Here is a 56,188-nt window from a genome sequence, read left to right as displayed (position 1 = left end):
ACCGGCACGCCCGCCTCGAAGATCGCGGGGTCCAGGCGCGGGGCGCCCTCCGCGTACACGGACGAGGGGCCGCCGGAGAGGATGATCGCCCGGGGGTTCTTGGCCAGCATCTCGGCCACCGGCATCGTGGACGGGACGATCTCGCTGTAGACCCGGGCCTCGCGCACACGGCGCGCGATGAGCTGGGCGTACTGCGCGCCGAAGTCGACGACCAGGACGGCGTCGGGAGTGGCGATCTCGGGGGCGGCGGGGGGCGCTGCTGGCACGGGGCGGCCTTCCGGCGGGAACAAAAAGGAGGTCTGTTCCTACGATTCTAACGGCGGCCGGCGGACCACTTTCCGTCTCGTCCGTCTCACCATCCGGAACCGGGTTGGTCCGCTTCCGGATCCGTGGTTCATACTTCCGGCATGCACAAGCAGCTCACGTACGTCTTTACCTATGGCACCGGCCCGTCCGGCTGCCATGGTCGTGCTGCTTGAGCTGACAAGCGACTTCCGACAGGCGCCCCGGGCCGGCCAGGCCCGGGGCGCCTGTCGCGTTCGGGGCCTGGGCAGGGTCCGGGGAGCGATCCCTCCCGACAAGGAGCACCCCCATGACCGCCATGGACACCACGGGCACGGCGAACACCACGGACAGCACAGGCACCACGAACAGCACAGGCACCACGGACAGCACCGACACCCTCATCGCCGACGCACGCGCCCGCATCGACGCGCTCGACGAACGGATCATCGCCCTCGTGCGGGAACGGACGGCGGTCTCGGCCGTCGCCCAACAGGCCCGGCTGGCGGCGGGCGGCCGGCGGGTCAGCCTCTCCAGGGAGAACGAGGTCCTCGGCCACTACCGGGCGGAGCTGGGCAAGCCCGGCACCGCGCTCGCGATGACGCTGCTGGAGCTGTCCAGGGGCCGGCTCTGAGCCGCCGCGCGGACACTTCTCCCGTACCTGGGTTCGAGCACCGCTCTCACCCGTACGGCGCGTGACCGGGTCCCGAAGGCCGTCGTTGGACCGTGCGTCCGTTGGGGCGTGTGGCGCACCGGAAGGTGCGCCGTGGGACCTCGCCCCGGCGCCCCGTGACCGGACGGCAGGGGACAGCAGCCCGGTCACCCAGGGACGGCCGGCTCCGGGGACGCCCGGGGCCGGCCGTTTCGAGCCGGCGGCCAGTTCGGACATCGGTTCAATGATGTGACGCAGATCACTCAAGAAGAACGCGATCTCGGCAGCAACCATCTACGCGGGTCACCGGTCTTCTATGCGTTGAGACCAACGCGGGAGACGCTGCACTCGGAGGGGGGTGCAGCGCCTCTTTCGTTCATCGACACGCGTCGGCGCGGATCAGCGCGGATCAGCGCGGCGGCACCTTCGGCATCCCCAGGAACGGCAGCCGCAGCGCGCCGAACGCCCCCTCGGGGACAGCGGGCGCGACGGGCTCGACCGCGGCCGTACGGACATACGCGGCGCCCTGCTCCGGACGCCCGTCCGCCTCACCCTTGTTGGGCCAGAGCGCCATCGCGCGCTCCGCCTGCGCCGTGATCGTCAGCGACGGATTGACACCGAGGTTCGCCGAGACCGCCGAACCGTCCACCACCGAGATGCCCGGGTGCCCGTACACCCGGTGGTACGGGTCGATGACGCCCTCGTCCGCCGAGGCGCCGATGGGGCAGCCGCCCAGGAAGTGCGCCGTCAGCGGGGTGCCCATCAGCTCACCGACGTTGCTGCCGGCGAAGCCGTTGATCTCCTCGGCGATCAGCGTCGCCGCCCGGGTCGCCTCCGGTATCTGCTTCGGGTTGGGCGCGCCGTGGCCCTGCCGCGCCGTGAGCAGCCCTTTGCCGACACCGCCCGGCTTGCGGTACGTGGTCAGGGAGTTGTCCAGCGACTGCATGACCAGGCCGATGATGGTCCGCTCCGACCAGTGGTGGTTGGAGAGCGAACGCGCCAGCAGCAGCGGATGCCTGGCCGCGTGGGCGAGCCAGCCCCGCACCCGCCGGTCGCTGTGCGGCACCTGGAGGATGGACAGCGCGCCCATCGCGTTGGAGCCCTTGCCGTAACGCACCGGCTCCACATGCGTGTGGGCGTCCGGGTGCATCGAGGACGTGATGGCGACGCCCTTGGTGAAGTCGGCCTTCGCCGCGCCGTGCCGCGCCCGGTAGCGCCGGTCGTCGGTCTGCGCGCCCACCAGCGCCTCGGAGTTGGTACGGGTCAGCTCACCGAGCCGCGCCGAGAGCCGGGGCAGCAGCCCCTTGTCCTTCATCGTGTGCAGCAGGGTCTGCGTGCCGTACGTGCCTGCGGCGATCACCACCTGGCGGGCGCGCAGCGTCCGGTACGTGTCCTTGCCCTTCTTGCGGGCGTCGGTCGGCACGGTCGTGACGCGGTGGCCGCCCGCCGTGTCCTCGGTCACCGCGACGACCGAGGTCATCGGGTGGATCACGGCCCCGGCGCGCTCGGCGAGATACAGGTAGTTCTCGGTGAGGGTGTTCTTCGCGCCGTGCCGGCAGCCGGTCATGCACTCGCCGCACTCGGTGCAGGCGTTGCGCGCGGGGCCGGCGCCGCCGAAGTACGGGTCGGCGACGCGCTCGCCGGGCCGCGCCTGAGCGCCGCCCTCCGCGTCGTCGCCGTCGCCGAAGAACACGCCGACCGGGGCGAGATGGAAGCTCTCGCCTACCCCCATCGCCTCGGCCGCCGCCTTCAGATGGACGTCGGAGGGGGTCATGGTCGGGTTGAGCCGTACGCCCAGCATCCGCTTGGCCTGGTCGTAGTACGGCGCCAACTCCCCCTGCCAGTCGGTGATCGACGCCCACTGCGGGTCCTCGAAGAACGCGGCGGGCGGTACGTAGAGGGTGTTGGCGTAGTTGAGGGAGCCGCCGCCCACCCCGGCGCCCGCCAGCACCATCACGTTGCCGAGCAGATGGACGCGCTGGATGCCGTAGAGCCCGAGGGCCGGGGCCCAGAGGTAGTTCTTCACGTCCCAGGAGTTCTTGGGCAGGGTCTCGCGGGTGAAGCGGCGGCCCGCCTCCAGCACCCCGACGCGGTACCCCTTCTCGGTCAGCCGCAGGGCGGCGACCGAACCGCCGAACCCCGAACCGACCACGATCACGTCGTAGTCGTACGTCTCGTCGCCCGGCGCCCCGACCGCCTCGTCGTCGCCCGAGGCGCCGTACGTCTCGTCGTCGTCCGACACTCGTCCTCCTCGCTGTCGTGGAGAGCCGGCTCAGCGCAGCCGGAACGCCTTCATCGCCCGCAGGCCGCGGCTCATCAGGGCGGCGTACTGCCTGTCGTCCATCCCGAACGACGGGGACAGCGGCAGCAGTCGCTGGTGGGCGACCGTCTGGGCCTCGGTGTACTTGAGTACGCCCTCGGAGCCGTGCCGCCTGCCGAGCCCGGAGTCCTTCATGCCGCCCATCGGCGACCCGACGCTGCCGTAGGCCGCCGCGTACCCCTCGTTGATGTTGACGGTCCCGGTGCGCAGCCGGGCGGCGACCGCGTGGGCGTGCCGACCGCTCCTGCTCCAGACGCTCGCGTTGAGGCCGTACGCCGTGGAGTTGGCCAGCCGGACCGCCTCGTCCTCGTCGCTGAAGCGGTAGAGCGAGACGACGGGGCCGAAGGTCTCCTGCGCGCACACGGCCATCGGTTCCTCGACGCCTTCGAGGACGGTGGGCTCGTAGAAGTACGGGCCGATGTCCGGCCGGGCGACACCGCCCGCCGCTACCGTGGCGCCCTTGGCGACGGCCTCCTCGACATGGCTGGTGACGGCCTTCAGTTGGCGCTCGCCGACGAGGGAGCCCATGTCGGCCCCGTACGAAAGGGAGTTGCCGAGCCGCATGGCCTTCGTCCGGGCCACGAAGCGCTGCGTGAACGCGTCGGCGACCGCCTCGTGCACGTACAACCGCTCGATGGAGATGCACAGTTGGCCGGCGGAGGAGAAGCAGGCGCGCACCGCGCCCTCAGCCGCCTTCTCGACGTCGGCGTCGTCCAGGACCAGCATCGCGTTCTTGCCGCCCAGTTCGAGCGACACCCCGATCAGCCGGTCGGCGGCGCCGCGCGCGACCTCGCGTCCGGTGCGGGTGGAGCCGGTGAACGAGACGTAGTCCGCGTGCTTGACCAACTCGGGCCCGACCACCGGGCCTTCGCCGATGACGACCTGGAACACCTCGGCGGGCAGTCCGGCCTCGATCAGCAGATCACGCGCCCACAGCGCGGTGAGCGCCGTCTCCGTGTCGGGCTTCATCACGACGGCGTTGCCCGCGACGAAGGCGGGCAGCGCGTCGCCCGCCGACAGCTCCAGCGGATAGTTCCAGGGGACGATCTGGCCGACGACCCCGCGCGGCTGGCGCAGCTCGGTGACCTTGGTCAGCGTCGGCACGACACCCAGATGGCGCTTCGGTTTCAGGTACGAGGCGGCGGCGCGGCCGTAGTGCCGCGCCTCCACCGCCAGGCCCTGGACCTCCTCGTGGGCGTGCTGCCTGGCCTTGCCGGTCTCCAGTTGGATCAGGTCGAGCACCTCGCCCTGCCGGGCGAGCAGCAGGTCGTGGAAGCGCAGCAGCACCGCCGCCCGCTGCCGTACCGGCACGGCCGCCCAGCCGGGCTGGGCGGCCCTGGCCCGGTCGAAGGCCGCCGCGACGTCGTCGGGCGTCGACTCGGGCAGGTCGGCCAGCTTCTCCCCGGTGTACGGGGTGTGGCTGACCGTACGGCCCGACCCTGCGATGTCGCGGGTGAGCCGGGCGACCACCTCGGGGGTGACCACGTCGGCCGCCGTGCGCGCGCCGGCCGGGGCCGCGGCCACGGGGTTGGTGCCGGGAGCGGTGCCGGGAGCGGGTGCCTGCGAGTCCGTCATGGCGCCGAGCGTATGCCGCCTGTCACGGCTTTGGGTACCCGGCGGTAACACCTTTCACCAGCCGCTCACAAAAGCGCCAGTGATCACTGGCGTCATGCCCGCTCCACCCGCCCGACCTCAGGACTTCTCCAGGACGAGCTGGTCCACGACGGTGGCGTAGAACTCCTCGCCCGGCTTCGCCGCCCACCCCTTGGCGGGCATCGACACCCGCAGCCGCAGATAGAAACCACCCGAATCGGGGATGACGAGTTCACGCCAGCGGGAGCGGAACGTGTCGTCGTCCGACGCGCTGTAGTCCGCGTAGTCGATGACCGTCTCGAACCCCTTCCGGCCCTGGACGACGGCGTCCTTCGTGGTGACGGTGGCGTCCTTGATCTCGGTGCCGTTCCTGCCGCCCCGCTGGTAGAAGCTCTTCCAGACGGCGGGCGTCGGCGCGAGGATCTTCGCCTTGGCGTCGGGGCGCACCCGCTCCGCGTAGACGTCGAAGACAGCGCTCGGGTCGTAGTAGATGACGTTGCCTTCGTCGGCGTCCTCGACGCGCAGGTAGTCGTCGGGGACGGCGATCTTGGCGTGCAGGATCTCGTTCTCCGTCCGCACGCCCCAGCCGGACGGCAGCCCGCCGCTGCTCGCGAACGGGTTGGCGATGATCAGGACGAGGACGACCGCGAGGGCCAGCAGAGCGCCGCCGAGTCCGTAGCGGGCCGGCCGGCTGCGGGCCAGCACCGGCGGCACCCAGCCGGCCGCGCCGGTGACGGGCGCGGGCGCGGAGGCCGGGGCGCCCGCCGTGACCACGCGCGTCTCGCCGGGGCCGCCCTGCGGGGGCCGCGCCACCGACTCCAGCGTCCGCCGGATCTCCGCGACGTCCGGGCGGGCCGCCGGGTCCTTGCGCAGCAGCCGCATCACGAGCGTGCCGAAGGCGCCGGAGCCCCGCGCGGGCATCTGCGGCTCGGCGGACAGCACGGCCTGGAGCGTCGCCGGCGCGTTGGAGCGGCGGTACGGGGACATCCCCTCGACCGCCGCGTACAGCACGACGCCCAGCGACCAGAGGTCCGACTCGGGGCCCGGCCGCTGCCCCAGCACCCGCTCGGGCGCGATGAATTCGGGCGAGCCGACGAAAGAGCCGGTCTCGGTGAGCCCCTGCTCGCCCTCGACCTGCGCGATCCCGAAGTCGCTGAGGACCACCCGGTCGTCGCGGCCCAGCAGGACGTTGTCGGGCTTCACGTCGCGGTGCAGTACGCCGACGGCATGGGCGGCGGCGAGCGCGCCCAGCACGGCGAGCCCGATCCTGGCCGCCTCGCGGGGGTCGAGCGTGCCCTCCTGGAGCCGGTCGCCCAGCGACTGGCCGCGCACCAGCTCCATGACGATCCACGGCTTGGCGTCCTCGATCACCACGTCGTGCATGGTGACGACGGAGGGATGGTCGATCCGCGCGGCTGCCCGCGCCTCGCGCTGCATCCGCAGATAGACATGGCCGCGCTCGCGCTCGCCCAAGTGGTCGGGAACGCGCGGCTCCTTGATCGCCACATCGCGGTCCACGACCTCGTCGTGCGCGAGCCAGACCGTCCCCATCCCGCCGTGCCCGAGCCGCGAGACGAGCCGGTACCGGCCGCCGAGCACCCGCCCGACGGCGGGGTCGGCCGCCGACGTCACGGTCCGGGCCGGGCTCTGCGGTGGCACAGTTGGCGCGATAGGCGGCTGAAGTCCGTAGCTGGTGGGCTCGTTCGCCCGTCCCCCGTCATTGGTCATGGGGACATCTTGACCAACGGCCCTTCCCGTGACCACCGCGAAGACCGAGCGGATGCACAGCCGTGACAGAGCCGGCGGCTCAGCCGCCCGAGCCCGGCGGCTGCCAGCCGCGCAGCGCGGTCGCGAACTGCTTCTGGGTGGCGTCCCAGTCGTCGGCGGGCCCCGACATGAAGATGGCGTACTCGGCGCCGGTCTCGTCGTCGAAGTACATCTGGTCGACGGCGTGCCGGGGTCCCGGCACCCCGTTCTTCGCCGACTGGGTCCAACTGAACTCCCAGCGCGCCACCTGCCTCTGGTCCCGGTAGTCGGCGGGACCCAACTGGAGCTGCTGGTAGTCGGGCAGGACGGCGAGCCCCTTCTCCAGATCGCGCATGTGCGCCTCGGGAGTCGCGAAGTCGGGTTCGGCGTCGATGCTCACCCGCAGGACGTGATTGCCGCCGTCGGGGCTGTAGTCGATGGTGCTGACGTCGGTCTGACGGGTCCAGCCGTCCGGCACCCAGAGGCCGAACCCCTCGTCGGCCTTGACCTCTTGGTAGCCGTCGGGGGCGGCCCCGGCGTCGCCCGAGGGATCCCCGGTCGGGCTCGGCGTCGTCGTGTCGTCCCCCGCCGTGTCGTCGCCCGTACCGCCGTCACCCGTCTGGTCCGAGGCGGTCGGTCCGGGACCCGGGTCGCGGTCGTCGCCCGGGAAGTGCATGGCGGCGAACCCGATACCGGCGCCGAGCACGGCAGCGACGGCGATGGCCGTCACGGTCGTACGCCAGCGTCTGCGGCCGCTCTCCCGCCGCGCCGGGGAGGGCGCCGGGTACGGGCCCGAGGGGGCGGTGTGCGGTCCGGCGGGCTGCGGCCCCGTCTGCCCGGCGCCCGGCACCGGCGTCGCCTGGTAACCGGGCGGATAGCCGGCCGCGGCCGGGTACGCGACCGTCGGGCCGCCGTCCTGCGGCATGTTCCGCGTCGGTACGTACGCCTCGGCCCCCGTGGGCCGGCCTTCCAGTACGGCGCGCAGCATCCGCTCGGTCTCGGCGACGTCCGGTCTGGCCGCCGGGTCCTTGCAGAGCAGCGCGGCGATGACCGGGGTGAGCGGTCCCGCCCGGTCAGGGGTGGGCGGCTCGTCCGTCACGACGGCCTGCATGGTGGAGAGCGGCGAGTTGCGGCGGAACGGCGACTTGCCCTGTACGGCGGTGTAGAGCGTCGCGCCGAGCGACCACAGGTCGGAAGCGGGTCCCGGGTCGGAGCCCCGGACCCGCTCGGGGGCCAAGTAGTCGATCGAGCCGACGATTTCACCGGTCCTGGTGATCGTCGAGTCACCCTCGATCGCGGCGATGCCGAAGTCGGTGAGCAGCACCTGCCCGTCGCGGGCCAGCAGCACATTGCCGGGCTTCACGTCGCGGTGCAGCACCCCGGCCGCGTGCGCGGCGCGCAGCGCGCCCAGTATCTGGAGGCCTATCCCGGCCGCCTCGCGCGGGTCGATCCTGCCGCCGTCGCGCCCTGACTCGCGGGCGGCGTCGGCGAGCGAGGGGCCGTCCACGTACTGCATGACGATCCAGGGGCGGCCGTCGTACTCGATGACGTCGTGGACGGTGACGACGCCGGGGTGGCTGATCCGGGCGGCGGCCCGCGCCTCCTTCTGCGTCCGCTCGTGCAGAACGGCGCGGTCGTCGGCCGAGACGTAGAGCCCCGCGGTCAACTCCTTGACGGCGACGGTCCGGTGGAGCAGCTCGTCCTGGGCGCGCCACACCCGGCCCATGCCGCCGCTGCCGATGGTCTCGCCGAGCCGGTAGCGCCCGGCGAGCAGCAGACCGGCACCCGTGCTCTGTGAATGTTCCACGTCTCCCGCCCTGATCTTTGAGTTGACAGGTTACGGATGACACCGGCGCGCGGGGAACCTCGGGTGGCGTACGGAGACAGCACTGTGACCGTCGGCTCTGCCGGACCGGTGGTGCTGAGGCGCGGTCAACTCCGGTGCGTGGTCAGCCGGTCGCACGATAGGAGCTGGTGGCCTGCTGGTAGATGTCGCTGACGGCGTCGCGCTGGCTGTCCGGGCCGATGACCTGGATCACGTGGTAGCGGCCGCCGATGATCAGGGCGAGGTTGCGCACGTAGACCTGCCGCCCGGTGCTGTCCTGCCAGGTGAACTGCCCCTCGGCCATGGCCTGCTGACCCACGTTGATCCGGCGGAGGCCGGAGGCGGTGGCCCAGGAGGAGTCCCGGAAGGGCTGCAACTCCCGCTCCTTGTCCCGCTGGTAGGCCAGCGGGTCGCCGCCGTTGGCCTGCACGGTGTCCCGGCCCGGCACGATGATCAGGGTGAAGTCGGAGTTGCCGTAGCGGACTTGCCCGCTGTCGTTGATCGGGCTGCGCTGCCAGTCCTTGTCGACGGCGACCTGGAAGCCCTCGGTGTCCTTGCGCAGGACGTAGCCCTTTTCGAGATTGCCGGCCGGCGCGGTCGGCGCCGCCGGTGACGCCGGCGGCTTGGCCGGCCCCGACGTGGAGGGCGCGGGCTCGTCCGACGCGGGCGGCGGCGCCTGCGACGCGGTGACGCCGGGGCTCGCCTCGGTGACGCTCTGCCCCTCGTTGTCCGAGGACTTGGGCATGAACATCACCGCGTAGACGATCGCGGCCACCAGCACCAGCAGGATCAGAATCAGCAAAGTGCGGCCCAGGGAACGGGGTTTGCGGTCCGGGTCCCGGTCGCGGTCGGGCCTGCCCTGGCGTTCGTAGCGGTCGTAGCTCTCGACGGGCTCGTACCGCTCGGGGCTCTCGCGGCGCTGCGGTGCCTCGCGCCGCTGCGCGCTCTCGTAGCGTGCGGGGCGCTCGTACCGCTCGTCGGTCTGCTCCCCCAACAGCTCGCCGAGGGAGGTCCTTTCGTCCTGCTCGTCGCGGTCCCTGCCCCGGTGCTGGCGGTGCCTGCCGCGGTCGATGTCGCGCTTCTTGCTCCTGCCCCAGCGGCGCCTGCGGACCAGCTCGCCCCTGCGGCGGACTATGGGCAGCCGGCCGTCGATGGTCGGTACGGTCACGACGTCCTGGCCCGCGTCGGGCTCGGGCGCCGACCTGACGAGCGAGCGCAGCCAGCCGCGCAGCTCCTCGAAGTCCGGCCGCTCCGTGGGGTCCTGGCGCAGCAGCGACTCGACGACGGGGCGCAGCGGACCGCACTCCTCGGCGAAGGCGGGCGGCTCGGCGCAGACGAGCTGCACCAGCTCGGCGGCGTTCTCCTCGGGGTACGGGGCGTGGCCCTGGACCGCGCGGTAGAGCAGCGCGCCGAGCGCCCACAGGTCGGTCGCAGGGCCGATGGGCGGGGCCAGTTGCCAGTTCTCGTGGACGGGCCCTGCCTGTTCGGGGGCCCAGCGCTCGGTGACGGGTCCGACGATCGCGATCCGGGCCTGCCGGGCGCGCTCGGCAGCGAGCGGGGTGGCCGGGCCCCGGTAGGCGGGGACCGATCCGCCGCTCGCGACGACGTCGTCCCACCGGCCCGCGCCGGGCGCGGCTCCCACGACGGCGGGGAGCTGGGTGGAATGCCGCTGGTCGTCGGCGCGCATCGCGTCGTAGGCGCCGGAGGTCGTGTACCGGCTGCTGCCGCTGCCGGGGCCTGAGTACGGGGCGTCCTCGCCGCCGCCACCGGTACGGGCCATCGCGACTCCGTGCTCGTCGCCCCGGCCGCCGTGGCTGCCCTGCGCGCCTTGACTGCCCTGTGCGCCCTGGCCGCTGCCGCCGGGCGGGAGCGCGGGCATGGCGCCGGGGTTGCCGGGCGCCGGGGTGAATCCGGCGGGCAGCGCAGGAGGCGTACGGCCCGGCGTACGGCCGGGGGCCGGGCGGTCGCCGTACGGGCTGCCCGCGTCCGGGCCGTAGTACGGCCCCTCGGGCTCGGGGCCGGGTCCCTGCGCGGGGTGGCGGCCACCGGGTACGGGGATGCCTGACGTACCGCCGGCCGGTACGGACCCGCCGCCGTCCTGCCACGAGGCCGGTCCGTCGCGCCAGGTGCCGGCCAGTTCGGCGCGGTAGGGCGGCGGCGGGTCCTCGTCGTCGTCGGCTTCCGCGTCGTTGTCGGGGTCGGCGAAGCCGCGCGGCGGCTGGGCCCACCAGTCCTGGTTGCCGCCCTGCGGTGCCGCGGGCGCGTCGGACGCCGCGGGTACGCCGGGTCCGCCGAGCGCGCCGGACTCCGTGCCGGGCCCCGGCGGCTGGGGCTGCGGGCCCGGTCCGTCCTGACCGTCCTGGCCGTCCTGCGGGCGCGGCGCGGGGAGCGCCGCAGCCGAGCGCTGCTCGTCCTCGGTGACGCGGGCCGCCGCACGGGCTCCCGCGCGGTACGCGGCGATGGCCCCCGCGCGCGCGGCGCGGATGTCGCCCGAGGCGTTGCCGCCGCTCGGCAGCGCGGGTCGGGCCGACGGATTGCCGTAGGGGGCGGGCACCCCGGGCGTGCCCTGCTGCGGCCGGGGCATCGCACCGGACGTACCGGACGACCCCGCGCTGTACGGCGGTTCGGGGGCGGGTACGGGGTCGAGCGCAGGGCGGCCGACCGGCCCCGGCACCCCGGCCGTCGAGCCGGTCTCGCCGGGCCCGGGACCGTACGGGCCAGGGCCAGGACCGTAAGGACCCGCCGGACCGGGCACCCCCGGCTGGTACGGCAGACCGGGCTGCGGCTGCGGCGGCCCCTGCTGCCGGCCGCCCTGCGGGAAGTCCTGCGGGTAGTCCTGTGCGTAGTCCTGTGCCGGGCCCTGCGCCTGGCCCGGTGCCTGCTCGACCGGCTCGGACAGCGCCGGCGGCGGGGTGCGCCCCAGCGCGCCGGGCGCGCCGGAAGGGCCGACGGGCGGCACGGGCGCGCCGAAGGTGCCGGGTGCGCCGATGGGTCCCGGCGCGCCAAGTGGCCCGACGGGGCCGAGCTGTTGCTGCTGTCCCGGCACACCGGGCGGCTCCGGCACCGGCGCGTATCCGCACAGCGCCTCCTCCGCCGCTCCGGCGGCGAGGCCGGTCAGCACCACGCGCCCGTCGTCGCAGACGAGCACCGTACGGACCGTGATGTTCCGGTGGGTCCAGCCGTGGCCGTGCAGCACCCGTACGGCGGTCAGCACGTCCGAGGCGATCTCGGCGGCGCGGTAGGGGTTCAGCGGGCGTTCGGCGAGCAGCGCCGCGAGCGGCCTGGCGGCGACCAGTTCACTCACTATCCACAGCGAGCCGCCCTCGGCGAACACGTCGAAGACCTGGTCGAGCCGGGGGTGGTCGGGGATCTGCGCCGCGCTCTGCGCCGCCTCGATGGCCCGGCGCACCGCAGGGTCGGTGGGCCGCCGGGTGGAGCGTCCGGAGACCCGGCGCGGCGCGGGACCGCTCTCCGCCTCCACCACCTCGGCGTCCACGACTTCAGGTAACGGGACCTGCCTGACGAGGACTTCCTGGCCGCTGTAGGTGTCGAAGGCCCGGGTCTCGACGAGGTCGTACTCGTCGGAGGGCGGCAGGGGCAGGCGATAGCGGTCGGCGAGCACCCGACCCGCGTATTCGTCCACAGCGCCTCCCCTCACCTCTCGGGTCTCCCGATCCTGAAGACCTACGAAACCGCCAATTCCGGTCGATTACCGGCCCATTGTGGCTGCGTACGGTTCGCGTACTCTCACGATACGTGGCCGCAGGCAAACCCGCCGCAGGGTCGCGGCAACCGAATCTGGAACGTGTCGTTCCGGAGCCGCGCCCCTGCGCCCCGACGGCTGAAAGGCGTCAGTCCTTCGGCTTGAACGTGGCGAAGGCCGTGTCGCGCAGCGTCTTGCATTCCGCTCCGTCCCATTCGCTCGCCTTGCAGCTCACCATTATCGAATATCCGTGCTTGGAGTCGATCCGGAAACCCCGGTCGAGCACCTTCATCTGCTCGCCGTTCTGCCGCCGTTCGAAAGTCCAGTCGGCCACGGTCGGGTACCCGTTGTAGTCGGCCTTGCGCATCCCGACGAGCTTGTAGTTCGAACTGCTGCCCCGGACCGCCGACTCCAACTGCTGCCAGGCGAGCAGGGCGTTGCCCGTGGGGCTGCTGGTGAAGTCGACCTGGACGCGCGGGAATCCGCCGTTCTCGCTGTATATGCCGCCGGAGTTCTGCCCCGCCACGTCGGTGAGGTGGAAGCCCTTGGGCAGCGCCATCGAGAAGTGGAACCTGCTGTCGGTCACCGTCGCGTAACCGGCGGGCACTTCGGCACCGCCGCCGCCCGTACCGCCCGCGCTGTCCGACGCGCCGTCACCCGGCTCGCCGGTGTCCGCCGGGGAGGCGGGGGCCGACGGGGTGTCACCGCTGCCGCCCGCCTTGCCCGGTGCCTCGCTCTGCCCCTGGCCCTTGTCGTCGTCCTTGTCGTCGCCCGCCGGCTGACCGCCCGCGCTGGTCCCCGCCGACGCCGAAGGGTCGTCCTTGCCGGACGCAGACCCGTCGGAGTCACCGCCGCTGAGGGTGATGGCGAGGATCGTGGCGATCAGCGCCAGCGCGACGACGGCCGCGATGATCACCAGGGTGCGCCGGGGCACCACATCGGTGAGGGAGGCGCGGGGCAGGGGTCTGGTGGGTGCTCCGGGCGTGGCCGGCTGCGCCGTCGGCCGGGTGGCCGTGCGGCCCGTACCGGCTCCCACCGACGCCGATGCCGTGGTCTTCACCGGCTTCGGGGTCTTCTGGGGCTTGGGGGCGCGCTCGGCCTTCGCCGGCTTGCCCGCCGCCGGGGGGACCGGCGGCAGCGGCACGACACGCGTCTTCTCCGACGCCGGTACGGGGGCGGGCGGTGCGGCCGGCTTCTCCGGCGCGTTGATCACGTCGAGCAGCAGCCGTCGGGTGCCCGGCTCGTCGAGCCGCAGCGCGGGGTCCTTGGCCAGCAGCCCGTATATGACCTCGGCCAGCTCGCCCGCGTTCTTCGGCGGGTCGAGCGGCTCGGTCATCACGGCCGTGAGCGTGGCGATGGCGGAGCCCTTGTCGTACGGGGGCGAGCCCTCGACCGACGCGTACAGCAGACCGCCGAGCGACCACAGGTCGGCGGCGGGGCCCGGCTTGTGGCCGCGTGCGCGCTCGGGCGAGATGTACGAGGGGGCGCCGACGAGCATGCCGGTGGAGGTGACGGAGGGATCGCCCTCGACCTGGGCGATGCCGAAGTCCGTGAGGACGACCCGGCCGTCCTCCCCCGCGATCAGCACGTTGGACGGCTTCACGTCGCGGTGCAGGATGCCCTCGCTGTGCGCCGCGCGCAGCACGTCGAGGATGGCAAGACCGACCTCGGCCGCGCGCCTCGGCGTGAGCGTGCCGTCCTCGCGGATGGCCTCGGCGAGGGACTTGCCCTCGATGAGCTCCATGACGATCCAGGGCCGGTCGTCCTCGTCGACGACGTCGAAGACCGTCACGGCGCCGTTGTTGCGGATCCGGGCGATCGCCTTGGCCTCGCGCAGGGTGCGGGTGATGAGCCGGCGCTTCTCGTCGTCGTCGATGCTGGAGGGGAAGCGCAGCTCCTTCACCGCGACGGTACGGCCGAGGGTTTCGTCCAGCGCCCGCCAGACGGTGCCCATGCCGCCCCGGCCGAGCACACCGCCCAGCCGGTACCTGCCGGCGAGCAGCCGCCCCTCGGAGGTCGTGCTCTTGCCGGCGCCGCGCGGCACGTCAGCCGGCGCGTCCGCAGCCGACGCGTCCGCACGCGCGTCCGCCGGTGTGTCCGCCACCGCGTCGTCGGGCGCGTCTCGCGGCACGTCCCGGGGCGCGTCTTCCGGTGCGTCCTGGGACGCGTCTCGTCGTACGTCCTGCGGCGCGTCCTGCTTCGGTTCCGGTTCCGATTCGTGCTGGGGATCCTGCGCCGTGTCCCGCGACTGCTCCGCCTCCGACATGCGTCCCCTCTGCGTTCCCTGATCCTGGCCCGCGACCGCCGCCAGGCGCTTGTCTGGCCCGGCCCGCGCGATGCCGTAACGCGCCCTGGCAGAGGCTCCATTGTCCCTCACTCCGGCACCACTGCCGCTCCCGGGTCCCGCGTCGGTAAGGATGGGTCCGGAGGAGAGGACCCCCACCATGCCACTACCCCGGCTCCGACTGGTCACCCCGCTGGTCATAGCCCTGTTCGGGCTTGGCGCAAGCGTGCTGGGGACGGGCGTGCGAACCGGCGGGCCCGCCCTGTCGCTGCTGGTCTCGGCGGGCGGGGCCCCCGCCGCCGCCCAGTTGTCCCGTACACCGGGCGCCTCCCGCTTCCAGAGCGCGGGGGCCGGGATCGGCAGGGCCGACCACTTCCGCGCGGGGTCCGTCACCAAGTCCCTGCTGGCGACGGTCGTTCTGCAGCTCTCCGCCGAGGGCGCGTTGCGGCTCGGCGACACCGTGGAGCGCTGGCTGCCGGGGCTGGTGCGCGGCCACGGCAACGACGGGCGGCGGCTGACCGTACGCGCGCTACTCACCCACACCAGCGGTCTGTACGACTACACCGCCGACCGGTCAGCGCCGGCCCCGACGACCCCGCAGGCCGCCGTGCGCATCGCCCTGGCCCGTCCGCCGGGCCCGGTCGGCGACTACGCGTACTCCAACACCGATTACGTACTGCTCGGCCTGATCATCCGCCAGGTCACCGGCCGGTCCTACGCCGCCGAGGCCGAGCGGCGCGTCATCGTCCCGCTCGGTCTCACCGGCACCTCGTTCCCCGGGAGCCGCACCACGCTCCCCGACCCGCACGGCCGTGCCTACAGCCGTACTTCGGGCCCGGCGGGGCCGCTGAGCGACGTCACCGAACTCGACCCCCGTACGGCCGGGGCGGCCGGTGAGCTGATCTCCACGCTGGACGACCTCGACCGCTTCTACTCCGCGCTGCTGGACGGGGAACTCCTCGCCCCCGCCCAGCGGCGCGAACTGCTCGACACCCGCTCCACGCGCGGCGTCTACGGGATGGGGGTCTATCCGCAGCGGCTCTCCTGCGGCGTCACGGTGTGGGGCCACAACGGCCGGATCGCGGGCAGTTACGTCCGCACGGCGGCCACGGCCGACGGCCGCCACACCCTGACGTACCGGATCGACACGGACGCCCTCACCGACGACTCGCTCGAACCGGCCCTCCTCGACGCGGAGTTCTGCGCATCCTGAGCCGGATCCCGTACCCGATCCGCCCGCGCCGCCCGATCCGCCCGCACGTGGAGAGCACCCCCCGTCCGGATCGGTTAGATCGGCACGATGTCCGGCGCCCCGAGCCGCGCCGCGTCCGCCGTCAGATCGTCCGGCTGGCGCTGCGACTCGCGCTCGGCCTCCACCCGCTTCTCGTAATGCTCGACCTCCCTGGCGATCTGGTCCTTGTCCCAGCCGAGCACCGGCGCCATCAGCTCGGCGCACTCCTGCGCGCTGCGGGTGCCCCGGTCGAACGTCTCGATCGAGATGCGGGTGCGCCGGGTCAGCACGTCGTCGAGATGGCGCGCGCCCTCGTGCGAGGCGGCGTAGACGATCTCGGCGCGCAGATAGTCCTCGGCCGCCGGCAGCGGCTCACCGAGCCGGGGGTCGGCCTCGATCAGCTCCAGCACCTCCTCGACCAGCGTCCCGTAGCGGTTGAGCAGATGCTCCACCCTGACCACATGGATGCCGGTGCGCTCCGCCATCCTGGCCCGGCCGTTCCACAGGGCGTGGTAGCCCTCGGCGCCGAGCAGCGGCACGTCTTCCGTGACGCACTCGGCCACCCGCTGGTCGAGGCCGTGCACCGCCTCGTCCACCGCGTCCTTCGCCATCACCCGGTACGTCGTGTACTTGCCGCCCGCCACGACGACCATGCCGGGCACCGGATGCGCCACGGTGTGCTCGCGGGACAGCTTGCTCGTCGCGTCCGACTCGCCGGCCAGCAGCGGCCGCAGGCCCGCGTACACGCCCTGCACGTCGTCACGGGTCAGCGGCACCGACAGCACCGCGTTGACATGCTCCAGCACATAGTCGATGTCCGCGCTGGACGCCGCCGGGTGGGCCTTGTCTAGGTCCCAGTCGGTGTCGGTGGTGCCCACGATCCAGTGCCGCCCCCAGGGGATGACGAACAGCACCGACTTCTCCGTGCGCAGGATCAGCCCCGTCGTGGAGTGGATCCGGTCCTTGGGGACGACCAGATGGACGCCCTTGGAGGCCCGGACATGGAACTGGCCGCGCTCGGCGATCAGCGACTGCGTGTCGTCCGTCCACACCCCGGTGGCGTTGACGATCTGCTTGGCCCTGATCTCGTACTCGCCGCCGCCTTCGACGTCCTGCACCCGGGCGCCGACGACCCGCTCGCCCTCGCGCAGGAAGCCGACCACCCGCGACCGGCTCGCCACATGCGCGCCGTAACTGGCGGCCGTACGCACGAGCGTCGCCACATAGCGCGCGTCGTCCATCTGCGCGTCGTAGTACTGCAAGGCGCCCACCAGGGCGTCCTTCTTCAGGCATGGCGCAACGCGCAGCGCGTGGCGGCGCGTCAGATGACGGTGTGTCGGCAGGCCGCGGCCATGGCCTGACGAGACCGACATCGCGTCGTACAGCGCGACGCCCGAGCCCGCGTAGAGCCGCTCCCAGCCCTTGTGCCGCAACGGGTAGAGGAACGGAACGGGCTTCACCAGATGCGGCGCCAGCTTCTCCAGCAGCAGACCGCGCTCCTTCAGGGCCTCGCGCACCAGCGCGAAGTCGAGCATCTCCAGATAGCGCAGGCCGCCGTGGATCAGCTTGCTCGACCGGCTCGACGTGCCGGAGGCCCAGTCGCGCGCCTCCACGATGCCGGTGGCCAGGCCGCGCGTCACCGCGTCAAGGGCGGTCCCCGCACCGACCACGCCCGCGCCCACCACCAGCACGTCCAGCTCGCGCTCGGCCATCGCCGCGAGCGCGGATTCGCGCTCAGCGGGTCCCAGTGTCGCTGTCCTCACTGTCTGCCTCCCGTCGCCCCCGTGCGGTCGGGCCCACCACTGGTCAGGCCCACCACTCGATTCTGTCCGCCCTCGCCGACTTCAGCCACCGCCTGTGGATAACTCCGGTCGAAGATCCGGATCCGACGCCGACTCCCCGGGCCACGCAATGCCGCATAACGGTCATATTTAAGCCTAGTCTGACATTGCGCTTGCTCGTTCTGTCCAACCTGGCTTGCGCTCACTGTCCACTCCGGCTAAGGGAAGGACGGCCACCGCCATGCCCGCAGATCTCGCCGTCATCGGACTCGGCCATCTCGGCCTGCCCCTCGCCCAGGCCGCGGTAGCCGCAGGTATCGAGACCATCGGCTACGACACCGACCCGCGCCCGGTCGCCGAACTCGCGGCGGGCCACACCCCGGCCGAGGGTTCACTCACCGCGTCCGACGTGCGCAGGATGCTGTCACGCGGCTTCCGCCCCACCACCAACCCGACCGAGCTGGGCCGGGTCCGCACCGCCGTCATCTGCGCTCCGGCCCCCCTCGGGCCCGACCGCACCCCCGATCTGAGCGCCATCGGCACAGCGGCGCGCGCCCTCGCGGCGCGGCTGCGCCCGCACACCACCGTGCTGCTGGAGTCCCCGGTCGCGCCCGGCACCACCGAAGGGTTCCTGCGCGGCGTCCTGGAAGAGGGCTCCGGGCTGCGCGCCGGCCGCGACTTCCACCTCGCGTACTCCCCCGGCCGGCTCGACCCCGGCAACCGCACCCACGGCATCGCCAACACCCCCAAGGTCATCGGCGGCCTCACCCCCGCCTGCACCGAGTCGGCAGCCGCGTTCTACGGCCGGCTCAGCGACAAGGTCGTACGGGCCCGCGGCCCGCGCGAGGCCGAGACGGTCAAGCTCCTCGAAACCAACTTCCGCCACGTCAACATCGCCCTCGTCAACGAGATGGCGGTGCTCTGCCACGACCTCGGCGTCGACCTGTGGGACGTCATCCGCTGCGCCGAGACGAAACCGTTCGGCTTCCAGGCGTTCCGGCCAGGACCCGGCGTCGGCGGCCACGGCGTACCGCTCGACCCCAGCTATCTGCCGCACGCCGGGCGCACCCCCGGCCATCCGCTGCGGATGGTCGGGCTCGCCCAGGAGATCAACACGCGGATGCCGCAGTACGTCATCCAGCGCTGCGCGACCCTGCTCAACGAGCACGGCAAGTCGGCGCGCGGCGCGCGGGTGCTGCTGCTCGGCGTCACGTACAAGCCCGACCTCGCCGACCAGGAAAGCTCACCGGCCACCGAGATCGCCTGCCGGCTCACGGATCTCGGCGCCGCCGTCAGCTACCACGACCCGTACGTCCCCGACTGGCGCGTACGCGACCAGCCCGTACCGCGCGCCGACTCGCTGTACGAGGCGGCGGCCAACGCGGATCTGACGGTGCTGCTCCAGCACCACCGCACGTACGACCTCCAGGGGCTCGCCGTCAAAGCCCAACTGCTCCTGGACACCAGAGGCGCGAGCCCGGCGGGCGCCGCGCACCGGCTCTGAACCGGCCGCACCGGCGCTGAGCTGGAATCGCGTACCGCGCTGTCAGTGGCGGCTGTTACTCTCCAGGGCCATCGTGTGCAAGTCATGCGCACGCCATAATCCCTGGGGGGGATTTCCACCATGAGCCAGCCCGTTCAGCCGCCCGGCAACCAGCCCGTCCCGCCGTCCGGCGACCCGTCGGTCCCGCCGCCCGGCAACTCGTCGGTCCCGCCGTCCGGCAACCCGTTCGCCGCCGGCGCCGGCGCCGTGCCGCCCGCGCCGTTCCTGCCGGCCCCGCCGCCGGCCAGGCTCCGCAACAACATCGCGGGCGGTGTGGTCGCCGCGGTGATCGCCGCGATCGTGGCCGCCCTGGTGTACGGCTGGATCATCGGACTCACCGAGCGCGAGATCGGCTGGGCCGCCCTCGGTGTCGGCGCCCTGATCGGCTTCGCCGCCGGCAAGGTCGGCGGCGGCAACCAGGTGCTGGCGGGCATCAGCGCGCTGCTCGCGCTGGGCGCCGTCTACGCGGGGCAGCTCTTCGGCCTCGCCGCCCTCATCGGCAAGCAGGTGAACGTGTCGACGACGAGCATCGTGATGGACCACTTCGGCGACCTCACCAGCGCGTGGAGCGACGAGATGGACTTCATGAGCATCGTCTTCCTGGCGCTGGGCGCGTTCGCCGCGTTCTCCGCCGCGCGGAAGACCGCCGAGTAGAGCCCGTACGCAGAAGGGTGCCCCGGCCGGAATCCGGCCGGGGCACCCTCACGTACAAGCGCCACGTACGAGCGGTGGGCGGCGTCAGCGCCGGTGCTGCGAGTCCGCGACCGTGACCTCGACGCGCTGGAACTCCTTGAGTTCGCTGTAGCCCGTCGTCGCCATCGCCCGGCGCAGCGCGCCGAAGAAGTTCATCGAGCCGTCCGGGATGGTCGAGGGCCCCGCCAGGACCTCCTCCGTCGTCCCGACGACACCGAGATCCACCAGCTTGCCGCGCGGCACGTCCTCGTGGACGGCCTCCATGCCCCAGTGCCTGCCCTTGCCCGGCGCGTCCGACGAGCGCGCGAGCGGCGAGCCGATCATCACGGAGTCGGCGCCGCAGGCGATCGCCTTCGGCAGGTCGCCGGACCAGCCGACCCCGCCGTCCGCGATGACATGCACGTACCGGCCGCCGGACTCGTCCATGTAGTCCCTGCGCGCCGCCGCCACATCCGCGACGGCCGTCGCCATCGGGACCTGGATCCCGAGCACGTTGCGGGTGGTGTGCGCGGCGCCGCCGCCGAAACCGACGAGCACACCGGCGGCGCCGGTACGCATCAGATGCAGCGCCGCCGTGTACGTGGCGCAGCCGCCGACGATGACCGGCACGTCCAGCTCGTAGATGAACTGCTTCAGGTTCAGCGGCTCGGCGGCACCCGAGACATGCTCGGCGGAGACCGTCGTACCGCGGATGACGAAGATGTCGACGCCCGCGTCCACCACGGCCTTGGAGAACTGCGCGGTGCGCTGCGGCGAGAGCGCGGCGGCCGTGACGACGCCCGAGTCCCGCACCTCCTTGATGCGCAGCCCGATCAGCTCTTCCTTGATCGGCTCGGCGTAGATCTCCTGGAGCCTGCGGTTGGCCGTGGCCTCCTCCAGCTCGGCGATCTCGTCGAGCAGCGGCTGCGGGTCCTCGTAACGGGTCCAGAGACCTTCGAGGTTGAGCACCCCGAGCCCGCCCAGCTCACCGATGCGGATCGCGGTCTGCGGCGAGACGACCGAGTCCATGGGAGCGGCCAGGAAGGGCAGCTCGAACCGGTAGGCGTCGATCTGCCAGGCGATCGAGACCTCCTTCGGGTCCCGGGTGCGCCGGCTGGGGACGACGGCGATGTCGTCGAAGGCGTACGCCCTGCGGCCGCGCTTGCCGCGCCCGATCTCGATCTCAGTCACGATGTGCCTTTCCCTCTACGTCAGCGTCCCAGTATCCCCGACACACCGATGCCGCCGGTGACGGGCCACCGGCGGCATCGGGAGGTGTCAGTGCTGGTTGTAGTTCGGCGCCTCGACCGTCATCTGGATGTCGTGGGGGTGGCTCTCCTTGAGCCCCGCCGCCGTGATCCGGACGAACTGCCCCTTGCGCTCCATCTCGTCGATGGAGGCCGCGCCCACATAGCCCATGGTCTGCCGCAGCCCGCCGATGAGCTGGTGCAGCACGGCGCCGAGCGGGCCCCGGTAGGGCACCTGGCCCTCGATGCCCTCGGGCACGAGCTTGTCGTCGGACGACACGTCCGCCTGGAAGTAGCGGTCCTTCGAGTACGAGCGGGCCTGGCCGCGCGACTGCATGGCGCCGAGCGAGCCCATGCCGCGGTACGACTTGAACTGCTTGCCGTTGATGAACTGCAGCTCGCCCGGGGACTCCTCGCAGCCCGCGAGCAGGCTGCCGAGCATGACCGTGCTGGCCCCTGCGGCGAGCGCCTTGCCGATGTCGCCCGAGTACTGCAGGCCGCCGTCGCCGATAACGGGGATACCGGCGGCCATGCAGACCGACGCCGCCTCGTAGATCGCCGTGACCTGCGGGACGCCGATGCCGGCGACCACGCGCGTGGTGCAGATGGAGCCGGGTCCCACGCCCACCTTGACGCCGTCCACGCCCGCGTCGATGAGCGCCTTAGCGCCGTCGCGGGTGGCGATGTTGCCGCCGATGACGTCCACGGAGACGCTCGACTTGATCTTGGACATCCAGCTCAGCGCGTTGCTGTTGTGGCCGTGCGAGGTGTCCACGACGATGAAGTCGACCCCGACCTCGGCCAGCGCCTGGGCCCGCTCCAGCGCCTCCTGGCTGGCGCCCACGGCGGCGCCGACGAGCAGCCTGCCCTCGGCGTCCTTGGCCGCGTTCGGGTACTGCTCGGCCTTGACGAAGTCCTTGACGGTGATGAGGCCCTTGAGGATGCCCCCGTCGTCGACGAGCGGCAGCTTCTCGATCTTGTGCCGGCGCAGCAGCTCCATGGCGTCCACGCCGGAGATGCCGACCTTGCCGGTGACCAGCGGCATGGGCGTCATGACGGCGCGCACCTGCTGGCCGCGGTCCGTCTCGAAGGCCATGTCGCGGTTGGTGACGATGCCGAGGAGCTTGCCCGCCGCGTCGGTGACGGGGACGCCGCTGATCCGGAACTTGGCGCAGAGCTGGTCGGCCTCGGCCAGCGTGGCGTCCGGGTGGACCGTGATCGGGTCGGTCACCATGCCGGACTCGGAGCGCTTCACGAGGTCGACCTGGTTGGCCTGGTCGGCGATGGACAGGTTGCGGTGCAGCACACCGACCCCGCCCTGGCGGGCCATCGCGATGGCCATCCGCGCCTCGGTGACCTTGTCCATCGCCGCGGAGAGCAGCGGGATGTTGACCCGTACGTTCCTGGATACCTGGGACGCCGTGTCCACCTGGTTGGGCAGCACCTCCGAGGCGCCAGGCAACAGCAGCACGTCGTCGTATGTCAGCCCCAGCGTCGCGAACTTCTCGGGCACTCCGTCGACGTTTGCAGTCATGACACCTTCCCCAGATGGCCTTGATCGGTGCGGATGTCCATGCTAACGGGCTCCACGGCGGTCTCATTCCACGATCGTCACGATCAGGGCCTGCGGGCGGTCGGCGGGCGGCGGAAGGGCCGCGCGCCGGGCCGCTGCCGCCGCCTACTGCTCGGCGAGGGCGCGCAGTCTGCTGAGCGCGCGGTGCTGCGCGACCCGTACGGCACCGGGCGACATACCGAGCAACTGCCCTGTCTCCTCGGCGGTCAGGCCCACGGCGACCCGCAGCACGAGCAGTTCGCGCTGGTTGTCGGGGAGGTTGGCGAGCAGCTTCTTGGCCCACTCGGCGTCGCTGCTGAGCAGCGCGCGCTCCTCGGGTCCCAGCGAGTCGTCGGGCCGCTCCGGCATCTCGTCGGACGGTACGGCCGTGGATCCCGGGTGCCGCATGGCGGACCGCTGGAGATCGGCGACCTTGTGTCCTGCGATGGCGAAGACGAACGCCTCGAAGGGCCTGCCGGTGTCGCGGTAGCGCGGCAGGGCCATGAGGACCGCCACACACACTTCCTGGGCGAGGTCCTCGACGAAGTGCCGGGCGTCGCCGGGGAGCCTGCTCAGTCGCGTACGGCAGTAGCGCAGCGCCAGTGGATGGACCCGGGCGAGGAGGTCGTGCGTCGCCTGCTGGTCGCCGTCGACGGCACGGTGGACGAGCGCACCGATCACTGTGGGCTCGTCGTCGCGCATCGGTCCATGGTGCCTTGGCGGCTCCTGATTGGTGGCACCGCGTCCGTAGTTGTGCACTGAAGCGTTATGAGCAGGTGCGGCGGAACTCATGCCCTGTGCCCTCCCCTCGCGCTCGTCCGACTCGTTCCCGAGGAACTCCACATCTCCAAGGATGCGGCATCGCGCGGGAAACGGTCGCGTACGGGCATACGTTGCCCCGCCCACCCTGGGTTATGGCAGCGAGCGGGGTTGAGGGACCGCCGGTCCCGGGGTCCGGTCCGGGGTCCGGTCCCGGGGTCCGGTCCCGGGGTCCGGGGAGACCGGCGCCCGGAAGGGTGCGGCAGATCGTGCGGCCCGCGGGCCGTTGAGCCCGGCGGGCTCAGCGCACCAGGCCCCAGCGGAAGCCGAGCGCGACGGCATGCGCGCGGTCCGATGCGCCGAGCTTCTTGAACAGCCGCCTGGCGTGCGTCTTCACCGTGTCCTCCGAGAGGAAGAGCTCCCGGCCGATCTCCGCGTTGGAGCGGCCGTGGCTCATCCCTTCGAGCACCTGGATCTCCCGCGCGGTGAGCGTGGGCGCCGCGCCCATCTCCGCCGAGCGGAGCCGGCGCGGGGCGAGCCGCCACGTCGGGTCGGCGAGCGCCTGGGTGACGGTCGCGCGCAGTTCGGCGCGCGAGGCGTCCTTGTGCAGATAGCCGCGGGCACCGGCGGCGACCGCGAGCGCGACCCCGTCCAGGTCCTCGGCGACCGTGAGCATGATGATCCGGGCGCCGGGGTCGGCGGAGAGCAGCCTGCGCACCGTCTCGACACCGCCGAGACCCGGCATGCGTACGTCCATCAGAATCAGGTCCGAGCGATCGGCACCCCAGCGGCGGAGGACTTCCTCGCCGTTGGCCGCGGTCGTCACGCGCTCGACGCCGGGCACGGTCGCGACCGCGCGGCGGAGCGCCTCTCGGGCAAGCGGGGAGTCGTCGCAGACGAGGACGGATGTCATGACCGTCCTCCGCAGCTAATGCGCGTCACCTTGGGCCTCCAGGCTGGTTACATTTCGTCACCTGTGCGATTGACGGCTCTCGGACATGTGCCCGATCGCTCGTTCTCTCAACCGCCTCGCACATTCAACGACGGTCACTCGAAAGAGTTACGGGTCCGGCGATCGACTTCAACACTCTTTGTAAGCGGGCGCACACAGAGATGCACAGCGCGGGCCGCCCGTTTCCCCCGTTAGGGGTATGCACCATTTAGTGGCTTTTCTTCCCTTTTGCTGGTGTCTGTGGCTAGATTCGCAATGAGTCATATTTACATCTACTTACACTGCAGATGTACGGTCATGAGTGATCCAACGCCGTCCAGGTTTCAAGGGGACTTAAGCAATGGCAGATTTCTCCCGCCTTCCCGGACCGAACGCCGATCTGTGGGACTGGCAACTCCTCGCGGCCTGTCGCGGCGTCGACAGTTCACTCTTCTTCCATCCGGAGGGGGAGCGCGGCGCGGCGAGAAGCGCGCGTGAGAACTCGGCGAAAGAGGTGTGCATGCGGTGCCCGGTCCGCGCGGAGTGCGCGGCGCACGCGCTGGCGGTGCGGGAGCCGTACGGCGTGTGGGGCGGCCTGACGGAGGACGAGCGCGAGGAGCTGATGGGCCGCGCCCGCACCCGGCTGATCACGGCGTCCACCGCCGCCTCGCACGCGGGCGGCGCGCAGCAGGGCCCGCCGCCACCGCACGACCCGGGCCCGGGGCACGGCGGCCACAGCGATCACAGCGGGCACAACGGTCACGGCTTCGGCGACCACCTCGGCCACCTCGACCACTTCGACGACTGAGGCAGCCTTCAACAGCCGAGAAGAAACGTTTCTGCACGCTCTCTTCGGCCGGTACGGCGGGGGCCGCCTCAGCGGGCGGCGGCTACGGCCAGCTCGTCCAGCGTGGCGGCGACGGCGGGCACCCTGGCCAGGTCCGGCAGGGTGAGCGCGACGACCTCGCGGTGCACGGCCGGCTCGACCGCGAGCGTACGGACCCCTTCGGTGCGTACCGAGGCCAGCGCCAGCTCGGGCAGGACGGCGACCCCGAGCCCGGCAGCGACCAGGCCGACCACGGCCGGATAGTCGTCCGTGGCGAAGTCGATCCGGGGGGTGAACCCCGACTCCTCGCAGGCGGCGACGAGTTGGGTACGGCAGCGCGGGCAGCCGGCGATCCACGGCTCGCCCGCGAGATCCCCCATGGCGACCGCTTCGGCGCCGGCGCGCGCCAGCCGGTGCCCTTCCGGTACGAGTCCGACGAGCCGGTCGACCAGCAGCGGCCGTACGACCAGGTCGTCCCACTCCGCGTCGGCGTCGCCGCCGTCCCCGTACCGGAACGCCAGCGCCACGTCGCAGTCGCCGTCCCGCAGCATCCCCGCCGAGCTGGGCGGTTCGGCCTCGACGAGCGAGACCCGGGTGCCGGGGTGGGCGGCGCGCAGCGCGGCGAGCGCGGCGGGGACGAGCGTGGAGCTGCCGCTGGGGAACGAGACGAGCCTGACCCGGCCCGCGCGCAGCCCCACCAGGGCGGCGATCTCCTCCTCGGCCGCCGTGAGCCCGCCGAGGATGCCCGTCGCGTGCCGGACCAGCACCTCGCCGGCCTGGGTGAGCCGGGTCTCCCGGCCGGTGCGGACGAGCAGGGTGGTGCCCGCCGACGCTTCGAGGGCCTTCATCTGCTGGCTGACGGCGGGCTGCGTACAGCCCAGCTCGCGCGCGGCGGCCGAGAAGGAACCGGTGGCTGCGACGGCGCGCAGGACGCGGAGATGGCGGGCCTCGATCATTCCTCGACTATAAGCAAAGCTTGGGCCAGGCGGAAAATAATCGGTGGATGCTTTGAGGTGGCTGGGGATACCGTGCTGCCATGAAGGTTCTGACCGTGAATGTGGGGCGGCCCGAGGTCGTCCCGTACACCGACACGCCGGGCAAGGTCACGGGCATCGGCAAGCAGCCGGCCGAGGGCCCCGTGCGGGTGCGGGATCCCGGCGCCAAGGGCGAGGGCGGCAGCGGTCTCGTCGGGGACGCGGTGTGCGACCTGCGGCATCACGGCGGGAGCGACCAGGCGGTGTACGCGTTCGCGCGGGAGGATCTGGACCACTGGGAGCGGGAGCTGGGCCGCCCCCTGGCCAACGGCGCGTTCGGCGAGAATCTCACCACGTCGGGTCTCGACATGGCGGCGGCGAAGGTCGGTGAGCGCTGGCGGATCGGGGACGAGCTGGTGCTGGAGGCGACGAGCGGCCGCATCCCGTGCCGTACGTTCCAGGCGAGCCTCGGCGAGAAGGGCTGGATGAAGCGCTTCACCCGCCATGCCGTGACGGGCGCGTATCTGCGGGTCATCACGCCCGGCGAGATCCGCTCGGGCGACCCGATCGAGATCGTGCACCGCCCGGCCCATGACGTCACGGTCGCGCTGGCCTTCCGCGCCGTCACGCTGGAGCGCGAGCTGCTGCCGCAGATCCTCGCCGCCGCCGACGCCCTGCACACGGAGGAGTTGAAGGCCGCCAGGGAGTACGTGGCCAAGTACGGCAGTTGAGCGGCGCCCTGCCGGATCGGGGGGTGGCCGCGGGGCGCTAACGTGCCGTCGCATGACGACTGCTCTCATCACCGGCGCGACGGCGGGTATCGGCGCCGCCTTCGCGCGGCGGCTGGCCACGGACGGGCACAATCTCGTCCTGGTGGCCCGCGACACCGAGCGCTTGCGCACGCACGCCACGGAACTGCACGACCGCCACGGCATCGAGGCCGAGGTGCTGACCGCCGATCTCGCCACCGACGCGGGGATCGAAGCGGTGGAGAAGCGGCTCTCCGACCGCAGGCACCCGGTCGATCTGCTGGTCAACAACGCGGGGTTCGGCAGCAAGGGCGCCTTCCTCGAAGTCTCCCTCGCCGACGAGCTGACCATGCTGAAGGTGCACTGCGAGGCGGTGCTGCGGCTGACCTCGGCCGCCGTCGTCGGGATGCGGGCGCGCGAGCGGGGCGGAGTCGTCAACGTGGCCTCGGTCGCCGCTTTCCTGCCGCGCGGTACGTACGGCGCTTCCAAGGCGTGGGTCGTGCAGTTCACCCAGGGCGTCGCCAAGGACGTGGCGGACTCGGGCGTACGGCTGATGGCGCTGTGCCCGGGGTTCGTACGGACCGAGTTCCACGAGCGGGCCGGGCTCGGTACGGACAAGATCCCCGACTGGATGTGGCTGGACGCGGACAAGCTGGTGACGGTGGCGCTGGCGGACCTGGCGCGCGGCAGGACGGTGTCGGTGCCGGATCCGCGCTACAAGGCGCTGATGGGCGCGGTGAAGATCGCGCCGCGCGGACTGCTCGGCGGGATCACGTCGAAGGCGCGGAGCAAGTACGGCCCGCAGTGACCGCCCGCGTCGCCGGTGACCGGTCGCGGTGACCGCCCGCGCCGCCGGTGCGATCGCTACAGGTGATCGAATGATCGGATGCCCGCCTTTCGATCGTACGCATTAGGCTCGTCGCGTCCGGGCCATGCCGTGGCGCGTGACATCACATTGCGAAGGGTCTGCCACCGTGCGCGAAGGTGCCGCTGAACGTCATGACCGCCTGCTGAACCTGGTACGCGAGCGGGGCACCGTCCGGGTCGCCGACCTCGCCGTCGCGCTGCGGGTCTCACCCGTCACCGCCCGCCGCGACGTGGAGACGCTGGCCGGCCGCGGGCTGCTCGACCGGGCGCACGGCTCGGTGTCCTGGCCCGAGCGGCAGGGTCCGGCCGGCACGGCGCCGGGCGGCGGCGGCCCGGTCATCGGGATGCTGGCCCCGGCAGCCGCGTACTACTTCGCCGAGGTGATCAGGGGCGCCCACGAGGCGGCGGCCAGGCTCGGCGCCCGGCTGATCCTGCGGGTCTCCGACTACCGCCCGGACGACGACGCCTCGCACGCGGCGGGGCTGCTCGCCGCCGGCGCCGAGGGCCTGCTGATCGCGCCCAGTTGGACGGCGCCCGACCATCCGGCCCGGTACAGCGACTGGATCGCCCGGCTGCCGGTGGCCGCGGTGCTGGTGGAGCGGGCCGGGGTGCCCGGCGGCCCGCTGGACGACATGGACCAGGTCAGGTCCGACCACGCGCACGGTGTGCTGATCGCCGTCCGGCACCTGGTCGGGCTCGGCCACGGCGCGCCGCTGCTGGTGGCGCGCTGGGACAGCCCGACCGCCCTGGCCGTACGGGCGGGGTACGGGCGGGCGCTGGACGCCCTGGGGCTCACGGCGCCGGGACCGGTGATCGACTCGAACTCGCCCGAGCGCGACCCGGAGCTGTTCGAGCGCGCCGCGCTCGCGCTGCGCGACGCCGTCAGGTCCGGTGCGGCGACGGCCGCGCTGACGCACAACGACGAGGACGCCACCTGGATCGTGCGGCGCCTGGCCGAACTGGGCGTACGGGTGCCGGGCGACCTCGCCCTGATCACGTACGACGACGAGGTGGCCGCCCTCGCCGACACCCCGCTGACCGCCGTGGCGCCGCCCAAGCGCGAGGTGGGCGCGGCGGCGGCCGAGCTGCTGATCGAGCGGCTCACCGGCGGGGCCGGCGGCGCCCCGGGGCCGGGCGGTGAGGTGACCCGGCGCCATCTGGAGCTGCTGCCGCGGCTGCGGGTACGGGAATCGTGCGGCGCCCCGGCACGGTCGGCTGCGGCAAGATCGAAACAGGGCTGAGCGAAGCCAATTCGCTCATTTTTCGATCAATCAATCTTTCGCTCTTGACTTCGCTCACGGCTCCTCGAAGTATCGCGGCACGCCTGTCCCCGCACGCATCAGGAGCCGCGCCGTGAGTCGCAGTTGGTCCCGTCCCATCCATGCCCTGGCCGGCGCCGCCACCGCGCTGGCCGCACTCGTGGCACTGACGGCGTGCGGTGGCGGCGCCGAATCACCGGCCCAGGGCACCGCCGAGCACCCGGTCACCGTCACCTTCTGGGCCTGGACCAAGGGGTCGCAGGAGGTCGTGGACGCGTTCAACGCCTCCCACGACACGGTGAAGGTGAAGTTCGAGGAGATACCGTCGGGCGGTCTCGGCGGCTATCCCAAGATCGCCAACGCGGTGAAGGCGGGCATCGCGCCCGATCTGCTCTCCATCGAGTATCCGCAGCTCGGGCAGTTCGTCAGCCAGGGTTCGCTCCAAGACCTCAGCGGCTATCTCACCCCGGCCGAGAAGCGGAAGTTCCTGCCGCAGACCATCGAGCTGACCACGCTGGGCGGCAAGAACTGGGCGATCCCGTCCGACGCCTCGCCGCAGATCTTCTACTACCGCAAGGACTTCTTCGACCAGCACCACATCGCGCTGCCGCGCACCTGGGCGGAGTTCCGCACGGCGGCGCGGCAGGTCAAGAAGATCGCGCCGGACACCCGCATCGCCACGTTCTTCCCCGACGATCCGACCTTCTTCCAGTCGATGGCCTGGCAGGCGGGCGCCGAGTGGTTCAAGACCGACCACGACGCCTGGCAGATCAACACGACCGACCCGGCGACGCTCAAGACCGCGAAGTACTGGCAGGGCATGATCGACGACCAACTGATCAGCACCGCCTCCTCGTACAGCCCCGAGTGGACCAGCTCACTCAAGGCGGGCACCACACTCGGTTATCTCGGCGCCTCCTGGAGCGCAGGCACCCTCGCCGGGATCGTGCCCGAGGAGAAGGGCAAGTGGGCGGCCGTGCAGATGCCGAGCTGGGACGCGGCCAAGCCGTCCAGCGGCATGATCCAGGGCTCGTCCTTCGCGGTCAGCAAGAACAGCAAGAAGACGGCCGCCGCCGTCCAGTTCGCGCTGTGGATGACGACGTCCAAGGAAGCCGTCCAGGCCAGGATCGGCGCGAGCACGTCGAGCGCCCTGCCCGCGGCCCCTGCCATGGTGCCGGTCGCCCAGAAGGCGTTCGACACCAGCTTCTACGGCGGCCAGGACCTCTACGCCCTGTACGAGAAGGCCGGCGCGACGATCGACCCGGACTGGATCTGGGGCCCGAGCACCGGCGCGACCAACGACGCCCTCGGTGACGCGCTGACCAAGGTCGTCGGCGGCACGTCCACCCTGCCCGAGGCGGTCAGGACGGCTCAGAAAGCCACTGTCGCCGATCTGAAGAAGCGCGGCCTGAAGGTCGAGGACCCCTCATGAGCACCGAGACGAACACCCCGCCGAGCACGGGCGGAACCACGAAACGGCTGAAGACCAACCGGGCCCGCACCGGCCTTGCCGCCGGTGTCCTGCTCACTCCCTTCTTCGTCCTGTTCACCGTCGCGATGGTCGTCCCCATCGGCTACGCGCTCTGGCTGAGCCTGTTCACCGAGAAGTCGACCGGGCTCGGCTTCGACGGACCCACGACCGTCTTCCACGGCCTCGGCAACTACGCCGCGGCCCTCGGCGACTCCGCGTTCCGCGACGGGTTCTGGGTGCTGGCCAAGTACTGCGTGTTCTACATCCCGCTGATGGTCGGCGGCGCGCTCGTCCTGTCGCTGCTGCTGGACACGGCCCTGGCCAGGGCCCGCCGCTTCTTCCAGCTCGCGCTGTTCCTGCCGCACGCCATCCCCGGCCTGATCGCGGCGCTGATCTGGATCTACCTCTACACACCGGGGCTCAGCCCCGTCGTCAACGCCATGCACTCCGGCGGTATCGGCTTCGACTTCTTCTCGTCGGACGGCGCGCTGCCGTCCATCGTCAACATCGCCCTGTGGGAATGGCTCGGCTACAACGTCGTGATCTTCTACGCCTCCCTCCAGGCCGTCGACCGCTCCCTGCTGGAGGCGGCGACCGTGGACGGCGCGGGCCAGTGGCGGCTCGCCTTCAGCATCAAGATCCCGCTCATCCGCTCCTCCCTGCTGCTCGTGCTGCTCTTCACGATCATCGGCTCGATGCAGCTCTTCACCGAACCGCTGATCCTCAGCGGCTCGGGCGCCGCCGTCACCAGCGCCTGGACCCCCAACATGTACGCCTACAGCGCGGCCTTCCAGCGCAACGACTACGGACTGGCCGCCGCCGCTTCCGTCTTCATCGCGCTCGTGGCGGCCGTGCTGTCCTTCGTCGTCACCCGACTCTCCAACCGGAAGGAGGCGTCGGCGTCATGACGACTCCTCTCGTGGCCGACCCGGCCACCCAGCTCACCTCGCGGCGCGGCGGCGACACCGGCCGCCGCTCCCCCGTCAGGGCCGCCCGCCGCCCCGGCACCAGCCGCTGGCTGTCCAAGTCCGCGGTCAACGGCGTCCTGGTGCTGGCCGCCGCGTACACGCTCTTCCCGCTCGTCTGGCTGATCACGGCCTCGACCAAGGACGCCGGAAACCTGCTCGGCGGTGACGTCTTCTCGTTCGAAGGCTTCAACCTCGGCAGCAACCTCTCCGAGCTGTCGTCCTACCAGGACGGGATCTACTTCCGCTGGTACGGCAACTCGCTGCTCTACGCGGGCATCGGCGCCCTCGGCTGCTCGCTGGTGAGCATCGCCGCCGGGTACGCCTTCGACAAGTACCGCTTCCGGGGCAAGGAGAAGCTGTTCGCCGTCGTCCTGCTGGGGGTGCTGCTGCCGTCGACCGCGCTGTCGCTCCCGCTGTACCTGCTCGCCGTGAAGACGCACACCATCAACACGTACTGGTCCGTGCTGATACCCGTGCTCGTCAATCCGTTCGGCGTGTACCTGTCCCGGATCTTCAGCGCCGGCTATATCCCGAACGAGTCCCTGGAGGCGGCCAGGATCGACGGCGCGGGCGAATTCCGCACCTTCTGGTCGATCGGCCTGCGCATGGTGATGCCGGGGTTCGTGACCGTCTTCCTCTTCCAGTTCACCGCGATCTGGAACAACTTCTTCCTCCCCCTCGTGATGCTCTCCGACAAGAACCTGTATCCGCTGAGCCTCGGGCTCTACAACTGGCACAGCAACGCCAACGCGACCCCGGACTTCTATCCGATGGTGGTCACCGGGTCCCTCCTCGCCGTCGTCCCGCTGATCGTCGCCTTCATCGCGCTGCAACGGCACTGGAAGGCCGGCCTCACCGCAGGCAGCGTCAAATGACCGGCCCCAAGTGACTACGAGGAGCACACGTCCCACCATGCACCACACCACTGACAGTCACCGTGACAGCCGGCCGGCCGCGCTGCTCGCCATGAGTCCGGGCATCGCGGACCGGCTGCTGACCGCCGGCCACCGCACCCGGCTCACCGGTCTCGTCCGCACCGACCCCGCCCTGATCGCCCATCAGCTCACCGACCCCGCCCCGGCGGTCGCCGCCGCGCTCGCCGACGCCGAACTGCTCCTCACGAGCTGGGGCGCCCCGCCCCTCACCGCCGAGGTGCTGGCGGCGGCGCCCCGGCTGCGCGCCGTCGTGCACGCGGCGGGCACCGTCAAGCACCACATCACCGAGGCGTGCTGGGAGCGCGGCATCATGGTCACCTCCGCCGCGGCGGCCAACGCCGTACCGGTCGCCGAGTACACACTCGCCGCGATCCTCTTCGCCGGCAAGAACGTCCTCGGCTCGGCCCGCCGCTACCGGGAGCTGCGCACCGGGCACGACTGGCGCGCGGAGCTGGACGGCGCGGGCAACTACCGCCGTACGGTCGGCGTCGTCGGCGCCTCCCGCATCGGCCGCCGGGTGGCCGAGCTGCTGCGGCCGTTCGATCTCGACGTCCTGCTGTACGACCCGTACGTGGCCGCCGAGGAAGCCGCCGCGCTCGGCGCGGTGGCCGTACCGCTCGACGAGCTGTGCGCGCGCAGCCGCATCGTCTCCGTACACGCCCCGCAGCTCGCGGCGACGCACCACATGATCGGAGCGGCGCAGCTCGCGGCCATGGCGGACGGGGCGACGCTGATCAACACCTCGCGCGGCTCGCTCGTGGACGAGCAGGCGCTGCTGCCCGAGCTGGTCTCGGGCCGGCTGCACGCCGTACTGGACGTGACGGAGCCGGAACTCCCGCCTGCGGATTCGCCGTTGTACGACCTGCCGAACGTGCTGCTCACCCCGCATGTGGCGGGCTCGCTGGGCAACGAGATCCACCGCATGGCGGACCAGGCGCTCGACGAGATCGAGCGCTACACGAAGGGGCTGCCCTTCGCCGATCCCGTACACCCGGCGGCGCTGCACCTCTCCGCGTGACCCCGAGCCCTGAAGGACGTACGCAGCGAAGCCCGGTGCCCCCGCGAGGGGACACCGGGCTTCGCTGTACGTACGGTGCGACGCGTCAGTGGCTGTGCCCGTGGCCGCCGGCCGCCTCGGGCTCCTCCTCCGCCGGCTTCTCGACGACCAGGGTCTCGGTCGTGAGCAGCAGGGCGGCGATGGAAGCGGCGTTCTCCAGCGCGGAGCGGGTGACCTTGACCGGGTCGATGACGCCGGCCTTCACCAGGTCGACGTACTCGCCGGTCGCGGCGTTGAAGCCGTGGCCCTTGTCGAGCTCGGAGACCTTCGCGGTGATGACGTAGCCCTCAAGGCCCGCGTTCTCCGCGATCCAGCGCAGCGGCTCGACGACGGCGCGGCGGACGACGGCGACACCGGTGGCCTCGTCACCCTCCTTGCCGAGGTTGCCTTCGAGCACCTTGGCGGCGTGCACCAGGGCGGAGCCACCACCGGAGACGATGCCCTCCTCGACCGCGGCGCGGGTCGCGGAGATGGCGTCCTCCAGACGGTGCTTCTTCTCCTTCAGCTCCACCTCGGTGGCGGCACCGACGGAGATCACGCACACGCCGCCGGCCAGCTTCGCGAGGCGCTCCTGGAGCTTCTCGCGGTCCCAGTCGGAGTCCGTGGACTCGATCTCGGCCTTGATCTGGTTGACGCGGCCCGCGACCTCGGTGCTGTCGCCACCGCCGTCGACGATCGTCGTGTCGTCCTTGGTGATCGTGACGCGGCGGGCGGAGCCCAGCACGTCGAGACCGGCCTGGTCGAGCTTGAGGCCGACCTCCTCGGCGATGACGGTCGCACCGGTGAGGGTGGCGATGTCGCCGAGCATGGCCTTGCGGCGGTCACCGAAGCCGGGGGCCTTCACCGCGACGGCGTTGAAGGTGCCGCGGATCTTGTTGACGACGAGGGTGGAGAGCGCCTCGCCCTCGACATCCTCGGCGATGATCAGCAGCGGCTTGGAGCCACCCGCCTGGATGACCTTCTCCAGCAGCGGCAGCATGTCCTGGATGGAGGAGATCTTGCCCTGGTTGATCAGGATGTACGGGTCGTCGAGGACGGCCTCCATACGCTCCTGGTCGGTCACCATGTACGGCGACAGGTAGCCCTTGTCGAAGGCCATGCCCTCGGTGAAGTCCAGCTCAAGGCCGAAGGTGTTGGACTCCTCGACGGTGATGACACCGTCCTTGCCGACCTTGTCCATCGCCTCGGCGATGAGGTCGCCGACCTGCTGGTCCTGCGCGGAGAGCGCGGCCACGGCGGCGATGTCGGACTTGTCGTCGATCGGACGGGCGGTCGCCAGCAGCTCCTGCGAGACGGCGGCGACAGCGGCGTCGATGCCCTTCTTCAGGGCCGCCGGGGAAGCGCCGGCCGCGACGTTGCGCAGGCCCTCGCGGACCAGCGCCTGGGCCAGCACGGTGGCGGTGGTGGTGCCGTCACCCGCGATGTCGTTGGTCTTGGTCGCCACCTCCTTCACGAGCTGCGCGCCCAGGTTCTCGTACGGGTCGTCGAGCTCGACCTCGCGGGCGATCGTGACACCGTCGTTGGTGATGGTCGGGGCGCCGAACTTCTTGTCGATGACGACGTTGCGGCCCTTGGGGCCGATCGTCACCTTGACCGTGTCGGCAAGCTTGTTGACGCCGCGCTCGAGGGCGCGACGGGCGTCCTCGTCGAACTTCAGGATCTTCGCCATTAGAGCTTCTGTGTCCTCTCAAATGAACTGCGCCCCCGTCCGCCCGGCAATCGCAGGGGGGCCGAGGGCGCAGATCAAAAGCAAACGAACTGGTGAATTACTTCTCGATGATCGCGAGAACGTCGCGAGCCGAGAGGACGAGGTACTCCTCGCCGCTGTACTTCACCTCGGTGCCGCCGTACTTGCTGTAAAGAACGACGTCGCCGACGGAAACGTCGAGCGGAAGCCGCTCGCCGTTCTCGAAACGGCCCGGACCGACTGCCAGGACGACGCCCTCCTGGGGCTTCTCCTTCGCAGTGTCCGGGATGACCAGGCCAGAGGCCGTGGTCTGCTCGGCGTCGAGCGGCTGGACCACAATGCGGTCCTCGAGCGGCTTGATGGCAACCTTGGTGCTGGCGGTCGTCACGATCCGACCTCCCCCTTCGGAGATCTCACGGGGTTAACTGTCTGGGGTGGCGACAGCCGGGATCCGTCGTCGCGGGAGCCGGACCTGCTTGTCGCGCTTTGGCACTCTCCAGTGGGGAGTGCCAGACCTGAGACTATGACCGCGGTTAGCACTCGGTCAAGCGGAGTGCCAGCGGGGGGCGCGTGGCGGATCGGTGTGAATCACGAAACCGCTGGCCGGAGGGGCCGGTTCCGTACGAGAGTACGAGCGTGACAAGTCCGATCGACCCACCGCTGCCGGCCCGGACCCTTCCCGACTCCGACGTGTTCCTGGCCTTTCTCGCCCTGCTCGGCGACGCCCTGCTGCTGGCGGTCGGCACCCTGCTGCTGCTCTTCGGCCAACTGGACGTCGGCCCGCAGGACCTGCCGCCGCCCGCCGTGCCGAAGATGGACTGGTCGCCGCTGCTCTCGTACGGCATCCCGGTGCTGCTGATCGCGGTGTCGGTCTGGTGGTTCGCGCGGAGCGGGCGCCCGATCACCGTCTGCGTACAGGTCCTGGTGGCGCTGGCGGTCGGCGGCGCGGTGCTGGCGGGAACGGCGCGCGACTACCAGCACGCGCACCCGCCGCCACGGCCCCCGCAGCGTCATTACGTGCCGTGCTACAGCGGCAGCGGGGACTGCCCGGGGGGCTGAGCGCGGGCGCCGAAGCGGGGCCGGGGCTCAGACGTAGTCCTCCAGCTTGGCCACGGCGAAGCCGCTGTCGGTGATCCGCTTCATCAGCGACCTGATCAGGTCCGGCATCGACGCCTTCCAGTCCGAACGGCCCCTGAAGTGGGTGAGGATGATGTCGCCGGGAGCCAGGTGCTGGTCCGCGTCGCGCCAGTCCATGTGGTCGGGGAACGCCTCGGTCTCCCACAGCGGTACGGCGGTCACTCCGCACGCCTTGGCGATCCGCAGCGTGTCGGCGTTGTAGTTGCCGAACGGCGGCCGGAAGAGCGTCGGCCGCTTCCCGTAGTGCTGGGCGAGCTTGTCCTGCTGGTCGCAGATCTCGTGCCGCTGCTGGGCGGGGGTGAGCTTGGGCAGATAGAGGTGGTGCAGGGTGTGGTTGTCCAGCGAGACGCCGAGGTCCTGCGCCTTCTTGAAGTAGCCGTAGTCGTCCTTGATCAGGTAGTCGCTGAGGAAGGCGCTGTACGGGATCCGCAGCTCGGACATCATCCGCAGCAGTTGGGGGTCCTTCTCGGCGCCGTCGTCCATGGTCAGGAAGACGACCTTGTCCTTGACGGGGACGGTCGTGAACACCGGCGGCAGTCCGGCGTCGCCGCCCCTGACCTCGAAGCCCTTGCGGGTGGTGATCTTCGGCTTGACCGCGGGCGGCGCGGGCGCGAGCAGCGGGACCTTGCGCAGCCCCCACTTCTTGGCCATGGCGACGCGGGCGACCTGGGCGCGCCGGAGGAGGTCGGCCTGCGCGACGACCGCCGCGCCGAGGCCGCCGCGTACCGGCGCGGCCTGCGGCCCGGCGGCGGGCTTGGCCGGTACGGGACGCGGGGCCGGCTTGGCGGCGGGAGCGGCGGGCGGGAAGGTGACCGGGGGGACGCCGAGCGGCAGGGGCATCGGCCGGGTCGTGGGACCGTCCGATGCCGCCGCGCAGCCGGAGCCGAGCGCGGCGACCAGCAGGACGGCGAGTGCGGTACGGGTACGCCGGGCTGCGACCTCCGCCTTCGACTGCGCCCTTACCGTCCCTTTGGTCACCGCATCGTCCTTTTGTCTTACTAGTCGCATGGCCCCGCATCCTGTCAGCGGACGGCGCCGCCGCCCGGCAGACACCTCCGCCCGCAGCGCGCCGTCCCCCGGCTGGCCCACAATGGCCGGGTGACCGACCGCACGCCCGCCCCGCACCCGTCGCCCTCCGCACCCGCCGGCCTCGCAGCGCTGCTGTCGGCCGAGGGCCAGGCGCTCCTCGCCGAACTGCGCGACCACGACCCGGCGACGGAACTCGCCCTCGCGACCCGGCTGCGCCGCGACCACCCGGCCGAGCTGGTCTCGGCGGCGCTGGCGCAGGCGCGGCTGCGGCAGCGGGCGGTGGCGAAGTTCGGCGCCGACGACGCGTACCGGATGTTCTTCACGCCCAACGGCGTCGAGCAGGCCACCCGCACCGCGGTCGCCGCCCACCGGGCGGCACGTCTCCGCCGTACCGGCGCGCGCCGGATCACCGACCTGTGCTGCGGGATCGGCGGCGACGCGATCGCCCTGGCCCGCGCGGGATTCGCGGTGACGGCCGTCGATCTGGACGGCCCGACGTGCGAGATCGCGGCGGCCAACCTCCGTACGCTGGCGCCGGCCGCACCCCCGGCGACCGTGCTCAACGCCGACGTCCTGACCCACGACCTGTCGGACGCCGAGGCCGTCTTCATCGACCCGGCGCGGCGCGGCGGCCGGGGCAGGATCTTCGACCCCGAGGCGTACGCGCCGCCGCTGTCCTGGGCGATCGAGGCGGTACGCCGCGTCGGCACGGGCGCCGTCAAGATCGCCCCCGGCATCCCGCACGAACTCGTCCCCGACGACTTCGAGGCGGAGTGGATCTCGGCGGGCGGCGACGTGAAGGAGGCGGTGCTCTGGTACGCGCCGGACACCCCGTCCGACATCACCCCCGGCACCCGCCGCGCCACGCTCCTCCCCACCGGCGCGACCCTCACCACCCGCGGCCTCCCGAACCCCCCGGTCCGCCCGCTCGGCCGCTACCTGTACGAACCGGACGGCGCCGTCATCCGCGCCCACCTGGTGGCCGAGGTGGCCGAAGACCTGTCCGGCGGCCTGATCGACGAGACGATCGCGTACATCACCTCGGACCACCTGCGCCCGACCCCGTACGCGACGGCGTACGAGATCACCGACCAACTCCCCTTCGGCCTCAAGAAACTGAAGGCCCTGCTCCGCGAACGCGAGGTAGGCGTACTGACGGTGAAGAAACGCGGCTCGGCGGTGGAACCGGAGGAACTCCGCCGCCGCATGAAACTCAAGGGCCCGAACGCCACGACGGTCTTCCTGACCAGAGTCGCCGGAGCCCCGACGATGCTGATCGGCGGCCCCGCCAAAGGGGCCGAAAATCCCTGACGCCCCCTCACCGCCCCCTGTTTATAGTATGGACGGCAAGATCCGTACGGGGTGATGGACGACTGTCCGGGGGGATCATGGTGGACCGGCCCGATCTCGACGTCTCGGCGGACGACCTGACACGCCTGTCGGGCGACCTGGACGACATGCAGCAGCATCTGAACAGCCAGGTACGCCGGATGGACGCGATCGTCGACCGCATAGAGGCAGGCTGGCAGAGCGCCGCCGCCACCGGCTACCGCGACCTGCACCGCGGCGCGTCCGAGGACGCGGTACGCATCCGCGAGGTCCTGGCCGTCATCGAAGAGGCGGTCCGCCTGAGCCGGGACGGCTTCACCGACCAGGAGCTGGAGACGCTACGTCGAATGCGCACGGCCGAGTCCCAGGTCGACGTGGCGGGCGAGGCGGCAGCCCTGTCCGGGGACCCCACCCCGCCCCAGAGCCGCATCCTCGACATCTGACCGATCTGAGCCATCGCATCCAACCGGGGGGAACAGATGCCGGACGACGACCACATCAAGGTCAGCTTCGCCACGTTGCGCGAACTCGCGGGTGAGCTGGAGGACATACTCAAACAGCTCAACCAGCGCCTTGACTCGCTCTACGACCGTACGGAGAAGGTCGTCCTGAGCTGGGACGGCCAGGCGCGGGACGCCTTCGTCGACGAACTCGACACCTGGGACCGCTCGATGCAGGACCTCCAGGCCGCCCAGGCCTGGCTCCACGAGGTCGTGACGACGGGCCACGCCAACTACGCGGCGGCACACCGGGCGGTGCTGCGCGGCTGGGGAGCAGCCTGATGGCCACCCCACCACCGCCCCAGCCCTCACCGTCCGCTTCTCCGTCGGCAGGTGACACACCGCCGGTGCCGCCGATGCCGGACCGGACGCCCAGTCCTACTCCTGGCCCCTCCCCCGACCCGAACTACGAACCGCCGCCACCGCCGCCCACCGGGGCGGACGGTCTGCCCAGCGACAAGCGCCGCAAGTGGGAGCGGGAACAGCTCAAGCAGCCTGCGCCGGACGCGGGCGGCGGCTTCGACGTCAGGCCCGGCCACGTCTACTACACGTCCGCGCTGGTACGTGACGAGCAGTTCACGTTCCACAAGGCAGGGCAGCAGATGGTCGAGGACGTCGACCATCGCCAGGCAGCGGGCAAGGGCGAGGGCCCCGACGCGTTCGCCGCCGCGTACGAGGATGTCGCCAAACGGTTCCTCGACGTGTGGGCCAGATGCGTCCAGAGCATCGGCGGCGTGGCCGTCGGGCTCACCGAAACGGCCAATCATTACCAGGCCGCAGACTGGTCGGCGCGCAAAATACAGGGCCCGCCGCCCCGCAGGGACCCGCCGATCGGCGTCGGCAACACGCACTACGGCCCGGTCGCCTCCATCAAGTGGACAGGCACAGGAGACGGCACGGACATCCCGTTCGTGGCGGGGATAGGCAACATCCCCGACTTTCTCTCCGACGTGATCGAGCCGGCCATCAAAGAGGGGCTGCGGCTCGGGAAGACGTACGACATCACGCCAGGCGCGGACAGTGACGACCTGCGTGGCATCGGGGACGGTTGGAAGCGGACCGGGGACTCCGCGAAGACATCGGCCGGGAACTTCGCCGGCATCATCGGCTATCTGACGGACGAAGGAAACAGCGAGTGGCAGGCCGCGATGAACGGCTTCTGCCAGTCCATCTGGGGAACGACACCGTGGGGCGAACCGCGCAACGCGGACGGCACAGCGGTGCCCAAGGGCTCCTCCGGAGGACGGGAATGGCGCACCAACCCGGCAAAGAAACCCGGCGAGCGGCAGCCCGTCATCGATGTGCTGCAGAAGGCGGCGAACGCCGTGAAGAAGGCGTGCGACGACCTGGCCACCACGGCGGACACCACAAAGGAGACCACGTCCCGGCTCGGTTCCGAGGCCGCCAAGGCGACCGTGAAGGACCTCACTATCGGTCTTGACCTCTGGGAGCTGACGCGACTGGGCGCCGGCATGGCCTTCGGCGAGATCGTCATGACGTTCCGGTCCCACATGGACAAGTCGGGTGCGGACGCGGCCGTGGACGCCTACCAGCAGGCCTTCCACGACGCCGCCGCGACGCTCCGCGGCCTGCTCCCCGAGCTGGATGAGGCGTACCAGAGCGCGCCGACCTACCAGTCGGAAGAGGCTCGGGCCGAGGGCTTCGGCGCCCGGTCCCTGGACGAGTTCAAACCACGGCACCGCTGGACGAAGGACGGCGACACCGCCAACGGCAGCTACCAGATCGACCTGGCATCGACGGAGTGGCTGAACAACTCGCACACGCTCAACAAACATGTCGGGCTGACGGACGAGCAACTCGCCCAGCGGCTGCGGGACGATTTGAAGAAGCCGCCGCGGCCCGGTACGGATTGGCCGTTCGGGCAGCCGAAGGTGGGAAACGCATCCACCTTCACGGACATTGACTCCGCACAACGACTCACGCAGTACACCATCGACAAGAACAAGGACAAGATTAAACTCTGGCTCGCACAGCAACCCGATTCCGATAACTCTCGCCTTGATATCAGCGTTGATCATCCGGCGGATCCGAACGAATTCAGCGGACGCAGTATCAAAAAGACGGAGATGCAGACTTCACCTTTCCCTTCGGACAAGGCAACGAACGTGAAGGGTGTCGAAGCACGACTGGCGTATGATCCGGACCTGGATCCCCCCTTCACCGTGGTGACGTCCATGCCGGTGCCCAAATAACCCTGCATCGAACCTTAATACCTTGCCAGAAGCAGAGGAGGCACCTGGTGTCGAACCGAGAAAATTTCGACTACTGGCATCTGTCCGGCGCCAGGGAGCTGCTGTCGATCATCGACTACAAAGGCATTCCGGACGACCGCGCGGAATGGGAGCCCGCGCTGGCATCACCGATCCGAGGACTCCATTACGCACAGCGGAGCGGCGGTCGGACCCTGCACGAGGTCGCGGCCCAACTACGTTCCGCTGCCAATCTGTACACCGAGGACGCCGACGCACCGGCGCTGGCGAACATCCCCAGGACAGTCACCCCCGAGAAAACACCCACCGTTCTCAGGGAAATCGCAGAGCATCTCGACACATGGAAGCCATTCCCCATCGGAGGCAGACCCTATTCCGTCAATACGACAGCCACCGAACTCGAATTCCGGTTCCCCCGGTTGAGTCAGATCCTGCCCATCTACTTCGGTCAGGACGGTCTCGCCGTCTCGGACGACATGAGCGACGCGACCACCGAAGAGGGCATCGCCATGGTGATCAACGAAGGCCACCCGGCATGTCCGTGGTACCTGCCGGCCGTGGCCGGTGAGTGCTACGAGGCATTGGCCACGTTCCAGACCGAGGAGCGGTTGGATCTGTTCTTCTCCGGCGTGATCCACGGCGGCTCCAGCTACGCCGACTTCACGGAATTCTTCCCCATGCTCGCGCAAGCCTGCATCGACCACATGACGGAGTTCCACCCAGTCACCTGGGACGGACGCTGACCACATCCAGGCAGGGCTATCAATCATGCGAACGCGCAGCGCCAGCTATCCCGACCGGGAGACCGCCCAGTGGGCCACCCAGCAGGTCGTGACCTGGAACGAGCAGGTGATTCATCGGTGGCTCGCGCAGAACACCCGGCAGCGGCTCACCGTCGAGGCCGCCTGGCCTTCGCGGGCCGAGCCCGTGGGGCGGGTGTTGTTGCAGGCCATGATGCTGGCCGGGCGGGAGCCTGTGGATGTGCGGGCCGCTCGGGTCGTGCTCAAGCGGGACGCCGGCAGTCCGCACGGCTTCACCGTCCACGCCACCTTCCCGATCCACCTCTAGAGGCAGGCCGTCCATGTCCCTGAAGCCCCTCGAACACGACCGTAGGTACGGCGAGTTGGATCAGGTCATCCGTGCGTTCGTGGGCAGGACCGCCGACGACGAGGAAGCGCTGGCCGGCTATCTGCGGCACACCTGGCGTACCCGGCCGTGGGCGCTCGCCGTGGCCGAGGAGCAGTTGCGGCAATACGCCGAACATCCGCCGGGGCGGCTGCGGTTGCGACTCGGTGAGTTCTATCCGGTGCCCGATGTCGGACTGGCCGACTCCGAGATCCAGGCGTGGCTGCTGTCCCTCGCCGATCGCATCAAAGTCAGCGTCGAGAACGGCGCGGCGCCGCTGGCCTCGACTCCGCGGACCCATGGCGAGTGGCATGCCCGCTTCCCCGAACTCGCGCAGTTCCTGGGCGGGTGGTTCTCGCAGGACATGCCGGACGAGTTCGAGGATCACGACGCGGCGCTCCAGGACTACCTCGACACCACCGACCCCGGACTGGTCGCCGCGCTCGCCGGCGAGCTGGCCGAGCTGCTGGCGCTGCCGCTCGGGGAGTCCGACCATGCCGTCGCCGTCGCCGAGCTGGGCATGGAGATGGATCCTCCCGAGCCCTACTCGCCCAGCGGCTGGCTCGCCGCCCTCGCCGCGCGGCTCAGATGACCCGGCTTCCGGCTCAGCGGTCCGCCTCGTCGCCGCCGCCCGCGCGTTCGTGCCTGGTGTCCGTTTCCGGGGACCGGCAGTGGATGCGGATGCCCGTGGCACCTGCGGCGTGTTGGGGGCGCAGGACGAGGTGGTCGTCGTAGTCGCCGCCGTTCTGGTGGCGGTACGAGATCGGGGCGGTGTCCGGGAGGGTGAGCAGGCGCTCGCGTAGTTGCGCCGCCGCCGTCGCGTAGTCGGCGTCCGACAGGGCTACCGCGCCGTTGACGACCAGTGGGGGGACGACCTCCATGCCCGTGTACCAGAGCGTGCCGTGCAGGACGGGGAACAGCACCTCGTTGATGTCGCCGTGGATCCCGCGCGGGCCCGTCGTGGCGGCGTTCGCGCCGACCGTCGTCACCACCATGGCCCGCCTGCCGGTCAGGCCGCCGTTGCCGTAGCGCTGGGCGCGGCCGGTTTCCGGGTCGAGGACGCCTTGCGCGTAGCCCTGCACGAACAGCCGGTCGAACCAGCCCTTCAGGATGGCCGGCATGCTGAACCACCACAGCGGGAACTGCACGATCAGGGTGTCGGCCCGGTCCAGCTTGGCCTGTTCGCGCCGGATGTCGTCGCTGAGCGTCCCCGACTCGAAGGCCTGCTGGGACTCGTTGAGTACGTCGAGCCGCTTCACCGGGTCGTGCTGGAAGTCGGCATGGTCGACGACCGGGTTCCACTTCATGGCGTACAGGTCCGACTCCACCACCTCGTGCCCGTGTTCGCGCAGCACGGCGATCCCCTCGTCGCGCAGTGCGCCGTTCAGCGAGCGCGGGTCGGGGTGGGCCGACACCCAGAGCACCTGCATGGAGTCATCCCTTCGCGCGTGGTCTTTTCCGTGTGCGGTCGCGCAGAAGGCGACCGCACACCCGCACGACGGTGCCTGCCCTCACGCCAGGTCCGTAAGCTCGTCCGCGTAGATCTGCGACAGCGGCTGCGGGCCGATGTACTGCTGGCAGTTGCACTGCCTGCGTTCGTACCGCAGCGGCTTCTTGTTCTCGTCCCACTCCGTCGGCACTTCCACGTCCTCGTGGCACTTGCCCTTGCGGTCGTGCTTTGCCAGATGGTGTGAGCATCCGCATACCGGCTCGGGTGGCTTGTGTGCCTCCTCCAGAGCCAGCCGTTCCTTCTCGCCCAGCTTGAGCCGTTCCATCCTTCGCTCATGCCGGGTCTTCAGCGCCGTACGCCCGGTGTCGGCTATCCAACTGAAGCCGCCCACCATAAAGAAGACGAAAACCCACCAAAACCAGTCCATCCGCCGCCCCTTAACCCTGAATGGCGCATGCGTTCCCACTCCAGGATAGGCCGGACACGGTAGGAACCGCCTCAGCGATGGGCGCCGCCCCTGCCTCGTATCGACTCCGGCCGCAGCAACCGCCCTGACCAGCGCAGATGTCCGGCCGCCCGGACGAAGCCCAGAACCCCCGCCAGCAGGACGGTCGCGGCGAGACCGTACGCGTACAACATCTGACCGACGGTGACCGATTCTGTCGCGCCGCCCTTATGCAGGAACGTCCACACCCCGAGCGCGCAGAGCGCGGCCGACGACAGCAGCCAGCCGGTGCAGCGGCGCTCCAGCCGCAGCCGCTCGTCGGTGACGGGATCGGGGCCGACATCGGCCCAGTCGTCGAGCCGGTCGCGTATCTCGCGGCCCGTGCTCACCCAGATCGCGATGCCGATCGAGGCGGGCAGCAGGAACAGCGCCCCGAGGAACAGCCCGATCAGTCCGGACAGCGCCCCGAGACCGCCCTGCTCGAAGCTGTCACTCGCCAGCCCCAGCGCCGCCCAGCCCAGCACCGCCACCCCGGCCGCCAGCCAGAGCGCCAGCAGCCGCCACACGGAGAGCCCCCGGGTCGCCAGCTCCAGCATCGCCGCACCCCGCGCCTCGACGACGGCCTCGTCGTCCTCGGGCAGGAGGTCCGTCGCGTCGTCGGCCACGGCCGACAGCTCGTACGGGGGTGGCGGCAGCGGACGGCGGTTGATCATGGGACATGACAGTAGCGGGGCCGGTCGTGTCCTACGCGGGGTCCCCGACGCCCTGCGCCCGCCGCGAGGTGAGCACGGCGCGCCGGAACGCGTCGGCGTGGTCGGCCACCCAGTCGGCGAAGGTGCGCGCGGGGCGGCCGAGCAGCCGCTCGACCGTGTCCGTCGCCGGACCCGGCTCGCGCAGGCACGCGGCGAGATAGCCGAGCATCCGGTCCGGCACGTTCTCCTCGACACCCTGGGCGAGCATCGCCTCCCTGACCCGGTCGGGCGGGACCTCCTCCCAGGACACCTCCCTGCCGAGCGCGGCGCCGATGGCGGCGACCTTGTCGCGCTGGCTGAGCGACCGAGGTCCGGTGAGGGCGTACGCACGCCCCGCGTGCGCCTCGCCGGTCAGCGCCAGCGCGGCGACCTCGGCGATGTCCCGCTCGTGGATCGCCGAGGTCGCCGCAGCTCCGTACGCCCCCCGGACCACTCCGGTCGTACGGATCTGCGGCGCCCAGACGAGGGAGTTCGCGGCGAAGTCCGCGCAGCGCAGATGCGTCCACGCCAGTCCCGACGCCTCGGCGGCGGTCTCCACCGCCTTGAACCCCTCGGCGAACCGCCGGTAGCCACCGCCGTACTCCACAGTGACCGCCGACAGCACGACCACCCGCTGTACCCCCGCGTCGGCGGCGAGCGCCAGCAGTTCGGCGGCGGCCGAGCCGACCGCGCGCGGGCTGAGCAGGATCGCTCCCACACCGCGCAGCGCGGGCGCGAGGGTCGCGGGCCGCGACGGATCGCCGCCGATCACCCGCGCCTCGGCCGGCAGGGCCGCCCCGGCCGGATCGCGGGTGACCGCGGTGACCTGCTCACCCGCGGCCAGCAGCAGGTCGACCGCCGCGCGGCCGACGTTGCCCGTCGCTCCAGTAATCAAGATCATGGCGTACCTCTCCAGGCACCCCTCGGGGTACCCTGGTCCATGGAGTCCATATCTTACGTGGAGAATATCATATGAGTTCCGTAGAATCAGCGGAGACCGAGGGCGCGCGGAGCCGCAGGCGGCTCGGGGTCTCGGTGAAGGAGTCGCTCCGGGAGCTGAGCGTCCAGCTCTCGCTGCTGAACAACCGGGTCGGCGCCCGGCTGGACCTCAAAGAGGTCGACGTGGACTGCCTTGACCTGATCACCCGGCACGGACCGATCGGCCCCAGCTCCCTGGCGCGCCGCGCCGGTCTGCATCCGGCGACCATGACCGGCATCCTCGACCGGCTGGAGCGCGGCGGCTGGATCGCGCGCGAGCGTGACGCGTCGGACCGGCGGGCGGTCCTGGTACGGGCGCTGCGCGACCGCACGGGGGAACTGTTCGGGCTCTACGCGGGGATGAACAGCGCGATGGACTCGATCTGCGCGGAGTACGCCGACGGCGAGCTGGAGGTATTGGCCGACTTCCTGCGCCGGACGGTCGACGCGGGCCGGGCGGCGACGGACGACTTGGCGACGAGCTGACGCCTTTCGCCGTCCGGCGGGGTGCCGCCGTCCGGCGGGGTGACCGGTCTGGGTTGCGGTTGTCGCCGGGGGCCGTTCCGGGGTGGCCTCCTGCGCTGCACGATTTACGGCGCGTACTCCTCTGACACGAGGTGGACCCGGACATGCGCCGCAAATCACGCTTTACGCTCCGGAGACCACCCCTGCACGACCCCCTTCAGCCCCGCCGCCCGGATCGGGTGCTCCCGGCCACCGGCCGCAAGGGGCCGGGCGCCCACGACAGAGACGCGGCCCCGGCCCGCACGCACCCACACCCCCGCGCCCACGCGGGCGCTGAGACCGGGACCCACCGGGGGGAGGGGGCCGGGGCCGCAGGAGGGGGGTGTCCGGACGTAAAGCGTAGGAGCGCTAGCGATCGAGCAGTCCGGACACCCCCCTCCGGAGGCCCCGGACCCCGGAACCAGATAAGCGGACCGCAACCAAGACCCCGACGGCGACAGCCTCAGCCGCCTACGATCTCGCGGACCTCGCAAGCGATCTCCCACTCCGACTCATGCAGCTCCACGAACCGCCGAGACCACGCCACCGCCTCCGCCAAGTCGTCCGCGCGCAGGATCATGTAGCCGCCGACGACCTCCTTCGTCTCGGTGAAGGGCCCGTCCGTCACGCCGACACGGCCGCCGCGCTGCCCCACGCGTACCGCCTTCGACGTCGGCAGGAGGCCGCCGGTTTCGAGCATGACGCCCGCCTCGGTCATCTCCTCGATCAGCTTGCCCATGCCCTCCATGAGCGCGTCGCTCGGGCCGCCCGCGGGGTGGTTGTTCTCGTCGTTGCGGATCAGGGACAGAAAGCGCGGCATGGTGACTCCTCGATGTGCTGGGCGGGCGGGCTGTTCCCCGCCTCTCACCCTTACGTCGATCGGGAGCCGCTCGCTTCGACACACGCCGGAGGATATTTTCGCTCCCGCGTCAGTCCACCGTCTCGAACCGCCACCTGTGCACCGCCCGCGCCACCAAGTCGTCGGCCGGCTCGGGCAGTTCGGGCAGCTCCGCGTCGTAAGGGGCGTCCCACCAGGTGAGGACCAGGACCCGGTCCTGCGGCGCGCGCAGCACTTCGCTGCGCAGCGGCGGCGGAGAGGGGCGCTCCAGTGCACGCACCCAGGCCAGCAGCTCGGCGCCCCGGCCGGGCGCCGCCTTCGCCTCCCACATCAGGGCGACCGTCATGTGTACAGGTTGTCCTTGCTCAGCTCGTGCAGATGGTCGTGAGCGTGCTCGTGGCCCGGTACGTGCGTCTCCGTCACCGGCAGGGACGAGTCCGCCGACAGGTCCCAGTCGGAGGCCGCCCGCCCCCGCGCCACCATCTCGGCGCCGAGCGCCGCGACCATCGCCCCGTTGTCCGTGCACAGTCCGGGCCGCGGCACCCGCAGCCGGATGCCGGCGCGCTCGCAGCGCTCGGCCGCCAGCGCCCGCAGCCGGGAGTTGGCGGCGACACCGCCGCCGATCATCAGATGGTCGACGCCCTGGTCCTTGCAGGCGCGGACCGCCTTGCGGGTCAGCACGTCGACGACCGCCTCCTGGAACGACGCCGCCACATCCCGTACCGGAACCTCCTCGCCGGCCTTCCGCTTCGCCTCGATCCAGCGCGCGACGGACGTCTTGAGGCCGGAGAACGAGAAGTCGTACGCCGCGTCGCGCGGGCCAGTGAGACCGCGCGGGAACGCGATCGCCGCCGGGTCGCCCTCCCTGGCCAGCCGGTCGATCACCGGGCCGCCGGGGAAGCCGAGCTGCAGCACGCGCGCGATCTTGTCGAACGCCTCGCCCGCCGCGTCGTCGATGGTCGCGCCCAGCGGCCGTACGTCGGCGGTGATGTCCGGCGCGAGCAGCAGCGACGAGTGGCCGCCGCTGACCAGCAGCGCCATCGTCGGCTCGGGCAGCGGCCCGTGCTCCAGTTGGTCGACGCAGATGTGCGACGCCAGGTGGTTGACGCCGTAGAGCGGCTTGCCGAGCGCGTACGCGTACGCCTTCGCCGCCGATACGCCCACCAGCAGCGCCCCGGCGAGCCCGGGACCCGCCGTCACGGAGATCCCGTCCAGGTCGCGGGCGGAGATCCCGGCGTCCTTCAGGGCCCGCTCGATGGTGGGGACCATGGCCTCCAGATGGGCCCGGGACGCGACCTCGGGCACCACTCCGCCGAACCGGGCGTGCTCGTCCACGCTGGAGGCGACGGCGTCGGCGAGCAGGGTCGTCCCGCGCACGATGCCGACGCCGGTCTCGTCGCAGGACGTCTCGATGCCGAGGACGAGAGGTTCGTCAGCCATGGTTCTCAGTTCCTTGTATGTGGAGTCCTTGCATATGGAGGCGCATGACGAGCGCGTCCACATTGCCCGGCTGGTAGTAGCCGCGCCGGAAGCCGATGGGCTCGAAGCCGAAGCGCTCGTACAGCTTCTGCGCGCGGTAGTTGTCGACCCGCACTTCGAGCAGCACCTCCTCGCACTCGAACGCGGTGGCGTGCTGCAGCAGGTCGGTGAGCAGCCGGGCGCCGAGACCGCCGCCCCAGTGGTCGCGCGCGACACCGATCGTCTGGACGTCGCCGAGCCCGCCGGCCGCTGCGAGGCCCGCGTATCCGACGATGCGCTCGCCGTCGTCGGCGACGACATAGCGCCGGGTGGCGTGCGGGCCGCGCGCGTGGGCCAGCTCCGACCAGAACATGCCCGTGGACCAGGCGTCCTCGGGGAACAGCTCGTGTTCGAGGGTCAGTACGGGCTCGATGTCCCACCAGCGCATCTCGCGCAACGGCACGGACGGGCGCTCGGTATCGGTCACTTCGGGGTGACCACCTTGTAGTTTTTCGGGACCTGCGCGTCGGGCCTGCGCAGGTAGAGCGGCAGCGGCGGCAGGAACTCCCCGCCCGCCGCCAGTCGCTCGGCGGCCAGCGCGGCGAGCGCCGCCGCCGACTGGTGCTCGGGGGCGCGGGCGTCGGGGAAGGAGTCCGGGTAGAGCAGCGCGCCGGCGCCCACGACGGGCAGCCCGGCGAGCTGTTCCGCGAGGTCGGCAGGGCGGTCGACCGCCGGTTCGCCGGTACGGGTACGGGCGTCCGCGTACCGCGCCCAGTAGACCTCCTTGCGGCGCGCGTCGGTCGCGACGGCGAACGGGCCTTCGAGCCCCGCCGCGTACGCGAGGCCGTCCAGCGTGCACAGCCCGTGCACCGGAACGCCGAGCACGGAGCCGAAGGTGACGGCGGTGGCGAGCCCCACGCGCAGGCCCGTGTACGGTCCTGGTCCGACGCCGACGACCACATCCGTCACGGCGTCGAGCCGCATCCCGGCGCCGGCGAGCACCCGGTCGACGGCGGGGAGCAGCAGCTCGCCGTGGCGGCGCGCGTCGACCTGACTCTCCTCGGCGATGACGGACGTGCCGTCGTGGAGGGCGACGGTCACGGCTGGTGTGGCGGTATCGACAGCAAGCAGAAGCACGCAAACAGCCTACGGCTCCTGAGCGCCAGGCACGGCGCCCCTGAGCGTCACCCGGCTGCTGCTACCGTCACCAGGCAGTCATACGTACGAGAGGTGGATCAAGGTGCCCAAGCGCAGCTCGGGAATCGTGGCCGGGCTCACCGCTGCGGCTCTCGCCGCCGTGGGCTTCCTCGCCTACCAGGCGTCGGCGAACGTACCCGACAGCCTGGCGAAGCCCGCAGCGCCGAGTGCGGCGGCCCCAGGCCCGTCCGGCTCCCCCGTCAAGAAGCCCGACCCGCTGGTCGTCCCGGCCAAGTCGGGCACGGGCAAGCGGGTCGTGTACGCGCTGAAGGCCCGCCGGGTGTGGCTCGTGTCGGCGAGCGGCAAGGCGCAGCGGACCTTCCCCGTCATGCCGAGCACGATCAACCCGAAGCCCGGCGCGTACGCGGTGACGAGCCGGACCGGACAGACCGCCGGCTCGGACGGTGTCCCGATCGAGCACGTGGTGCGGTTCGCGACGGTGGACGGGGCGACGGTCGGATTCAGCGCGGCGCTGGACAATACGATGCCGACCCCGGATCCCACGTCGAAGACCGGCGGGGTCCGGATGAAGCGGGCGGACGGCGACGCGCTGTGGTCGTTCACGACCGTCACGTCGAAGGTCGTCGTCGTCCCGTGACGCCGTAACCCCGGGCGCGGTTACGCGGCGTCGAGCCGCGCCCCGGCCCGTTCCCGTTCGGCCAGGGCCGACACGGCGGACGGCTCGTCGGGCGGTGTCGAAACGGCCGAAGCAGCCGCGCAGGCCGCCAGCAGGTCCTTCATCGACACGTCCGACGGCTGCGGGCGACGCGGCGTGCGCGGTTCGCTGTCTGGCGCCGGCATGGATGCCTCCTGGGGCTCCGGGGGCAGGCCTGGTTAGGTAGACCTAACCATGTCTCTCCAACCATGTGAACACGCCAGGACGTGCGCGCGCAACATTTTACCGACGTCTTGTCGGAATCTTCCCCCGAAGGGTAAGCGGCGGGGTGAATCAGCGGCCCGGCCGCACCAGCGCGGCGAGTTCCGCTTCCGCCCAGCGGCTGCCGTACCCGGTCAGCGTGACCTGGCGGCGCTCGTCGTCCGTGTCGCCCGCCACCCGGTCGATGACCACATGCAGCCGGTCGTCGGACAGCTCCTCCACCTTGCCGTCGCCCCACTCCACCACCACCACGGAATCGGGCAGCGACACGTCGAGGTCGAGGTCCTCCATCTCGTCGAGTCCGCCGCCGAGCCGGTACGCGTCGACATGCACCAGCGCGGGCCCGCCGGTCAGCGACGGGTGGACGCGGGCGATCACGAAGGTGGGGGAGGTGACGGCGCCCCGCACCCCGAGCCCGGCGCCGAGCCCCCGGGTGAGCGTCGTCTTCCCCGCGCCGAGTTCACCCGTGAGCATGACGAGGTCGCCGGGGCGCAGCACGGCGGCCAGGGCGCGGCCCAACGCGGCCATCAGCTCGGGCGAATCGACGGTGAGGGTGTGTGCGGTGGTGGTGCCGGCGTCAGCCGCCGGGCCGTGCGGTGCTTCCATGGGGGTCAACGTTAGCCCCGGCGGGCACCGCCCCGGCCCGGGTCAGCAGGTCCGCGAGCCGGTCCGTGACCACCTCCGGGTGCTCCAGCATCACCAGATGGCCCGCGTCCGGCACGAGCACCAGCTCGGCGTCCGGCAGCAGGTCGGCGATGGCCTCGCTGTGCGTACTGGGCGTCACCAGGTCGCTCTCGCCCGCCAGCACCAGCGCGGGCACGTCGCGGAACTCCGCCAGCGCCCCGGTCTTGTCGTGGTCGGCGAAGGCCGGGTAGAACTCGGCGACCACATCGATCGGGGTGCCCTCGATCATCCGCTCCGCGAACCGCGCGACGGCCGGATCCACGTCCTTCGAGCTGAACGAGTACCGCTTGATCAGCCCGGCGAACAGATCCGCGCTGGCCCGCCGGCCGCGCTCGACCAGCTCCGGCTGCGAGCCCAGCGCCTTCAGCACCCCGGGCAGCACCCGCCGTACGGCGTTCACCCCGGCCACCGGAAGCCCGTAGTTGACCTCGCCGAGCTTCCCGCTCGACGTACCGACCAGGGCGACAGCGACGACCCGCTCCCGCACCAGCTCCGGGTACTGGTCGGCGAGGGCCATGATCGTCATCCCGCCCATCGAGTGCCCGACCAGCACCAGCGGCCCCTCGGGCGCCGCCGCGTCGATGACGGCCTTCAGATCGCGGCCCAACTGCTCGATGGTGACCGGCACGGCGCCGGGCCCGCTCTGGGCGACCCCGCGCCCCGAACGGCCGTGGCTGCGCTGGTCCCAGTGGACGGTACGGACGAGACCGCGCAGCGCGGCGCGCTGGAAGTGCCAGGAGTCCTGGTTGAGGCAGTAGCCGTGGCTGAAGACGACCGTGACGGGCGCGGGCGCCTTGCGGCCGAACAGCCGCCGCTTACGGGGTGCTTCGGCGGCCGGGTCGGGCAGGTCGTCCAGCTCGTCGGTCTCGTAGTAGAGCCGCGTGCCGTCGTCGGCGACGGCCTTGCCCGGGGCGCCGCGCAGCGCGCCGTACGGGCCCGTCGCGTCCAGCGCGATCCGCGCCTTCCGCCGCATGCCGCGGCCCACGGCGAGGCGGTCCATCGCGATACCGGCGGCAGCGCCTGCGGCGATCACGCCTATGGCGACGCCGGCCACGCCCGCCCTGCTCCAGTTGCCGGCGGCAGCGTCCCTCGACATCGTGACCGTGGCGGCCGCGACAGCAGCCGCGTCCTCCACCGCGCTTCCCTTGCTCACCGTGCCGCTCCTCGCTGTCCTGCCTTGTCTTCCCCTCCGTGCGGTGGTTCACCCGAGCGCGATCACACGGGATCCTCGTTCACGTACACCCGCGGCACCCGCGCGCCGATCCGGGTGACGATCTCGTACGCGATGGTCTGCGCGGCCTCCGCCCAGTCCTCGGCGGTCGGCTCGCCGTCGTCGCCGGGTCCGAACAGCACGGCGGGCGCGCCCGCCTCGACCGTGTCGCCGTCCATGTCGACCACGAACTGGTCCATGGCGACCCGCCCGGCCACCCGCCGCCAGGCACCCCCGACGAGCACGGGCCCGCGCCCGGAGGCGTGCCGGGGGATGCCGTCGGCGTACCCGAGCGGTACGAGTCCGAGCGTCGTCTCGCCCGCCGTGCGGTACGTGTGCCCGTAGCTGACGCCGTGTCCCTCCGGCACCCGCTTCACCAGCGCGACGGAAGCGGCGAGCGTCATCACCGGGCGCAGCCCGAAGTCGCGCGAGGTGCCCAGCTCGGGGCTGGGCGAGATGCCGTACGTGGCGATGCCGGCCCGTACGAGGTCGAAGTGCGACTCCGGGACGGTCAGGGTGGCGGCCGAGTTGGCGATGTGCCGGACCTCGGGCTCGACGCCCTCCTTCTCCGCGTAGCCGATCATCTCGTGGAACACGTCCAGTTGCGCGGCAATCGACGGGTGGCCCGGCTCGTCGGCGCACGCGAAGTGCGACCACAGCCCGGTCACCTCCACCTCGCCCGCCGCACGCGCGGCGAGCGCGGCGCCGACGAGTTCCGGCCAGTCAGCGGGCTGGCAGCCGTTGCGACCGAGCCCGGTGTCGGCCTTGAGCTGGATACGGGCGGGCCGCCCGGCCGCACGCGCCGCCGCCACCACCTCGCGCAGCGCCCACATCGCGCTCACGGACATGTCCAGGTCGGCCTCGATGCCCTCGCGCCAGGGGTCGCCGGGGGTCCAGAGCCAGCACATCAGCCGCCCCCCGACTCCGGCGGCCCGCAGCGCCAGCGCCTCGTGCGGTGTCGCCGTCCCCAGCCAGGCGGCGCCGGCCGCCTGCGCGGCGCGCGCGCTGGGCACCATGCCGTGTCCGTACGCGTCGGACTTCACGACCGCCATGAGCGCGGTACGCGGCCCGACGCGGGCGCGCAGAGCGCGCACATTGCCGCGCAGAGCGGCGAGATCGATCTCGGCGCTGGCTCTGCCGCGCTGCGTGATTGGTGTCGTTCCGGTCATCCCGCCCAGTGTCGCAGAGCGGCGCTTCGACGCGCCGTACGCTCGGACCCGTACCAGCGGAGGAGGACCCATGCCCGCCATCCCGGCCCCGCCGGACCTGCCGGCCGCGCTGCCCGAACCGGCCGCGGCCGAACTGCGCCTGGAAACCGTGCTGGGCGCCCTGAGCGACCCGCTGCGGATCGGAATCGTGCGCAAACTCCTCCTGGAGCGCTCGGAGTTCGACCACACCTGCGGCTGGTTCGGCCTCGACCGGCCGAAGTCCTCGCTCACCCACCACTTCCGCGCGCTGCGGGACGCGGGCCTGATCCGACAGCGCCAGTACGGTCTGGAGCGCCGCAGCCACGTACGGACCGACGACCTCAACGACCGCTTCCCCGGTCTGCTGGACCTGGTCGTCGCCTGGACCCCCGAGTGAGACTGGCGTGGCGGCGGCTGATCGCGGAGGGTTGACCCATGCGTACTGCGTACAGCGTGGAGACAGTTCGGACAGCCGAGCGCGAGCTGATGGCCCGCCTCCCCGAAGGCGCGCTCATGCAGCGCGCAGCGGCAGGCCTCGCCGCGGCCTGCGCGGGGCTGCTGGGCCGGGTGCGGGGCGCCCGCGTCGTGCTGCTCGTCGGCAGCGGCGACAACGGCGGTGACGCGCTGTACGCCGGTGCGCGGCTCGCGGGGCGCGGCGCCGCCGTCACGGCGGTGCTGCTGGCCCCCGACCGGGTCCATACCGCGGGCCTCGCCGCCCTGCGCGGCGCGGGCGGCCGGGTCGCCGACGACCCGTTCGACGTACTGGCCTCCGCCGACCTCGTCCTGGACGGCATCACCGGCATCGGCGGCCACGGCGGGCTGCGCCCGGACGCCGTCCCCGTGGCCCGCGCGGCGCACGGCTCGGACGCCGTCGTCGTCGCCGTCGACCTGCCGAGCGGCGTGGAGGCGGCGAGCGGCGAGGTGACGGGCGAGGCGGTACGGGCGGACGCGACGGTGACCTTCGGCGCGTACAAGCCGGGCCTGCTGATCGATCCGGCGCACGAGTACGCGGGGGCCGTCCAGCTCGTCGACATCGGCCTCGGCCCGCACCTGCCGTCCGTGCCCGACGTGGAAGCGCTCCAGCACGCGGACGTGGCGGTGCTGCTGCCGGAACCCTCGGCGGAGAGCGACAAGTACCGCCGCGGCGTCCTCGGCGTCCTGGCGGGCTCCGCCCGCTACCCGGGCGCCGCGGTCCTGGCCGTCGCGGGCGCCCTGCACGGCGGCGCGGGCGCCGTACGGTACGTGGGCCCCGGCCGCGACGCGGTGCTCGCCCGCTTCCCGGAGGCCCTGGTCCACGAGGGCCCGCCGTCCCGCGCGGGCCGCGTCCAGGCGTGGGCGGCGGGTCCTGGCCTCGGCGACAGTCCGGGCCTGGACGAGGTGCTGGCCTCGGACGTACCGGTCCTGATCGACGCGGACGGCCTCCATGACCTGGACCCGGCGGCGGTCCGCGCCCGTACGGCCCCGACGGTCCTGACCCCGCACGCGGGCGAGGCGGCGGCCCTGCTGGGCACGGACCGCTCTCAGGTCGAAGCGTCACGCCTGTCCGCGGTACGGGAACTGGCGTCCCGCTTCGGTGCGACGGTCCTGCTCAAGGGCTCGACGACGCTGATCGCCTCGCCGGAGGAGGGCGTCCCGGTCCGGGTGAACCCGACGGGCACCCCGTGGCTGGCGACGGCGGGCAGCGGCGACATCCTCTCGGGCCTCACGGGCTCCCTCCTGGCCACGGGCCTGTCCCCCCGCGACGCGGCGTCGGTGGGCGCGTACCTCCACGGCCTGGCGGCGCGCCTGGCGTCGAGGGGAGCACCAGTGTCGGCGTACGACGTGGCGAGGCATGTGCCGTCGGCGTGGCGCAACGTAAGGACGGGCTGAGCGTCGCCGGGGTCGCCGTCCGGCGGTCTCGCCGTCCGGCGGGGTTCGGGGTTCACGTGTCTTGGTTGCGGTGGTCGCCGGGGGCGGTGTCGCCGTTCGGCGCGGTTCGGGGTGACCGGTCTTGGTTGCGGTGGTCGCCGGGGGCCGTTCCGGGGTCGTGTCCTGCGCTGCACGATTTACGGCGCGTGCTCCTCTGACGCGAGGTGGACCCGGACATGCGCCGCAAATCACGCTTTACGCTCCGGACACCACCCCTGCACGACCCCCTTCACCCCAGCCGCCCGGATGGGGTGCTCCCGACCACCGGCCGGAAGGGGCCGGGCCCCCACGCCAGGGACGCGACACCGGCCCGCACAACACCCCCACCCGCGCCCACGCGGACGTGGGCTAGGACTCACCCACGGGAGGGGGCCGGGGCCGCAGGAGGGGGGTGTCCGGACGTAAAGCGTAGGAGTTCTAGCGATCGAGCAGTCCGGACACCCCCCTCCGGAGGCC

The 56,188-nt window shown here is 71.6% G+C and carries 52 protein-coding genes and 1 pseudogene (1 of these 53 cut by a window edge); 24 read left to right on the top strand and 29 right to left on the bottom strand.

The genetic code is table 11. From position 1 onward, the window contains the following. Positions 1-266, bottom strand: partial view of a glutamine-hydrolyzing GMP synthase gene (gene guaA, locus ACZ63I_RS21445; RefSeq protein ID WP_469340577.1) — the start only. The gene continues 1,333 nt to the left of window position 1, outside the view; 266 of the gene's 1,599 nt are visible here — the first part of the coding sequence; the start codon lies at positions 264-266; its stop codon lies off the left edge, out of view. 335 nt (positions 267-601) lie between these two features. On the opposite strand from guaA, the gene ACZ63I_RS21440 reads away from it, so the two are divergent. Then, entirely contained in the window at positions 602-916 is a 315-nt protein-coding gene (locus ACZ63I_RS21440) for a chorismate mutase (RefSeq protein ID WP_469340868.1), read from the top strand. A 427-nt stretch (positions 917-1,343) separates the two neighbouring features. Here ACZ63I_RS21440 and ACZ63I_RS21435 read toward each other — a convergent pair whose 3' ends face one another. The 6 genes from ACZ63I_RS21435 to ACZ63I_RS21410 all read right to left on the bottom strand — a co-directional run bounded on the left by ACZ63I_RS21435 (position 1,344) and on the right by ACZ63I_RS21410 (position 14,387). Continuing rightward, positions 1,344-3,092, bottom strand: coding sequence for a GMC oxidoreductase (locus ACZ63I_RS21435; protein ID WP_469340867.1), 1,749 nt, complete (start codon positions 3,090-3,092; stop codon positions 1,344-1,346). A 114-nt stretch (positions 3,093-3,206) separates the two neighbouring features. Next, positions 3,207-4,829: a succinic semialdehyde dehydrogenase gene (locus ACZ63I_RS21430; protein WP_469340576.1), complete on the bottom strand. Its 1,623-nt coding sequence runs from the start codon at positions 4,827-4,829 to the stop codon at positions 3,207-3,209. 117 nt (positions 4,830-4,946) lie between these two features. Then, positions 4,947-6,575 (bottom strand): serine/threonine-protein kinase, encoded by a 1,629-nt coding sequence (locus ACZ63I_RS21425; protein WP_469340575.1) that lies wholly within the window; start codon positions 6,573-6,575, stop codon positions 4,947-4,949. A gap of 79 nt (positions 6,576-6,654) precedes the next feature. After that, complete coding sequence (locus ACZ63I_RS21420; protein WP_469340574.1) at positions 6,655-8,400, bottom strand: serine/threonine-protein kinase; 1,746 nt, start codon at positions 8,398-8,400, stop codon at positions 6,655-6,657. Positions 8,401-8,542: 142 nt separating this feature from the next. After that, the gene (locus ACZ63I_RS21415; RefSeq protein WP_469340573.1) at positions 8,543-12,061 is read right to left on the bottom strand and encodes a protein kinase; all 3,519 of its coding nucleotides are present in this window, start codon (positions 12,059-12,061) and stop codon (positions 8,543-8,545) included. A gap of 208 nt (positions 12,062-12,269) precedes the next feature. Next, positions 12,270-14,387, bottom strand: coding sequence for a serine/threonine-protein kinase (locus tag ACZ63I_RS21410; protein WP_469340572.1), 2,118 nt, complete (start codon positions 14,385-14,387; stop codon positions 12,270-12,272). 178 nt (positions 14,388-14,565) lie between these two features. On the opposite strand from ACZ63I_RS21410, the gene ACZ63I_RS21405 reads away from it, so the two are divergent. Continuing rightward, positions 14,566-15,618: a serine hydrolase domain-containing protein gene (locus ACZ63I_RS21405; RefSeq protein WP_469340571.1), complete on the top strand. Its 1,053-nt coding sequence runs from the start codon at positions 14,566-14,568 to the stop codon at positions 15,616-15,618. Between the two features lie 74 nt (positions 15,619-15,692). Here ACZ63I_RS21405 and ACZ63I_RS21400 read toward each other — a convergent pair whose 3' ends face one another. Continuing rightward, positions 15,693-17,399, bottom strand: a complete 1,707-nt coding sequence (locus ACZ63I_RS21400; protein ID WP_469340570.1) for a glycerol-3-phosphate dehydrogenase/oxidase — start codon at positions 17,397-17,399, stop codon at positions 15,693-15,695. Between the two features lie 259 nt (positions 17,400-17,658). Here ACZ63I_RS21400 and ACZ63I_RS21395 point away from each other — a divergent pair, with 259 nt between their 5' ends. Both ACZ63I_RS21395 and ACZ63I_RS21390 read left to right on the top strand, forming a co-directional pair. Beyond that, positions 17,659-18,921: a nucleotide sugar dehydrogenase gene (locus ACZ63I_RS21395; RefSeq protein ID WP_469340569.1), complete on the top strand. Its 1,263-nt coding sequence runs from the start codon at positions 17,659-17,661 to the stop codon at positions 18,919-18,921. A 120-nt stretch (positions 18,922-19,041) separates the two neighbouring features. Next, positions 19,042-19,614: a hypothetical protein gene (locus ACZ63I_RS21390; RefSeq protein WP_469340568.1), complete on the top strand. Its 573-nt coding sequence runs from the start codon at positions 19,042-19,044 to the stop codon at positions 19,612-19,614. An 84-nt stretch (positions 19,615-19,698) separates the two neighbouring features. On the opposite strand, the gene ACZ63I_RS21385 is transcribed toward ACZ63I_RS21390, so the two are convergent. From ACZ63I_RS21385 to ACZ63I_RS21370, 4 genes are all read right to left on the bottom strand, one after another. Beyond that, on the bottom strand, positions 19,699-20,823 hold the full coding sequence (locus ACZ63I_RS21385; RefSeq protein ID WP_469340567.1) for a GuaB3 family IMP dehydrogenase-related protein: 1,125 nt from the start codon (positions 20,821-20,823) through the stop codon (positions 19,699-19,701). Positions 20,824-20,910: 87 nt separating this feature from the next. Next, positions 20,911-22,413: an IMP dehydrogenase gene (gene guaB, locus ACZ63I_RS21380; RefSeq protein ID WP_469340566.1), complete on the bottom strand. Its 1,503-nt coding sequence runs from the start codon at positions 22,411-22,413 to the stop codon at positions 20,911-20,913. A gap of 144 nt (positions 22,414-22,557) precedes the next feature. Continuing rightward, entirely contained in the window at positions 22,558-23,133 is a 576-nt protein-coding gene (locus ACZ63I_RS21375) for a sigma-70 family RNA polymerase sigma factor (RefSeq protein ID WP_041985532.1), read from the bottom strand. A 358-nt stretch (positions 23,134-23,491) separates the two neighbouring features. Beyond that, positions 23,492-24,103, bottom strand: coding sequence for a response regulator transcription factor (locus ACZ63I_RS21370; protein WP_003948568.1), 612 nt, complete (start codon positions 24,101-24,103; stop codon positions 23,492-23,494). 379 nt (positions 24,104-24,482) lie between these two features. On the opposite strand from ACZ63I_RS21370, the pseudogene ACZ63I_RS21365 reads away from it, so the two are divergent. Further along, positions 24,483-24,818: pseudogene (locus tag ACZ63I_RS21365) on the top strand (WhiB family transcriptional regulator); the annotation flags it as partial. 179 nt (positions 24,819-24,997) lie between these two features. Here ACZ63I_RS21365 and ACZ63I_RS21360 read toward each other — a convergent pair. Continuing rightward, positions 24,998-25,903, bottom strand: coding sequence for a LysR family transcriptional regulator (locus tag ACZ63I_RS21360; protein ID WP_469340565.1), 906 nt, complete (start codon positions 25,901-25,903; stop codon positions 24,998-25,000). 80 nt (positions 25,904-25,983) lie between these two features. Here ACZ63I_RS21360 and ACZ63I_RS21355 point away from each other — a divergent pair, with 80 nt between their 5' ends. The 7 genes from ACZ63I_RS21355 to ACZ63I_RS21325 all read left to right on the top strand — a co-directional run bounded on the left by ACZ63I_RS21355 (position 25,984) and on the right by ACZ63I_RS21325 (position 33,188). Beyond that, the gene (locus tag ACZ63I_RS21355) at positions 25,984-26,652 is read left to right on the top strand and encodes an MOSC domain-containing protein (RefSeq protein ID WP_469340564.1); all 669 of its coding nucleotides are present in this window, start codon (positions 25,984-25,986) and stop codon (positions 26,650-26,652) included. A 52-nt stretch (positions 26,653-26,704) separates the two neighbouring features. After that, positions 26,705-27,478, top strand: coding sequence for an SDR family NAD(P)-dependent oxidoreductase (locus ACZ63I_RS21350; RefSeq protein ID WP_469340563.1), 774 nt, complete (start codon positions 26,705-26,707; stop codon positions 27,476-27,478). Between the two features lie 166 nt (positions 27,479-27,644). Further along, positions 27,645-28,778, top strand: a complete 1,134-nt coding sequence (locus ACZ63I_RS21345; protein ID WP_469340562.1) for a substrate-binding domain-containing protein — start codon at positions 27,645-27,647, stop codon at positions 28,776-28,778. A gap of 112 nt (positions 28,779-28,890) precedes the next feature. After that, on the top strand, positions 28,891-30,228 hold the full coding sequence (locus tag ACZ63I_RS21340; protein WP_469340561.1) for an ABC transporter substrate-binding protein: 1,338 nt from the start codon (positions 28,891-28,893) through the stop codon (positions 30,226-30,228). Beyond that, a complete protein-coding gene (locus ACZ63I_RS21335; RefSeq protein WP_469340560.1) occupies positions 30,225-31,175 on the top strand; it encodes a carbohydrate ABC transporter permease in 951 nt (316 codons plus the stop codon). The genes ACZ63I_RS21340 and ACZ63I_RS21335 overlap by 4 nt, the downstream gene beginning before the upstream one ends. Beyond that, a complete protein-coding gene (locus tag ACZ63I_RS21330; RefSeq protein WP_469340559.1) occupies positions 31,172-32,110 on the top strand; it encodes a carbohydrate ABC transporter permease in 939 nt (312 codons plus the stop codon). The genes ACZ63I_RS21335 and ACZ63I_RS21330 overlap by 4 nt, the downstream gene beginning before the upstream one ends. 37 nt (positions 32,111-32,147) lie before the next feature. Further along, the gene (locus tag ACZ63I_RS21325) at positions 32,148-33,188 is read left to right on the top strand and encodes a hydroxyacid dehydrogenase (RefSeq protein ID WP_469340558.1); all 1,041 of its coding nucleotides are present in this window, start codon (positions 32,148-32,150) and stop codon (positions 33,186-33,188) included. Between the two features lie 85 nt (positions 33,189-33,273). Here the strand turns inward: ACZ63I_RS21325 and groL are convergent, their stop codons facing one another. Both groL and groES read right to left on the bottom strand, forming a co-directional pair. After that, entirely contained in the window at positions 33,274-34,896 is a 1,623-nt protein-coding gene (groL, locus tag ACZ63I_RS21320; protein WP_469340557.1) for a chaperonin GroEL, read from the bottom strand. Between the two features lie 97 nt (positions 34,897-34,993). Then, entirely contained in the window at positions 34,994-35,302 is a 309-nt protein-coding gene (gene groES, locus ACZ63I_RS21315) for a co-chaperone GroES (RefSeq protein WP_023539274.1), read from the bottom strand. 248 nt (positions 35,303-35,550) lie between these two features. Between groES and ACZ63I_RS21310 the strand changes: the two genes are divergently transcribed. After that, entirely contained in the window at positions 35,551-35,973 is a 423-nt protein-coding gene (locus tag ACZ63I_RS21310) for a DUF6234 family protein (RefSeq protein WP_469340556.1), read from the top strand. Positions 35,974-36,000: 27 nt separating this feature from the next. Here the strand turns inward: ACZ63I_RS21310 and ACZ63I_RS21305 are convergent, their stop codons facing one another. Continuing rightward, positions 36,001-37,059, bottom strand: a complete 1,059-nt coding sequence (locus tag ACZ63I_RS21305) for a polysaccharide deacetylase family protein (RefSeq protein ID WP_469340555.1) — start codon at positions 37,057-37,059, stop codon at positions 36,001-36,003. 90 nt (positions 37,060-37,149) lie between these two features. On the opposite strand from ACZ63I_RS21305, the gene ACZ63I_RS21300 reads away from it, so the two are divergent. From ACZ63I_RS21300 to ACZ63I_RS21270, 7 genes are all read left to right on the top strand, one after another. Beyond that, on the top strand, positions 37,150-38,391 hold the full coding sequence (locus ACZ63I_RS21300) for a class I SAM-dependent methyltransferase (protein ID WP_469340554.1): 1,242 nt from the start codon (positions 37,150-37,152) through the stop codon (positions 38,389-38,391). Positions 38,392-38,468: 77 nt separating this feature from the next. After that, on the top strand, positions 38,469-38,852 hold the full coding sequence (locus ACZ63I_RS21295; protein WP_469340553.1) for a WXG100 family type VII secretion target: 384 nt from the start codon (positions 38,469-38,471) through the stop codon (positions 38,850-38,852). 36 nt (positions 38,853-38,888) lie between these two features. Next, the gene (locus tag ACZ63I_RS21290; protein WP_041985571.1) at positions 38,889-39,191 is read left to right on the top strand and encodes a WXG100 family type VII secretion target; all 303 of its coding nucleotides are present in this window, start codon (positions 38,889-38,891) and stop codon (positions 39,189-39,191) included. A 320-nt stretch (positions 39,192-39,511) separates the two neighbouring features. Beyond that, a complete protein-coding gene (locus ACZ63I_RS21285; protein WP_469340552.1) occupies positions 39,512-41,122 on the top strand; it encodes an RNase A-like domain-containing protein in 1,611 nt (536 codons plus the stop codon). 47 nt (positions 41,123-41,169) lie between these two features. Further along, positions 41,170-41,883 carry a hypothetical protein gene (locus tag ACZ63I_RS21280; protein WP_469340551.1) on the top strand — a complete coding sequence of 238 codons (714 nt, stop codon included), beginning with the start codon at positions 41,170-41,172 and terminating at the stop codon, positions 41,881-41,883. Between the two features lie 25 nt (positions 41,884-41,908). After that, on the top strand, positions 41,909-42,208 hold the full coding sequence (locus tag ACZ63I_RS21275) for an RNase A-like domain-containing protein (protein ID WP_469340550.1): 300 nt from the start codon (positions 41,909-41,911) through the stop codon (positions 42,206-42,208). A 13-nt stretch (positions 42,209-42,221) separates the two neighbouring features. After that, positions 42,222-42,857, top strand: a complete 636-nt coding sequence (locus ACZ63I_RS21270; RefSeq protein WP_469340549.1) for a contact-dependent growth inhibition system immunity protein — start codon at positions 42,222-42,224, stop codon at positions 42,855-42,857. A 13-nt stretch (positions 42,858-42,870) separates the two neighbouring features. Here ACZ63I_RS21270 and ACZ63I_RS21265 read toward each other — a convergent pair whose 3' ends face one another. From ACZ63I_RS21265 to ACZ63I_RS21250, 4 genes are all read right to left on the bottom strand, one after another. Further along, positions 42,871-43,695 carry an NAD(P)H-dependent oxidoreductase gene (locus ACZ63I_RS21265; RefSeq protein ID WP_469340548.1) on the bottom strand — a complete coding sequence of 275 codons (825 nt, stop codon included), beginning with the start codon at positions 43,693-43,695 and terminating at the stop codon, positions 42,871-42,873. Positions 43,696-43,776: 81 nt separating this feature from the next. Next, positions 43,777-44,142, bottom strand: a complete 366-nt coding sequence (locus tag ACZ63I_RS21260; protein WP_041985586.1) for a hypothetical protein — start codon at positions 44,140-44,142, stop codon at positions 43,777-43,779. A 71-nt stretch (positions 44,143-44,213) separates the two neighbouring features. Continuing rightward, entirely contained in the window at positions 44,214-44,873 is a 660-nt protein-coding gene (locus ACZ63I_RS21255; protein ID WP_469340547.1) for a hypothetical protein, read from the bottom strand. Between the two features lie 31 nt (positions 44,874-44,904). Next, positions 44,905-45,792 (bottom strand): NAD(P)H-binding protein, encoded by an 888-nt coding sequence (locus ACZ63I_RS21250; RefSeq protein ID WP_469340546.1) that lies wholly within the window; start codon positions 45,790-45,792, stop codon positions 44,905-44,907. Positions 45,793-45,863: 71 nt separating this feature from the next. On the opposite strand from ACZ63I_RS21250, the gene ACZ63I_RS21245 reads away from it, so the two are divergent. Beyond that, positions 45,864-46,355, top strand: coding sequence for a MarR family transcriptional regulator (locus ACZ63I_RS21245; RefSeq protein WP_469340545.1), 492 nt, complete (start codon positions 45,864-45,866; stop codon positions 46,353-46,355). 481 nt (positions 46,356-46,836) lie between these two features. Here ACZ63I_RS21245 and ACZ63I_RS21240 read toward each other — a convergent pair whose 3' ends face one another. From ACZ63I_RS21240 to tsaB, 5 genes are all read right to left on the bottom strand, one after another. Beyond that, on the bottom strand, positions 46,837-47,193 hold the full coding sequence (locus ACZ63I_RS21240; protein WP_469340544.1) for a YciI family protein: 357 nt from the start codon (positions 47,191-47,193) through the stop codon (positions 46,837-46,839). A gap of 109 nt (positions 47,194-47,302) precedes the next feature. Beyond that, positions 47,303-47,557 (bottom strand): hypothetical protein, encoded by a 255-nt coding sequence (locus ACZ63I_RS21235; RefSeq protein WP_469340543.1) that lies wholly within the window; start codon positions 47,555-47,557, stop codon positions 47,303-47,305. Continuing rightward, entirely contained in the window at positions 47,554-48,651 is a 1,098-nt protein-coding gene (gene tsaD / locus ACZ63I_RS21230) for a tRNA (adenosine(37)-N6)-threonylcarbamoyltransferase complex transferase subunit TsaD (RefSeq protein WP_469340542.1), read from the bottom strand. The genes ACZ63I_RS21235 and tsaD overlap by 4 nt, the downstream gene beginning before the upstream one ends. Beyond that, positions 48,644-49,117 carry a ribosomal protein S18-alanine N-acetyltransferase gene (rimI, locus tag ACZ63I_RS21225; protein WP_041995335.1) on the bottom strand — a complete coding sequence of 158 codons (474 nt, stop codon included), beginning with the start codon at positions 49,115-49,117 and terminating at the stop codon, positions 48,644-48,646. The genes tsaD and rimI overlap by 8 nt, the downstream gene beginning before the upstream one ends. Before the next feature lie 35 nt (positions 49,118-49,152). Continuing rightward, entirely contained in the window at positions 49,153-49,806 is a 654-nt protein-coding gene (tsaB, locus tag ACZ63I_RS21220; RefSeq protein WP_469340541.1) for a tRNA (adenosine(37)-N6)-threonylcarbamoyltransferase complex dimerization subunit type 1 TsaB, read from the bottom strand. Positions 49,807-49,909: 103 nt separating this feature from the next. Here tsaB and ACZ63I_RS21215 point away from each other — a divergent pair, with 103 nt between their 5' ends. Then, on the top strand, positions 49,910-50,464 hold the full coding sequence (locus ACZ63I_RS21215; RefSeq protein WP_469340540.1) for a hypothetical protein: 555 nt from the start codon (positions 49,910-49,912) through the stop codon (positions 50,462-50,464). A gap of 20 nt (positions 50,465-50,484) precedes the next feature. On the opposite strand, the gene ACZ63I_RS21210 is transcribed toward ACZ63I_RS21215, so the two are convergent. From ACZ63I_RS21210 to alr, 4 genes are all read right to left on the bottom strand, one after another. Next, complete coding sequence (locus ACZ63I_RS21210; RefSeq protein WP_469340539.1) at positions 50,485-50,667, bottom strand: hypothetical protein; 183 nt, start codon at positions 50,665-50,667, stop codon at positions 50,485-50,487. A 148-nt stretch (positions 50,668-50,815) separates the two neighbouring features. Further along, positions 50,816-51,349: a tRNA (adenosine(37)-N6)-threonylcarbamoyltransferase complex ATPase subunit type 1 TsaE gene (gene tsaE, locus ACZ63I_RS21205; RefSeq protein WP_469340538.1), complete on the bottom strand. Its 534-nt coding sequence runs from the start codon at positions 51,347-51,349 to the stop codon at positions 50,816-50,818. Further along, complete coding sequence (locus ACZ63I_RS21200; RefSeq protein ID WP_469340866.1) at positions 51,321-52,523, bottom strand: alpha/beta fold hydrolase; 1,203 nt, start codon at positions 52,521-52,523, stop codon at positions 51,321-51,323. Before ACZ63I_RS21200 ends, tsaE begins: the two co-directional genes overlap by 29 nt. Before the next feature lie 119 nt (positions 52,524-52,642). Then, on the bottom strand, positions 52,643-53,806 hold the full coding sequence (gene alr / locus ACZ63I_RS21195) for an alanine racemase (RefSeq protein WP_469340537.1): 1,164 nt from the start codon (positions 53,804-53,806) through the stop codon (positions 52,643-52,645). Between the two features lie 70 nt (positions 53,807-53,876). On the opposite strand from alr, the gene ACZ63I_RS21190 reads away from it, so the two are divergent. Then, a complete protein-coding gene (locus tag ACZ63I_RS21190; RefSeq protein WP_469340536.1) occupies positions 53,877-54,221 on the top strand; it encodes an ArsR/SmtB family transcription factor in 345 nt (114 codons plus the stop codon). Positions 54,222-54,259: 38 nt separating this feature from the next. After that, positions 54,260-55,693, top strand: coding sequence for an NAD(P)H-hydrate dehydratase (locus ACZ63I_RS21185; RefSeq protein WP_469340535.1), 1,434 nt, complete (start codon positions 54,260-54,262; stop codon positions 55,691-55,693). Positions 55,694-56,188: the final 495 nt, after the last annotated feature.

The organism is Streptomyces sp. NPDC087906 (assembly GCF_055584925.1).
Note: the sequence above shows the minus strand (reverse complement) of the source record. Positions and strands in the feature narration are given on the sequence as shown.

Bases quoted from the DNA above. Each gene is read 5' to 3' on its own strand.
- rimI (WP_041995335.1), bottom strand. From the start codon at position 49,117: ATGCGCTGGTGGGACATCGAGCCCGTACTGACCCTCGAACACGAGCTG.
- ACZ63I_RS21270 (WP_469340549.1), top strand. From the start codon at position 42,222: ATGTCCCTGAAGCCCCTCGAACACGACCGTAGGTACGGCGAGTTGGAT.
- ACZ63I_RS21245 (WP_469340545.1), top strand. From the start codon at position 45,864: ATGAGTTCCGTAGAATCAGCGGAGACCGAGGGCGCGCGGAGCCGCAGG.
- ACZ63I_RS21425 (WP_469340575.1), bottom strand. From the start codon at position 6,575: ATGACCAATGACGGGGGACGGGCGAACGAGCCCACCAGCTACGGACTT.
- ACZ63I_RS21410 (WP_469340572.1), bottom strand. From the start codon at position 14,387: ATGTCGGAGGCGGAGCAGTCGCGGGACACGGCGCAGGATCCCCAGCAC.
- ACZ63I_RS21190 (WP_469340536.1), top strand. From the start codon at position 53,877: ATGCCCGCCATCCCGGCCCCGCCGGACCTGCCGGCCGCGCTGCCCGAA.
- ACZ63I_RS21255 (WP_469340547.1), bottom strand. From the start codon at position 44,873: ATGATCAACCGCCGTCCGCTGCCGCCACCCCCGTACGAGCTGTCGGCC.
- ACZ63I_RS21430 (WP_469340576.1), bottom strand. From the start codon at position 4,829: ATGACGGACTCGCAGGCACCCGCTCCCGGCACCGCTCCCGGCACCAAC.
- ACZ63I_RS21350 (WP_469340563.1), top strand. From the start codon at position 26,705: ATGACGACTGCTCTCATCACCGGCGCGACGGCGGGTATCGGCGCCGCC.
- ACZ63I_RS21250 (WP_469340546.1), bottom strand. From the start codon at position 45,792: ATGATCTTGATTACTGGAGCGACGGGCAACGTCGGCCGCGCGGCGGTC.
- ACZ63I_RS21360 (WP_469340565.1), bottom strand. From the start codon at position 25,903: ATGATCGAGGCCCGCCATCTCCGCGTCCTGCGCGCCGTCGCAGCCACC.
- ACZ63I_RS21285 (WP_469340552.1), top strand. From the start codon at position 39,512: ATGGTCGAGGACGTCGACCATCGCCAGGCAGCGGGCAAGGGCGAGGGC.
- ACZ63I_RS21305 (WP_469340555.1), bottom strand. From the start codon at position 37,059: ATGCGACTAGTAAGACAAAAGGACGATGCGGTGACCAAAGGGACGGTA.
- ACZ63I_RS21440 (WP_469340868.1), top strand. From the start codon at position 602: ATGGACACCACGGGCACGGCGAACACCACGGACAGCACAGGCACCACG.
- ACZ63I_RS21295 (WP_469340553.1), top strand. From the start codon at position 38,469: ATGGTGGACCGGCCCGATCTCGACGTCTCGGCGGACGACCTGACACGC.
- ACZ63I_RS21185 (WP_469340535.1), top strand. From the start codon at position 54,260: ATGCGTACTGCGTACAGCGTGGAGACAGTTCGGACAGCCGAGCGCGAG.
- ACZ63I_RS21265 (WP_469340548.1), bottom strand. From the start codon at position 43,695: ATGCAGGTGCTCTGGGTGTCGGCCCACCCCGACCCGCGCTCGCTGAAC.
- ACZ63I_RS21210 (WP_469340539.1), bottom strand. From the start codon at position 50,667: ATGCCGGCGCCAGACAGCGAACCGCGCACGCCGCGTCGCCCGCAGCCG.
- ACZ63I_RS21370 (WP_003948568.1), bottom strand. From the start codon at position 24,103: ATGACATCCGTCCTCGTCTGCGACGACTCCCCGCTTGCCCGAGAGGCG.
- alr (WP_469340537.1), bottom strand. From the start codon at position 53,806: ATGACCGGAACGACACCAATCACGCAGCGCGGCAGAGCCAGCGCCGAG.
- ACZ63I_RS21375 (WP_041985532.1), bottom strand. From the start codon at position 23,133: ATGCGCGACGACGAGCCCACAGTGATCGGTGCGCTCGTCCACCGTGCC.
- tsaE (WP_469340538.1), bottom strand. From the start codon at position 51,349: ATGGAAGCACCGCACGGCCCGGCGGCTGACGCCGGCACCACCACCGCA.
- ACZ63I_RS21200 (WP_469340866.1), bottom strand. From the start codon at position 52,523: ATGTCGAGGGACGCTGCCGCCGGCAACTGGAGCAGGGCGGGCGTGGCC.
- ACZ63I_RS21335 (WP_469340560.1), top strand. From the start codon at position 30,225: ATGAGCACCGAGACGAACACCCCGCCGAGCACGGGCGGAACCACGAAA.
- tsaD (WP_469340542.1), bottom strand. From the start codon at position 48,651: ATGGCTGACGAACCTCTCGTCCTCGGCATCGAGACGTCCTGCGACGAG.
- guaB (WP_469340566.1), bottom strand. From the start codon at position 22,413: ATGACTGCAAACGTCGACGGAGTGCCCGAGAAGTTCGCGACGCTGGGG.
- ACZ63I_RS21390 (WP_469340568.1), top strand. From the start codon at position 19,042: ATGAGCCAGCCCGTTCAGCCGCCCGGCAACCAGCCCGTCCCGCCGTCC.
- ACZ63I_RS21275 (WP_469340550.1), top strand. From the start codon at position 41,909: ATGCGAACGCGCAGCGCCAGCTATCCCGACCGGGAGACCGCCCAGTGG.
- ACZ63I_RS21405 (WP_469340571.1), top strand. From the start codon at position 14,566: ATGCCACTACCCCGGCTCCGACTGGTCACCCCGCTGGTCATAGCCCTG.
- ACZ63I_RS21235 (WP_469340543.1), bottom strand. From the start codon at position 47,557: ATGACGGTCGCCCTGATGTGGGAGGCGAAGGCGGCGCCCGGCCGGGGC.
- ACZ63I_RS21290 (WP_041985571.1), top strand. From the start codon at position 38,889: ATGCCGGACGACGACCACATCAAGGTCAGCTTCGCCACGTTGCGCGAA.
- groL (WP_469340557.1), bottom strand. From the start codon at position 34,896: ATGGCGAAGATCCTGAAGTTCGACGAGGACGCCCGTCGCGCCCTCGAG.
- ACZ63I_RS21355 (WP_469340564.1), top strand. From the start codon at position 25,984: ATGAAGGTTCTGACCGTGAATGTGGGGCGGCCCGAGGTCGTCCCGTAC.
- ACZ63I_RS21330 (WP_469340559.1), top strand. From the start codon at position 31,172: ATGACGACTCCTCTCGTGGCCGACCCGGCCACCCAGCTCACCTCGCGG.
- ACZ63I_RS21395 (WP_469340569.1), top strand. From the start codon at position 17,659: ATGCCCGCAGATCTCGCCGTCATCGGACTCGGCCATCTCGGCCTGCCC.
- ACZ63I_RS21260 (WP_041985586.1), bottom strand. From the start codon at position 44,142: ATGGACTGGTTTTGGTGGGTTTTCGTCTTCTTTATGGTGGGCGGCTTC.
- ACZ63I_RS21240 (WP_469340544.1), bottom strand. From the start codon at position 47,193: ATGCCGCGCTTTCTGTCCCTGATCCGCAACGACGAGAACAACCACCCC.
- ACZ63I_RS21325 (WP_469340558.1), top strand. From the start codon at position 32,148: ATGCACCACACCACTGACAGTCACCGTGACAGCCGGCCGGCCGCGCTG.